The sequence below is a fragment of the Mesorhizobium album genome (assembly GCF_033977205.1).
GTDB lineage: Bacteria > Pseudomonadota > Alphaproteobacteria > Rhizobiales > Rhizobiaceae > Mesorhizobium > Mesorhizobium album.
Genome location: NZ_JAVIIW010000019.1, coordinates 1 through 56,948, shown reverse-complemented (window position 1 = coordinate 56,948; position 56,948 = coordinate 1). Strand labels below are relative to the sequence as shown.

Annotated in this window: 50 protein-coding genes, 1 tRNA gene and 1 pseudogene; 16 read left to right on the top strand and 36 right to left on the bottom strand. The window is 59.6% G+C overall.

The genetic code is table 11. The annotated features are described in order from the left end of the window. Positions 1 to 62: 62 nt before the first annotated feature. A complete protein-coding gene (locus RFN28_RS17180; RefSeq protein ID WP_320288486.1) occupies positions 63 to 929 on the top strand; it encodes an SDR family oxidoreductase in 867 nt (288 codons plus the stop codon). A gap of 18 nt (positions 930 to 947) precedes the next feature. Here RFN28_RS17180 and RFN28_RS17175 read toward each other — a convergent pair whose 3' ends face one another. Both RFN28_RS17175 and RFN28_RS17170 read right to left on the bottom strand, forming a co-directional pair. Continuing rightward, entirely contained in the window at positions 948 to 1,463 is a 516-nt protein-coding gene (locus RFN28_RS17175; RefSeq protein WP_320288484.1) for a TIGR00645 family protein, read from the bottom strand. A gap of 469 nt (positions 1,464 to 1,932) precedes the next feature. After that, positions 1,933 to 4,230: an OmpA family protein gene (locus RFN28_RS17170; protein WP_320288483.1), complete on the bottom strand. Its 2,298-nt coding sequence runs from the start codon at positions 4,228 to 4,230 to the stop codon at positions 1,933 to 1,935. 194 nt (positions 4,231 to 4,424) lie between these two features. On the opposite strand from RFN28_RS17170, the gene RFN28_RS17165 reads away from it, so the two are divergent. Then, the gene (locus RFN28_RS17165) at positions 4,425 to 4,871 is read left to right on the top strand and encodes a YcgN family cysteine cluster protein (protein ID WP_320288482.1); all 447 of its coding nucleotides are present in this window, start codon (positions 4,425 to 4,427) and stop codon (positions 4,869 to 4,871) included. A 279-nt stretch (positions 4,872 to 5,150) separates the two neighbouring features. Continuing rightward, positions 5,151 to 5,507: a hypothetical protein gene (locus tag RFN28_RS17160; RefSeq protein ID WP_320288481.1), complete on the top strand. Its 357-nt coding sequence runs from the start codon at positions 5,151 to 5,153 to the stop codon at positions 5,505 to 5,507. A 216-nt stretch (positions 5,508 to 5,723) separates the two neighbouring features. Here the strand turns inward: RFN28_RS17160 and RFN28_RS17155 are convergent, their stop codons facing one another. Beyond that, entirely contained in the window at positions 5,724 to 6,434 is a 711-nt protein-coding gene (locus RFN28_RS17155; protein ID WP_320288480.1) for an SIMPL domain-containing protein, read from the bottom strand. A gap of 225 nt (positions 6,435 to 6,659) precedes the next feature. On the opposite strand from RFN28_RS17155, the gene RFN28_RS17150 reads away from it, so the two are divergent. Next, positions 6,660 to 6,735, top strand: a tRNA-Ile gene (locus tag RFN28_RS17150). 428 nt (positions 6,736 to 7,163) lie between these two features. Here RFN28_RS17150 and RFN28_RS17145 read toward each other — a convergent pair. The 9 genes and pseudogenes from RFN28_RS17145 to RFN28_RS17105 form a co-directional block, all read right to left on the bottom strand. After that, entirely contained in the window at positions 7,164 to 7,829 is a 666-nt protein-coding gene (locus RFN28_RS17145) for a hypothetical protein (RefSeq protein ID WP_320288479.1), read from the bottom strand. 29 nt (positions 7,830 to 7,858) lie between these two features. Next, on the bottom strand, positions 7,859 to 9,058 hold the full coding sequence (locus RFN28_RS17140; protein ID WP_320288478.1) for a gluzincin family metallopeptidase: 1,200 nt from the start codon (positions 9,056 to 9,058) through the stop codon (positions 7,859 to 7,861). A 66-nt stretch (positions 9,059 to 9,124) separates the two neighbouring features. After that, complete coding sequence (locus tag RFN28_RS17135; protein WP_320288476.1) at positions 9,125 to 9,853, bottom strand: TfuA-like protein; 729 nt, start codon at positions 9,851 to 9,853, stop codon at positions 9,125 to 9,127. 4 nt (positions 9,854 to 9,857) lie between these two features. Beyond that, a complete protein-coding gene (locus tag RFN28_RS17130; RefSeq protein ID WP_320288475.1) occupies positions 9,858 to 11,015 on the bottom strand; it encodes a YcaO-like family protein in 1,158 nt (385 codons plus the stop codon). Between the two features lie 29 nt (positions 11,016 to 11,044). Continuing rightward, positions 11,045 to 14,173, bottom strand: coding sequence for an ATP-binding protein (locus RFN28_RS17125; protein WP_320288474.1), 3,129 nt, complete (start codon positions 14,171 to 14,173; stop codon positions 11,045 to 11,047). A 653-nt stretch (positions 14,174 to 14,826) separates the two neighbouring features. After that, positions 14,827 to 15,313: pseudogene (locus RFN28_RS17120) on the bottom strand (tyrosine-type recombinase/integrase); the annotation flags it as partial. Between the two features lie 38 nt (positions 15,314 to 15,351). Further along, positions 15,352 to 15,579: a hypothetical protein gene (locus RFN28_RS17115; protein WP_320288473.1), complete on the bottom strand. Its 228-nt coding sequence runs from the start codon at positions 15,577 to 15,579 to the stop codon at positions 15,352 to 15,354. Positions 15,580 to 16,158: 579 nt separating this feature from the next. Further along, the gene (locus RFN28_RS17110) at positions 16,159 to 16,758 is read right to left on the bottom strand and encodes an NADPH-dependent F420 reductase (RefSeq protein ID WP_320288472.1); all 600 of its coding nucleotides are present in this window, start codon (positions 16,756 to 16,758) and stop codon (positions 16,159 to 16,161) included. Positions 16,759 to 16,964: 206 nt separating this feature from the next. Further along, positions 16,965 to 17,699, bottom strand: a complete 735-nt coding sequence (locus RFN28_RS17105; protein WP_320288471.1) for an SDR family NAD(P)-dependent oxidoreductase — start codon at positions 17,697 to 17,699, stop codon at positions 16,965 to 16,967. A gap of 284 nt (positions 17,700 to 17,983) precedes the next feature. Between RFN28_RS17105 and RFN28_RS17100 the strand changes: the two genes are divergently transcribed. Together RFN28_RS17100 and RFN28_RS17095 are read left to right on the top strand one after the other, a co-directional pair. Continuing rightward, positions 17,984 to 18,880: a LysR family transcriptional regulator gene (locus tag RFN28_RS17100; RefSeq protein WP_320288555.1), complete on the top strand. Its 897-nt coding sequence runs from the start codon at positions 17,984 to 17,986 to the stop codon at positions 18,878 to 18,880. Positions 18,881 to 19,630: 750 nt separating this feature from the next. Continuing rightward, positions 19,631 to 21,040, top strand: a complete 1,410-nt coding sequence (locus RFN28_RS17095) for an aminotransferase (protein WP_320288470.1) — start codon at positions 19,631 to 19,633, stop codon at positions 21,038 to 21,040. A gap of 38 nt (positions 21,041 to 21,078) precedes the next feature. Here RFN28_RS17095 and RFN28_RS17090 read toward each other — a convergent pair whose 3' ends face one another. From RFN28_RS17090 to RFN28_RS17070, 5 genes are all read right to left on the bottom strand, one after another. Continuing rightward, on the bottom strand, positions 21,079 to 21,990 hold the full coding sequence (locus RFN28_RS17090; RefSeq protein WP_320288469.1) for an AraC family transcriptional regulator: 912 nt from the start codon (positions 21,988 to 21,990) through the stop codon (positions 21,079 to 21,081). Positions 21,991 to 22,213: 223 nt separating this feature from the next. Next, positions 22,214 to 23,902, bottom strand: a complete 1,689-nt coding sequence (locus RFN28_RS17085) for an acyl-CoA dehydrogenase family protein (RefSeq protein WP_320288467.1) — start codon at positions 23,900 to 23,902, stop codon at positions 22,214 to 22,216. 3 nt (positions 23,903 to 23,905) lie between these two features. Continuing rightward, positions 23,906 to 24,694, bottom strand: a complete 789-nt coding sequence (locus RFN28_RS17080) for a crotonase/enoyl-CoA hydratase family protein (RefSeq protein ID WP_320288466.1) — start codon at positions 24,692 to 24,694, stop codon at positions 23,906 to 23,908. After that, the gene (locus RFN28_RS17075) at positions 24,691 to 26,307 is read right to left on the bottom strand and encodes an AMP-binding protein (RefSeq protein WP_320288465.1); all 1,617 of its coding nucleotides are present in this window, start codon (positions 26,305 to 26,307) and stop codon (positions 24,691 to 24,693) included. Before RFN28_RS17075 ends, RFN28_RS17080 begins: the two co-directional genes overlap by 4 nt. Beyond that, a complete protein-coding gene (locus RFN28_RS17070; protein ID WP_320288464.1) occupies positions 26,304 to 27,407 on the bottom strand; it encodes a glycine cleavage T C-terminal barrel domain-containing protein in 1,104 nt (367 codons plus the stop codon). The genes RFN28_RS17075 and RFN28_RS17070 overlap by 4 nt, the downstream gene beginning before the upstream one ends. 196 nt (positions 27,408 to 27,603) lie before the next feature. Between RFN28_RS17070 and RFN28_RS17065 the strand changes: the two genes are divergently transcribed. Then, the gene (locus tag RFN28_RS17065) at positions 27,604 to 28,503 is read left to right on the top strand and encodes a LysR substrate-binding domain-containing protein (protein WP_320288463.1); all 900 of its coding nucleotides are present in this window, start codon (positions 27,604 to 27,606) and stop codon (positions 28,501 to 28,503) included. 285 nt (positions 28,504 to 28,788) lie between these two features. Here the strand turns inward: RFN28_RS17065 and ggt are convergent, their stop codons facing one another. The 5 genes from ggt to RFN28_RS17040 all read right to left on the bottom strand — a co-directional run bounded on the left by ggt (position 28,789) and on the right by RFN28_RS17040 (position 33,442). Further along, on the bottom strand, positions 28,789 to 30,381 hold the full coding sequence (ggt, locus tag RFN28_RS17060) for a gamma-glutamyltransferase (protein ID WP_320288461.1): 1,593 nt from the start codon (positions 30,379 to 30,381) through the stop codon (positions 28,789 to 28,791). Positions 30,382 to 30,418: 37 nt separating this feature from the next. After that, complete coding sequence (locus tag RFN28_RS17055) at positions 30,419 to 31,111, bottom strand: ABC transporter permease (protein ID WP_320288459.1); 693 nt, start codon at positions 31,109 to 31,111, stop codon at positions 30,419 to 30,421. Then, a complete protein-coding gene (locus RFN28_RS17050; protein WP_320288457.1) occupies positions 31,108 to 31,821 on the bottom strand; it encodes an ABC transporter permease in 714 nt (237 codons plus the stop codon). The genes RFN28_RS17055 and RFN28_RS17050 overlap by 4 nt, the downstream gene beginning before the upstream one ends. A gap of 74 nt (positions 31,822 to 31,895) precedes the next feature. After that, positions 31,896 to 32,747, bottom strand: coding sequence for a transporter substrate-binding domain-containing protein (locus tag RFN28_RS17045; protein WP_320288554.1), 852 nt, complete (start codon positions 32,745 to 32,747; stop codon positions 31,896 to 31,898). 53 nt (positions 32,748 to 32,800) lie between these two features. Continuing rightward, positions 32,801 to 33,442, bottom strand: coding sequence for a GntR family transcriptional regulator (locus tag RFN28_RS17040; RefSeq protein WP_320288456.1), 642 nt, complete (start codon positions 33,440 to 33,442; stop codon positions 32,801 to 32,803). Positions 33,443 to 33,741: 299 nt separating this feature from the next. Here RFN28_RS17040 and RFN28_RS17035 point away from each other — a divergent pair, with 299 nt between their 5' ends. From RFN28_RS17035 to RFN28_RS17020, 4 genes are all read left to right on the top strand, one after another. Then, positions 33,742 to 34,641, top strand: a complete 900-nt coding sequence (locus RFN28_RS17035; RefSeq protein WP_320288455.1) for a LysR family transcriptional regulator — start codon at positions 33,742 to 33,744, stop codon at positions 34,639 to 34,641. 173 nt (positions 34,642 to 34,814) lie between these two features. Then, positions 34,815 to 37,190 (top strand): aminotransferase class III-fold pyridoxal phosphate-dependent enzyme, encoded by a 2,376-nt coding sequence (locus tag RFN28_RS17030; RefSeq protein WP_320288454.1) that lies wholly within the window; start codon positions 34,815 to 34,817, stop codon positions 37,188 to 37,190. 154 nt (positions 37,191 to 37,344) lie between these two features. After that, on the top strand, positions 37,345 to 38,442 hold the full coding sequence (locus RFN28_RS17025; protein ID WP_320288453.1) for a polyamine ABC transporter substrate-binding protein: 1,098 nt from the start codon (positions 37,345 to 37,347) through the stop codon (positions 38,440 to 38,442). A 220-nt stretch (positions 38,443 to 38,662) separates the two neighbouring features. After that, entirely contained in the window at positions 38,663 to 39,634 is a 972-nt protein-coding gene (locus tag RFN28_RS17020) for an acetylxylan esterase (protein ID WP_320288452.1), read from the top strand. Between the two features lie 226 nt (positions 39,635 to 39,860). On the opposite strand, the gene RFN28_RS17015 is transcribed toward RFN28_RS17020, so the two are convergent. Genes RFN28_RS17015 through RFN28_RS17000 form a run of 4 tightly spaced genes read right to left on the bottom strand, consistent with a single transcriptional unit; the run spans position 39,861 to position 43,590 of the window. Continuing rightward, positions 39,861 to 40,634, bottom strand: a complete 774-nt coding sequence (locus tag RFN28_RS17015; RefSeq protein WP_320288450.1) for an ABC transporter permease — start codon at positions 40,632 to 40,634, stop codon at positions 39,861 to 39,863. Further along, positions 40,618 to 41,448, bottom strand: a complete 831-nt coding sequence (locus RFN28_RS17010; protein ID WP_320288449.1) for an ABC transporter ATP-binding protein — start codon at positions 41,446 to 41,448, stop codon at positions 40,618 to 40,620. Before RFN28_RS17010 ends, RFN28_RS17015 begins: the two co-directional genes overlap by 17 nt. A gap of 12 nt (positions 41,449 to 41,460) precedes the next feature. Next, positions 41,461 to 42,462, bottom strand: coding sequence for an ABC transporter substrate-binding protein (locus RFN28_RS17005; RefSeq protein WP_320288448.1), 1,002 nt, complete (start codon positions 42,460 to 42,462; stop codon positions 41,461 to 41,463). A 45-nt stretch (positions 42,463 to 42,507) separates the two neighbouring features. Next, complete coding sequence (locus tag RFN28_RS17000) at positions 42,508 to 43,590, bottom strand: 4-oxalomesaconate tautomerase (protein WP_320288553.1); 1,083 nt, start codon at positions 43,588 to 43,590, stop codon at positions 42,508 to 42,510. Positions 43,591 to 43,705: 115 nt separating this feature from the next. On the opposite strand from RFN28_RS17000, the gene RFN28_RS16995 reads away from it, so the two are divergent. Further along, complete coding sequence (locus tag RFN28_RS16995; RefSeq protein WP_320288447.1) at positions 43,706 to 44,614, top strand: LysR family transcriptional regulator; 909 nt, start codon at positions 43,706 to 43,708, stop codon at positions 44,612 to 44,614. Positions 44,615 to 45,529: 915 nt separating this feature from the next. On the opposite strand, the gene RFN28_RS16990 is transcribed toward RFN28_RS16995, so the two are convergent. Genes RFN28_RS16990 through RFN28_RS16945 form a run of 10 tightly spaced genes read right to left on the bottom strand, consistent with a single transcriptional unit; the run spans position 45,530 to position 52,901 of the window. Continuing rightward, on the bottom strand, positions 45,530 to 46,567 hold the full coding sequence (locus RFN28_RS16990; RefSeq protein ID WP_320288446.1) for a Gfo/Idh/MocA family protein: 1,038 nt from the start codon (positions 46,565 to 46,567) through the stop codon (positions 45,530 to 45,532). A gap of 7 nt (positions 46,568 to 46,574) precedes the next feature. Beyond that, the gene (gene aroQ, locus RFN28_RS16985) at positions 46,575 to 47,024 is read right to left on the bottom strand and encodes a type II 3-dehydroquinate dehydratase (protein WP_320217295.1); all 450 of its coding nucleotides are present in this window, start codon (positions 47,022 to 47,024) and stop codon (positions 46,575 to 46,577) included. Between the two features lie 33 nt (positions 47,025 to 47,057). Beyond that, positions 47,058 to 47,426 (bottom strand): 5-carboxymethyl-2-hydroxymuconate Delta-isomerase, encoded by a 369-nt coding sequence (locus tag RFN28_RS16980; RefSeq protein WP_126092641.1) that lies wholly within the window; start codon positions 47,424 to 47,426, stop codon positions 47,058 to 47,060. A gap of 14 nt (positions 47,427 to 47,440) precedes the next feature. Continuing rightward, positions 47,441 to 48,301, bottom strand: coding sequence for a shikimate dehydrogenase (locus RFN28_RS16975; protein WP_320288445.1), 861 nt, complete (start codon positions 48,299 to 48,301; stop codon positions 47,441 to 47,443). 18 nt (positions 48,302 to 48,319) lie between these two features. Further along, on the bottom strand, positions 48,320 to 49,093 hold the full coding sequence (locus RFN28_RS16970; protein WP_320288444.1) for an amino acid ABC transporter ATP-binding protein: 774 nt from the start codon (positions 49,091 to 49,093) through the stop codon (positions 48,320 to 48,322). Positions 49,094 to 49,100: 7 nt separating this feature from the next. Then, positions 49,101 to 49,925: a transporter substrate-binding domain-containing protein gene (locus RFN28_RS16965; RefSeq protein ID WP_320288443.1), complete on the bottom strand. Its 825-nt coding sequence runs from the start codon at positions 49,923 to 49,925 to the stop codon at positions 49,101 to 49,103. Between the two features lie 42 nt (positions 49,926 to 49,967). Beyond that, a complete protein-coding gene (locus tag RFN28_RS16960; protein WP_320288442.1) occupies positions 49,968 to 50,618 on the bottom strand; it encodes an amino acid ABC transporter permease in 651 nt (216 codons plus the stop codon). Between the two features lie 9 nt (positions 50,619 to 50,627). Beyond that, positions 50,628 to 51,296, bottom strand: a complete 669-nt coding sequence (locus tag RFN28_RS16955) for an amino acid ABC transporter permease (protein WP_127855693.1) — start codon at positions 51,294 to 51,296, stop codon at positions 50,628 to 50,630. Positions 51,297 to 51,342: 46 nt separating this feature from the next. Beyond that, entirely contained in the window at positions 51,343 to 52,164 is an 822-nt protein-coding gene (locus tag RFN28_RS16950; protein WP_320288439.1) for a sugar phosphate isomerase/epimerase family protein, read from the bottom strand. Further along, positions 52,164 to 52,901, bottom strand: a complete 738-nt coding sequence (locus RFN28_RS16945; RefSeq protein WP_320288438.1) for a GntR family transcriptional regulator — start codon at positions 52,899 to 52,901, stop codon at positions 52,164 to 52,166. The genes RFN28_RS16950 and RFN28_RS16945 overlap by 1 nt, the downstream gene beginning before the upstream one ends. Before the next feature lie 257 nt (positions 52,902 to 53,158). Here RFN28_RS16945 and RFN28_RS16940 point away from each other — a divergent pair, with 257 nt between their 5' ends. From RFN28_RS16940 to RFN28_RS16925, 4 genes are read left to right on the top strand one after another with little or no spacing between them, the layout of a single operon-like run. Continuing rightward, a complete protein-coding gene (locus tag RFN28_RS16940; protein WP_320288437.1) occupies positions 53,159 to 54,052 on the top strand; it encodes an intradiol ring-cleavage dioxygenase in 894 nt (297 codons plus the stop codon). Positions 54,053 to 54,076: 24 nt separating this feature from the next. Next, positions 54,077 to 54,859 carry a fumarylacetoacetate hydrolase family protein gene (locus RFN28_RS16935; protein WP_320288436.1) on the top strand — a complete coding sequence of 261 codons (783 nt, stop codon included), beginning with the start codon at positions 54,077 to 54,079 and terminating at the stop codon, positions 54,857 to 54,859. 8 nt (positions 54,860 to 54,867) lie between these two features. Beyond that, on the top strand, positions 54,868 to 55,659 hold the full coding sequence (hpaI, locus tag RFN28_RS16930) for a 4-hydroxy-2-oxoheptanedioate aldolase (RefSeq protein WP_320288435.1): 792 nt from the start codon (positions 54,868 to 54,870) through the stop codon (positions 55,657 to 55,659). Continuing rightward, the gene (locus tag RFN28_RS16925) at positions 55,646 to 56,329 is read left to right on the top strand and encodes a transporter substrate-binding domain-containing protein (protein ID WP_320288433.1); all 684 of its coding nucleotides are present in this window, start codon (positions 55,646 to 55,648) and stop codon (positions 56,327 to 56,329) included. Before hpaI ends, RFN28_RS16925 begins: the two co-directional genes overlap by 14 nt. Positions 56,330 to 56,948 lie beyond the last annotated feature (619 nt).

Below are 56,948 nucleotides of genomic sequence, written 5' to 3'. Positions count from 1 at the left end.
GGCCTTGCGCCACGCCTGTCCGCCGCGCAAGTTGCCTCTCGCATTGCAGAGGGAAGCGAAGCATGTCGCTCAAAGGAAAGACGCTGTTCATCTCGGGCGGATCGCGCGGCATCGGGCTGGCGATCGCGCTGCGCGCTGCGCGCGACGGCGCCAATGTGACGATCGCGGCCAAGACCGCCGAGCCGCATCCGAAACTGCCGGGCACGATCTACAGCGCGGCCGAAGAGATCGAAAAGGCCGGCGGCAAGGCGCTACCGGTGATCTGCGACATCCGCGAGGAGGGGCAGGTCGCCGATGCTGTGGCAAAGACGGTCGAGCGGTTCGGCGGGATCGACATCTGCGTCAACAATGCCAGCGCCATCCAGCTCACCGGCACGCTGGAGACAGACATGAAGCGCTACGACCTGATGCACCAGATCAACACGCGCGGCACTTTCCTAGTGTCCAAAATGTGCATTCCGCACCTGAAGTCGGCCAAGAACCCTCACATCCTGAATCTGGCGCCGCCGCTCGACATGAAGGCCAAATGGTTCAAGAACCACGTCGCTTACACCATGGCCAAGTTCGGCATGTCGATGTGCACGCTTGGCCTGAGCGCCGAGTTCGCTGGAGCCGGCATCGCCGTCAATTCGCTGTGGCCGATCTCGACCATCGACACGGCTGCGGTGCGCAATCTTCTGGGCGGCGCGACGGTGGCGGCGATGAGCCGCTCGCCCGACATCATGGCCGATGCGGCGCATGCGATCTTCCTGCGTCCGTCGCGCGAGGCGACGGGCCATTTCTACATCGACGAGGAGGTGTTGCGCGCCGAAGGCGTCACGGATTTCTCGATCTATGCGCCGGGCGCCAAGGGTCCGCTGGCCGGCGATTTCTTTGTGCCGGACGAAGTGTTCTCCAGGACCGAAACCGACATCAAGACCATCTACTGAGGTCGGTGCAGACGCTGCCTACTCGGCGGCCTTCTTGCCCTTCGCCAGCGCCATGACCCGATCGATATAGGCAAGCATGAGCGCCGAAAGCACGAAGGCCAGATGCATGATGGTCAGCCACATGAGCTGGTCCGTCGCGTAGGAAGCGTGGTTGAGGAAAACCTGCAGCAGGTGGATGGAGGAGATCGCGACGATGGTCGAGGCGACCTTGACCTTCAGCGAGCCGACATCGATCGTGCCCAGCCAGTGGACGCCGGCGTCCTTCTCGTCGAAGCGGCTGACGAAATTCTCGTAGCCTGAAATGATGACCATCACCACCAGCGAGGCGACAAGGGCGGCGTCGATGAGCCCGAGCATCTTCAGGATGGTATCGGTGTCGCCGAGTGCGAAGGCGCTCAGCACGAATTCGTAGAGCTTCTTGCCGAAGGACAGAGCGTAAGTCGCGAGCGCCAAGCCGAGCCCAAGATAGAAGGCGACCAGTAGCCAGCGCGAAGCAAGAATGACGGATTCGATGGCGAGTTCGAGACGCTTCATAAGGTGCTCCGGACCGGTTTTCGCTCTAGCTTTCTGTCCTCAGGCAATTCCGGACGGAAAACCGCCGCGCACTTTTCCTGGGAATAGCTGTGGGATGCCCGCCGTATTTCGGGCGGGCGGACTCGCTTTTCAAGACAAAAAGCCCCGCCGGAGAGGGGGAGACCGGCGGGGCCCATGTGTCCCGCTGGAGTCGGGACAGGGCAGGGAACGCCCTGGATTGAATCTGGGTGCCGCAATGCGGCGATTCAATGAGCACGACGGGCAAGCGGGCCAATTCTTCTTGAATTTTCAAGGAAAAGGCCCGTCCGGATCCGGACGGGCCCTCGTCTTTTCGCGCTGATTCCGAAAATCGGGTCAGGATTTTGAAATCAAACGTTAAAGCGCGTCGCGCTGAAACGGATTCAGGCGACACCCTGTTTTATGCATGTCGCCCAAAACCGCCGCACAGTTTTGGACGACATGCATTTAATCATTGCTCATTGCTCGCCACCGGCGCCACAAGCGAGGTGATGCGGCGGATGGCGACGCGGCGGTTCTCACGGTTCGGTCCAGGCGTATTCACCTTGAGATACTGCTCGCCATAGCCCTGCGTCGTCAGGTTTTCGGCCGGGATGCCGAAAGCGTTGGTCAGCGCTTCGGCGACCGCCTCGGCGCGCCGATCCGACAGAGCGAGATTCGCCTCCGGCGTGCCGACGGCGTCGGTATGGCCTTCGATCAGGAAGGTCTCCGCCGGATTCTTCTTGAGCAGCTTCTCCATGGCGCTGGCGACGCCATCGAGCTTCTGCACCTCGGTATCGGAGATCGTTGCCGAGCCGAAATCGAAGTTCAGCGTGTCGAGATCGATGCGCCGGGCGATGTCGCGCACGCGAGCCGAGCGCTTGACCTCGTCGATCGAATAGAGGCGCTGCACCCTTTCCACGGGCGGCTGTTCCAGGAAGGTGTAGTAGTCGTCGGGGCTCTGCACATCCTCCGAATCGAGGATGTATTCCCGGCGCGGGATATCGAGCCGCATCGGCGGCAGGTCGTCGCCCGGATCGCGCCACTCGTCGACATCGTTGTAGTAGCGCTCGTCGACATAGCTCAGCACATATTCGTGGCCATCCGGCATGATGCGCGATCGCCTGATGACGTCGCCATTGCGGTTGCGTATGGTGACGATCTGGATGCCGTTCTCGCGCTCGACGATTTCGCGGGTGCGGCCGCCCGAAAGATCCTCGTAGTAAACATCCCTGGCGCCGCGCGTGATGCGAGGAGCCTCGTTGCTTTCCACGAACGTCTGGTTGTTGAACTGGAGGATCACACGGTCGCCGAGCTGCTGCACCACGTCCGCGCCCTGCGGCCGTTGGCGCTCGCGGACAACCTCCTGGGGCGTGAGGTCGACGCGCTTGCCTTTTTCCTCGGTGGCAGGAACGATCTTTTCAGGCTGGATCGCCTGCTGCGCCGTCTTGTCGTCGGTGGGCGGCGGGCCCTGATTGACGGGAGCCTGCTTCTCGGCCTGCTGGCCGCCTTGTTGCACGGCCTGGTTACCGCCTTGCTCGACCTGACCAGTCTCGTTTTGGCCGGCCGGCAGGCGGCCCTTGTGCCTGCGCAAGACATCCTTCTGGCTGTCGAGGAGGGGTGCCTCGTTCGGGTTGGCGGGCGCTTCGCCCTGCGCGGCATTGCCGCCAGTCGCGGGCTGATTGTTATTGGCCGGCTGTTCGCCGGTGGCAGGCTGCTGCTGCCCCGTTGCGGGCTGCTCCGTCAGCGGCTTCTTGGCTTGCCTCTTGTTCTGGTTCGAAGGCTGTTCCTGTTGAGCCGGCGCCTGCTCGGTTCCGGGAGCCGGCAAGGGCTTGAGCTTGCGAGAGCCCTGAGCTGCGGGCGCCTGTTCGGCAGGGGTCTGGCCTTGCTCGGCAGGTTGCTGGGCCTGCTTGCGTTTCTTGCCGGGCTGGTTGTCATTTGCCGGCTGTTCTGACGGCTGTTCCGCTGGCGCGGCTTCCTGCTGCTGATTGAGCTTCTTCTTGCGCAGTTGCTGTTGGTCCGGGGCGGCCTCCTCTGCCGGGGCCGTCTCGCCCTGCTGCTGCTGATTGAGCTTCTTCTTGCGCAGTTGCTGCTGTTGGTCGGGAGCGACCTGCTCGGCCGGAGCCGTTTCGCTCTGCTGCTGTTGATTGAGCTTCTTCTTGCGCAGTTGCTGCTGCTGGTCGGGAGCGACTTGTTCGGCCGGAGCCGTTTCGCTCTGCTGCTGCTGATTGAGCTTCTTCCTGCGCAGTTGCTGCTGCTGATCCGGGGCGACCTGCTCGGCCGGCTGCTCAGCCGGCGCCTGTTCGGTCTGGTTGCGCTTCTTCTTGCGCGGCAGCTGCTCGTCGGTTGCGGGCTGCCCGCCCTGATCGGCTGGAGCCGCCTCGGTTTGCTGCTGCTGGTCGCGCTTCTTGCGCGGCTTGAGCTGCTGCTCGGCCGGTGCTGCCTCACCGGACTGGCCGGACTGCATCTGCTGCAGCTCCTGCCGCTTCTTGCGCGGCTTCTGCTCGGACTCGGCGGGCTGTTCGGCCGGTGCGGATTCCGTCTGCTGTTGCTGCTCGCGCTTCTTTTTCTTCGGCTGCTCCGCTCCCTGCTGGCCGCCTTGCGCACACTCCTCCGCCGACTGGCCTTCGGCGCAGTTCGACTGCGCCAGGATCAGCGGCGTCCCCCGCGAGGTGCCGAAATCGGCCTGCAGCGGATACGCGCCCAACGGCGCGGATGCCATAAGCAGGCCGATTGCCGTACCCGCCAGAATCCGTGGTTGGCGTTTCATATCATTGTCTCCTTGTGGGGTCCCATCCCTGCCCAAACTTTCATCAGCCGCAATTGGTTCCGTCAGGCATTGGCGCCAACCAAGGATGTCGGGCCGGCCTTTTGAAGGCAATTTCGTGTTTTTCTAATGTTGATACTGGGTCACTGCGACAGCGGTGCTTGACCGGAGGGCCCCGGAGGGCCAAATCCAGCCGCATGGACGCTCCCTTCTGGAAAACCAAGCCGCTTGAGGCGATGACCCCGGCCGAGTGGGAATCACTCTGCGACGGCTGTGGCAAATGCTGCCTGTCGAAGCTCGAGGACGAGGATACCGGCGAAATCTATTGGACGAGCGTCGGCTGCCGGCTGTTCGACGCCGAAAAATGCCTTTGCTCGGACTATGCCAACCGGCTGTCGCGCGTGCCCGATTGCGTCGGGCTGACACCGCAGAACGTGCGCACCATCACATGGCTGCCCAAGACCTGCGCCTACCGGCTCATCGCCGAAGGCCATGATCTCTATTGGTGGCACAGGCTGGTTTCGGGAAGTGCCGAAACCGTGCACGAGGCCGGGATTTCGATCCGCGGCCGGGTGAAGGCCAGGGAAACCGATCTGGCCGAGCCGGACGACTATTTTGACTATGTACTTGATGACGAACCCTAAGGATTCGCATTTTGATGACGAACCCTAAGGGATTCGCATTTTGATGACGAACCTGACGGGTTCGCGTCTTGAGGGGAACCGAGGGCACTGCAACGCATTTCCGGCTCCAGATTCGAGCAAAAGGGGTGATGGATGCGCGCGGATTTTGCCTTTGCTTCCACATGAACCGGACATGAACGGCCGGTTCGCAAAAAGTTCAGACACGAAAAGCCATTTTGCATTCATTGGTTCGCCAATCATCAGTTCAAGGGCCAGAGGCCCACAACAAGGAGAGAGACGATGTTCAACCAGATCAAGACGGCAGCCCTTTCGGCCGTTGTCGGGCTTGGCACGCTCGGCGCCATCCCGGCGCATGCGGACAGCCTCTATCTCGGCTTCGGCAACAACCAGGATCCGCGTTTCGGCGTCTATACCGGCGACGACGACGGATATTACCGCCGCGAGTGGCGCCGGGACCGCGACTGGCGCGGCTGCTCGCCCGACCGCGCGCTCGACAAGGCCGAGCGTATGGGGCTGCACCGCGTCCGCATCGTCGACATCAGCCGCCACACGGTGAAGGTGGCCGGCCGCCAGTACGGCGACCGCGTGGTAGTGGTCTTCGCCAACGAGCGCGGCTGCCCGATCATCTATCGCTAAGGGTTTGTCAGGCGGGGATCGGAAGGTTGGGCGATCCTCGCGAGGATCGCCCCACAAATAAGGTGTTCTGCGACGTCGGCAAGGACGATTCTCTTTGAGGATCGCCTCTGAGCAGAGTCCCTTCAGCAAAACCGAAGCGCGGCTCGAAAAACCCCGGAGGATCGGTCCCTTCCGGGGTTTTTGTTTGTGCTCCTACGACGCGGAAGCGGCGCCCGGTTATTTCAGCTCGAACGTGACGGTGACCTGGACGGAAAAGGAGTTTTCGCCGGCCTGGACAGGCACGGCCGCGCGGGCCGCATCGAACGTCTTGGCGTTCATCGGTATCGGCACCGGCGCGACGGCCTGGTCGGTGATCTCGATCACCCGGCCGAGGCTGACCCCGGCGGCTTCGGCGAGTGTCCTGGCCTTGGCGACCGCGTCCGCAACCGCCTTTTTGCGCGCCTCCGCGATGGTGGCCTTAGGATCGTCATTGGTGAAGGCGATGCCGCCGCCCTGGTTGACGCCGAGCGACACCGCCTTGTCGAGGATGTCGCCGGTCTTGTCGACGTCGCGCACGCGCACCGACAGCGTGTTCGTCACCTGATAGGCGACGAGCTCGGCTTCCTGGCTGCCGTCGGCCTTGTTGGTGTAATTGTAGCGCGGATTGATCTGGATGCCGGCGGTCTGCAGGTCGCGCTCGGCGATGCCCGCCGACTTCATCGCCGCGATCACCGCCGCCATCGCATCATTGTCGGCGTCGAGTGCGGCGCGCGCGGTTTTCGCCTCGCGCATGACGCTCAGCGTCAGGATCGCCATGTCAGGCGCAATGGTGGCTTCGCCTTCGCCGGACACGACGATGCGCGGAGGCGGCTGCGTGTCGGCAGCGCTTGCCAGCGCCGGAAAAGCGATCGCGGCTGCGAGCGCGACGGGCAAAAGGTGTCTGGTCATGAAAGCTCCTCGAAGTCTGCGATCCGCTGGCCCCACCGCCTCTGCCCTAACTTGAGAAGATGCATCGATTCCCTGCAGTGCGGTGCCAAAAAGCCCGGACCTGTTCACGCGCCTTAGGGGCGCAGGCCGCTGTACGGAGCGAATATGGGCTGATTTTGGCGTTTGCCACCAGCGCTTTCGAAAGCCTTGTGCCGCGAAGCGAAAAACACTAAGCCAACCCGCGTGGGGCCTGTAGCTCAATGGTTAGAGCCGGCGGCTCATAACCGCTTGGTTGGGGGTTCGAGTCCCTCCGGGCCCACCATGACTATTGATTTCATTGATGAAAAGTGGCCTCGGCCCAAAACGTTTTGGCCCGTTATGGGCCCAAGCATGCGACGGCGACCACCTTTTGTTCTGGTTCAGTTTGATCACTTGACGACTCGCAGGACTGCTCGACCCTTCATCGCATCGCGTTTGGCCTCGCGCTGATTGATGGCGCGAGCAATATCGACCGCGATCCGCTTCTTCCGGGCCCACCATAACCATTGATTTTGTTGATGAAAATTGCCGTCGACCCCCTGCGGCGAAGCGACCCCGGACTGAGCCGGGGTGCCAAGCCCCGAAGGTGATTGGGCAGCGTTGCAGCCAACTCGACTGCCCCAAGCTCCGCGAAGTTGTCGTTTCCGACACCACCAAACTTGGACGGGCTGACAAAGCCCTCGACGGGCCGCCAAGCAGCGAGATCTATCACTACTCAGTCAGCCTGCCACTACGGTGCCCAAGCGCCTGCTTCGCAGCATACATGGTCGGCGAGCGTTTGCCGGGAAGGTTGGCCTCGAGAACGAGCTGTTCGACAAATCCCTGGTTCATTTCGAACTCAACGCATTGGTCGAGTTTATCGACAATCCAGACCCTGTAGTAGTCTTTCTTGAGATCATATCCGGAATCATCGCTGGGTATCGGTTGCGGAGGCGCCGGTATCAACATAATTTTGGGTTTTGGCAGATCGTATGTGTGTCCCTCATACGCGTATCCAAATATTATCCCAGAGCTAAATTTCTTCGCGGTTTTCTTTTTGTTTGGTGCAATGTCGATTGCGCTTATCAATAGCATATAATTGTCCAATACCGATTTAACAAAAACATAAGAGCTATCTGGCTTGTCCACTTGCTTGCCAAACATGAGTCTTATCGATTTAAGTAACTCGTCATCGTTATCATAAAGAGCGCCTTCTGCCAATTTTGAAAAAGTTATGGCGTACTGGTCCTCTTTTACAATAGTGTTTATATCTCCAAAATCATTTTTCTGTTCTGGCTTTGGTAGCCCAGGAACCCCGTAGAGCCGCACCTGCGTTGCATTGAACGCTCCGTGCACATCGGTCGTCGTATATGTAGGACGGTGATAGTCGTCGCTCATGATGCTCCTCCTCGCTTCGGCAATTCAGTTCATGAAATTTCTCGCCACATGAAGTTTTCTTCGAACTTAGCTCCCAGCGCCGGCGCGATGCGGCTGCCGGTTTCGGCAACGGCCATCGCGGCATTCTCAAATGTCAGATCGTTGGCGTCGAGGCTGGGCCAAACCTGGGCAAGGGTCAGCGCCACATCGTCACGCGCCCGGGTAAGCGCGCTCTTGAACAGGAACGGCCTGGCACGGAAGGCCAGCGTCGTGAGATCCGAGATCCGGCGCATGGCGGCCTCGTCGATATCCCTGATGTCGATATCGAGAAGCCGCTCGTCGGCCAGTCCATCACCCACGAGATTCGCGTGATAGGTGTCTACGATCGTATCGAATACCGCCCCGGTGAAAGGCCGCGACCTGTCATGGATTTCGTCGGAGACTTCAGACATGCGGCGCGAATTGCTGGCGAGGCGAATCTGCCGGTCACCGATCAGTTCGGCGATGCGGTTGAGTTCGTTCAGGATGAGGAGATTGCCATCGCAGTGGCGGAGCAGCCGGTCGAGACCGCTGTCGAAATGCAGAAAGGACAAAAGCGACGTTATATCGGCGCTCGCCTCATGGAACGACGCGAAGTCGCCGGTCTTCAAGCCATTTGTCGGCACCCCAAAAAGGGAAAACAGAATCGCATGGCCGACCTCATGCGCAATCGTATCGAAGTTGAGGGCATAGGGATAATTTCGACCGTCGGGCGCCTTGTCCGCGCCGAGTTCCAGATAACCGTAGCCGGACTGGGCGTTGTTCCAGTCGACCCACGGGATGATTTCCAGCCGCTCATAGGTTTCGGCGAAGTACCAGGTTATCGGCCGCCCAAGGTAGCTTTCCCATATGTCCAGGACCCGGCTGACTGCGCCGAAGGCGTGTGCCGCCAGGAACTGGCGTGAATTCAATGAAATCTGGTCGAAGTGACCGTCGTATGCGGGTTCCGCCGGCGGGAAGACCTCGCCAACGAAGGGCGGCAGATAGGGATATTCGTAAGGTTCCTTGTCGAGGAGCGGATCGCGGACATAGATGCGATGATCCTCCGGACCGGAGCGTAGCCGGCCCGGTGGGGTCGATATCCAGACGGTCTCGGGTGTGCCGTAATCGGCAAGGTGGGGTACCTGGGGAAATAGCAGGAAGCGCGTGCCGACGGAGCGACTCTGGTCGTTGGATCGATCGAGCGTTCCTGGTAGCTCAGCCCCTCTCATTTTAGTATATTAGCAAAATGTAAAACGTATTGTAAATTGGGATTGAGAGTTCTCGCCCTGAAGCTTTCAAATCTCTAACCCGGCTTCGTCGAGATCCTTAAAGAAAGCCGCCGTCAACTGGAAATCCGGCAGGGGTGCGGGCTCCTTGAATAAACCGTGATGCAAAAGCCGGAGTGCATCACGCGCATCCTGCTTCTTTTGCTGAACGAAAGCTGCGGCGAGGATCGCCTGATATTTCTCGACGACGAGATCGCCTTCGCATGACAAGGCGTCACCGACCATGCGGGCGAGCGTGCGCTCGCGAAAATTGAGAGCTTGCGCGGCACGCTCCAACCTAGTCCGGTATTCGTCCGAAATGATGCCCCGACGGCAGGCCCTGCGAACCGTCATGCGAAGATCGATCAGCGCGTGGGTTATGGGCGCGGAGTTTACCTGCCATGGTCCGTGCAGCACGGCCACCGCATCGTCAGGCGCAAACGCAAAACGACGATACCACCGGTAGATGAGCCCCACTCCCTGCATGTATGGAAAAAGTTCCGCAGCGCGAAGAGCCCCTATGCTCGCTGCGCCTATTACCGGAACACCCTTCGCTATTGCCCAAAGGATTTCCTTGTGCCTGACCGCCGGCTCCGACTGAAAGCCGCCGTCGATGATGACTATCGCACTCGGATCAAAATGCTGCACAGCCGTAATGATGGAACCCTGCACAGCCGGCGGAAGGCAGATCGCCTCCACCACTTCCAGCACTTCGCTCTGTGACAGGGTAGGACCGGCAAAGACCAGCTTCGGACGCATTCGCCTAGCCATGCAACAGCGGCATCAAGGCCGGTATGACGATCCTGACGACCGACAGGTCGCCGAGCGGTCTCGTATCGAGCTGAATCCTGTACACTGTATCGATTCCTGCGCCCTCGATCTGTGCGAGAAGAGCGGACATCCTATCTCCCACGCTGGTGCACTTCTGCCCGGTAATTGCATGCAAATGTATGTCGCGAGGGCCGTCGGACAGGAGGCGTCGGTGCGCCGCAATTTTTTGCCAATCCGGATATTTAGGATAGAACGCGCGTGTCAGGTCGTCACGGGCGCCGGAGATCGCCGTCAGTCTCGACTGCGCCGCCTCGTAGATTGCGTGAGCGATCGCGGACGCGGCATCGAAACCTGCAGCCGAGCCCTCTGCCGGATGGTGAAGAATTGCAGTTTCCGGCGGCCGATCCTCCATGAGATGGCACCAGATCACCGGTAGCCCCAGCGGTGAGGGGGCATGCCAAAGCCCCACAAGCAGGCCTTTGGCTTCCAGGCTTTCGAGAAGGCTCGCAACTGTCGGATCATCGATCGTTCTCGGGTCAATTCGACGGCGCTGGAAAAAGCCATGGATTCGCTCCGCGCGCGTGAGTGCGTCGCGCTCGATGCATTCCATTATCCCGTGCAGGATGGAGTCCGTTTCCTCGAAGGAGGCCGCCAGGCCGGACGTCGATGAAGCGAAGATTTCCTCTTGCGGCCGCGGGGGGAACACGTAGGCAGTGTGCACAAGCTCGAAGGGAACCCAATCCCGCAGACCACCCTTGAGGATATTCTCGGCATGAATCCACGCTATCTCGCTGCTGCGCCACCCCGGGTCGACACCAGGCTGGAGATGGGCTTCGAATCTTTCAGGAGGGATATTCAGGGAGTCCGCGGAGGCCGCGATGGGGTCGTAGTGCGCCAAGCGCTCAGCAAAGTAGGACTCTGCGGTCTCGAGAATGGCCGATACCGCAGCTTCGATTCTCGTCGGCCCCTTGCCTTGCGAAACGGAATTTAAAAGGGAGAAAGGCCTGACCGCCTGAACCACGGGTATGTCGAGCACGTCGAGACCTGTGATGTCTGCAATCCGTGTGATGCCCAAAAGCTCGCGCATCGTCATTAGCCGCTTGAGCGCCTCGTGCGGCGGCGGACCCGAGCGCTCGTATCGTTCCAGCATGGAGGTTCCCGATCTCCCGGTAGCGCGAGCTAGTGGCGCAGGCTCGGTTCTCGATTGACGAACAACGCCGCGCCTTGCTCGATGGCTGATTTTGCCAGGCCGACGCGACTGCGGTACTGCCGGGATAGTTCCTCTGACACGCCCCATGTCCTGAGCATCTCGTATGCATTGAGCAGGATTGGCACCGCGTTTTGCTCATCGGCGATAGCCAGGCTTTTGGAGAGCGCGGCAACAACTTCCATGCCTGAAGAACCTCTAAGCAGAAGGAGATGGGCCTTTCGCCGATAGAGTTCGGCGAGCCAAGAAAGACTGCCACCTGCTTCGGCTTCCGCAGCCGCGGAAGAGACAAGCGTAAGGGCCTCGTCAGTCTCGCCTGTCCGGGCCAGAAGCTCCGCCAGCATGCCGTAGTAGACAGGATAGTCTTCCGGCGTCTGGAGTTCGCCGTGGATCGCGAGACCCTCCTTGATCTGGTCCCTGCCTTGCTCAACCCGAGCAGCATTTCCTTCGCACCAGCCTTCGAGAATTTGCGCCAAGGCGGCAAGGGAGGGCAGATGATGGCGCTTTGTCAATTCCCGGATATCGGCGATGACGCCTCGCAGCGCCGAGAAATCGCGGCGATAGCAATCAAGCATCGCTTCGTTGATGTAGACATGGGCGATACTACCAACATGCGCCGTTTGCATTGCCCAGCGCCTGGCTTCAGCCAATGACCGAACTGCGCTTGCGGCCCGGCCGGTAAACCATTGAGAGAGACCCCTATGCGACAGGCCGCAGACCCTGGCGTCATGGCCGCCGAACAGAGTGGCATTGCCTGCCCTTTGGCCCGTCCCGTAGCGCGCAAGTCCTTCGTCGACCGCCGCTATGCAGTTCTTGTGATGCCCAAGATTGAATTCGATTGCCCAAACACAGTGTCTGGCCTGAAACTGCACTTCGGGGTCGTCGACGTCCCTCAGGTCGGCGAGGACGGCCCGTGCGCGTTCCCCGTCGATGGTGGAGTCGGTAAACCACCAACCCCAGTAGATCGGAAACCACTTCGCACGCTCGGCGAGCGGCCGCCGCCTGGCGATCTCTACCCCATCCTCGTAAAGTTTGCGGGCCGGCAGCGAGTTTGGACCTTCCGTGGCTGTAAGTATCGGCCCGAGCGGCATCATCGCGGCGAGGCGCAAAACATCCTGCTTGTCCGGCCTTCTCACTCGCTGGCAAAGGGTCATGGCATGGTCGAGGATCTGTCTCGCCTCGGCCATTGCGGAACGGTCGTAACTTTCCCGGCCGGCTGCGATGTACTGATCGATCGCTTCCTCGATAAGGCCAGCGCGTTCAGCATGTTCCGCCAGTTCAGCCGTACCCAGCCACGGGCCTAGATTTCGGTCGTGGACGACAGCGGAGAAAAGCGACTGATGGAGGGCCTGCCGTCTCCTCCGCAGCAATGCATTATAGATTGTCTCTCGGACCAGGGCATGACGAAATCCATAGTCGGGCTCGCCGGAAGGCCTGACCCGGATCAGGAATCCCGCCTCGATCAGGGTGTCCACTGCATACCCGATCGTGTCGTCACTGTGTTCCGGCAGCAGCTTCCGAAGCAATCCCAGATTGAAACGATTGCCGGCGACGGCGGCCGCTCGTGCCACGTCTTTTGCAGGGCCCAAGGCTTCCAGCCTGGCTTCAAGGATGCCTTCAAAGACCGATATCCGGCTTGATGAGCCGGCTGGCGCAAGACGATCCGTTATGCGGGCTCCGTCCTCGGCGATCCATTGGCAGATTTCCTCGATGAAAAGAGGCACGCCCCCGGTTACCTCCTCCACCATGCTGATGACTTCCGAATGCGCGGCTGACCCGATTTCCGGCCGCATGGCCATGATTGCCTGTCGCGTTTCGTCGCGATCGAGCGGCTTCAGGGTAATATGCGGCAAGTCCCGGAACTCTGAATAAGTCTCGGATCCATGTCGGGCAGTCATTATGAGAAGCACGGGCATCCGATGAATGAAGAGGACGAGTTCCGCCAGCAATTGCCTCGAGGTGAGGTCGATCCAATGTATGTCTTCGACCACCAGGATCAGTGGTCCGCGTTCGCATATGGCTTCGATGCTTCTGCGAACCGCCCAGGCGGCTTTCTCCCGGATGACCTTGAGATCAGCCTCCTTCAGAGCGGGATTCGTTCCTTCAGCCCCAAGCAGAAACGAGAAGATGTCGACCACTTCGTCATCGTGAACGCTTTGATTTGCGAAGACCTCCGCTACGTCTGAAGTCTCCAGCCGACCCTCTTTGCCAGCCAGGTCACTCCGAACATTTTGCAGCAGAGGATAAAGGGCCGAGTGGGAGCCGCCGGGCTGACATTGAAAAAGCAGTAATTTTGCCCGCTGAAAGCGTGTCCTCCTGCGGACTTCATAAACCAGGCGGGACTTGCCGATACCGGCCTCACCCTGAACCAAAATGACGCCGCCCTTGCCGGCGACGGCATCATGCCAACATGCGGCGATGGTGGCCAGTTCGTCCCCACGGCCTATAAACGTATTGTTCAAGCGCCCGAAGGCGAAGAAGCGGTCAACGTCCCGCTTGTGGCTGATGGCACGCCAAGTCCGCTCCGGCTCCGCGAAACCCTTAATAACCTGAATGCCACAAAAACTGAAAACGTGGGACCGCCGCGCCAGATTTCGGGTCTCGTCGGACACCAATATTGCATCCGGCTGAGCCATAGCTTGGAGCCGCGTCGCCATGGCCAAAGCAGGGCCCGTGACGGTGGCATGCGCCGGGTCACCGCCGTCCCCGTGAACGAGGGTCATGGATGTAGCGATCCCGACCCGAACATGTAGGTCCGTATGGTCTTTCTCCAGCCCGACCCGCTTGCAGGCTTCAATGATTTCGAGTCCTGCCCGGATCGCTTGCGAAGCCGCGTCCTTTGCCTCCATCTCTGCCGGAAAAAGTGCGACACCGCCGTCGCCGGCTTCGCTCACGATAACGCCCGAGTACGATGATATTGCCTGTCCTGCCTCACGTCGGAAGGCCGACATCAGTTCCTCATAGTCCTCGATATCCAGAACTGCGAGCAGATCGGTTGATCCGACCAGATCATAACAGAGAGCTGTCATAACGCGCCGCTCGCTGCGAACGTCGGACACACTACTGTCGTCCTTGCTCGGAACGCCCTTGGCAAGGGTCACGAGTGGAGGCTCTACCCGAGGCTTTTCCGACATGCTCAGTGCCTTGGCTGGCAGGGTGGGAGCGATACTATCAAATGCGCTAATATTCACCAGAGCGCTCGGACGACCCTCATCTCATCGTAGGCGATACTTCTGACGGTGTGCGTCACGCTCCCTGGCCGCCTAATCGAACGAGTGCCGTTTCTCGCAGTTCGTCGAGCTCGGCCACTGCCGCCTGTCCGAATCCTAAATTGCCGGGCAGCGCGATTCTGGCCGATAGTTAGCGGCCTGACAGGAGCGCAATTCGCTATCTCGGAAGTGGACGACACATTGGTGATTTTGAACCGATTGTAGGAAGCGAGACTGTTCGAGGTGGCGCTCGGCGACGAAAAGTAGTCTCGACTGTCCACTAAGGGGCGGATCGAGACCGTCGGCCGGTAGCTGACCAATGACTGCTGGTGGCGCGGAGGAGGCACTGGATAGGCTAAGTTCGACTGGTACGGTTCGCCGAACCATACGGAACGATACGGGAAGGATATCCGACCTGCGCCCACGAAAAAGACAATGAAATAAATAGCTTGAGCACATCCTCCGGGCCCACCATTGTCGTTATTTATCAATGCTTTATAGGGTGGTTCGCCACGAGGTTCGCCAAGCATCGGCTTGCGCGTCACGAGGCGTACGACTCGATCCATCCCCTGTACCGCCAGCCGAACCTGCGATGCTTCGCGTGAATAGAGCTCGGCATCGTCGATGTCATCGTGTCCCAGCATGTCCATGAGCTGTCTGGTTGAGGCCTCTGCCTCGGCCAGATAGACGCCAAGCGACTTCCTCAGTCCATGCAGGGTCAGCCCCTTCGGCAGGCCGGCAAGCTTGCACCAATGCGCCATCATGCCAGTTAGCGACTTGGCGGAGAACGGCTCACCATAGCCGTTGACCAGGACGGGTCTCACCGCGCCGGTCGGCCGCATCCAGGATCTCAGACAGCATCGGCGTGATCGGCACAAAAAACCGTTTGCCACCTGTTCGTCCCTTGTTCTTGGCCTGAACGATATCAAACCCGTCGAAGTGACGCTCGACGCCATCGATGAAGACACGGCGGGTGACCCTCTGATCCCAGCGCAGGCCCGCGACATCGCCGCGGCGGTTATTCCAACGCAGTCGCTGGGCTCATTATGGCGCGAAAGAAAAAAGAACTCTCAGTTCGATTCTTCACGGCCGATGGCGTCGAGGTGGAGACCATCCTCGATTTGGCCGGCCCTCACAAGGATGAGCTGGTGAAGCGAATCGTTACGGCGCTGGCTCGAGACGCTGCGAGGCGGGATTTTCTCGCCGAGCGTGGCCTGCTCCCGCGTCAAGCCTAACGGGCCGTCGCCGGATTCGTTCAGAATGTGGGGGGTTTCCCGTTCAACGCGAGCGAGCCGCATTGCCTCCGGGAGGAGGGTTCATTCCTCCTCTTGGTTTATGTGTGCGCCAGACCATACGGGAGAATACGAAGGAAACGGGTTGGCGAACCACCCGCTAACGTATTGATTTCCTGTAGAAAACGACGACCCTCAGCGACTAACAAAATCGTTATCTGTCAATAGCTTACGAAGCAGTTCGCCAAAGTTGATTCAAGAAGCTGATCCGATCATTCGACGACCGCATTATTTTCTCCAAACGGCAGCTTTGCGTCCATGGCGCCGTTCGAGCTGGTCGACCAAAAGCAGACATAGCACGCCGCCGAAGTTCAGCTGAATATTTCGGCCCACCCCGTCTGTCACGGAAAACCCACCTGCACCTTCCGTCTCTATAGGGGCGTTGCGGGACAGGCTGTGCAAAAACCTGATCAGGAGATGGCGCCGCCACGGTCTGGTAAGCTGACCTCCTGAAATTCGCTTGGGGGAGGAAAGGGGACGTCGAAGCCCTCGCCGCTTCCGGACCTCGGATTTTGACTTAGCCCGCGTAGACTCTCATGGACGGGCCCGAGCAAGCAGCACCTCTGACAGTGGACAGTAAATCCGTTACTGCTCCTTCTTGAACAGGTCCTGGAAGATCAGCTGGCCCCAAGTGCGGCCGCGTGCGTGCACCAGCGCGCCACCCTCGTTGAGCTTTCCCAGCTTGACGGGTGCGAACCCGAGTTGTTTGGCCAAGGCCGCAACGTGAGCGGTCGCGTCCTCGTCGTCGCTCGACAGAAAGACGACCCGGTGGCCGCCCTCGACGACTGGATCGGTAGCCAGGGTGGCCGCAACCAGGTGATTGAAGCCTTTCACGAGCTTGGCGCCGGTGAACGCCTTCGCGACGAAGGCGGAGGACGGGAGACCGTCCAGCTCTTCAGGGACTGGAAACGCGTTCGTCGCATCGATGACTGTCTTGCCTTCCCAGCTCGGCAGAGCCTTCGCAACGTCGCGATGATCCCCGAACGGAACCGCCAAGATGATCGTGTCGGCCTCGAGTGCTTCCCGCAGCGACTTGGCGACGACCGTGGGTCCAATCGCCCGGGCCTGCGGCGCCAACGCCTCGGGAGGCTGGCGGCTCGCGACGGTCACGTCGATGTCTTTACGGGCGAAGGCGTGGGCGAGGGCTTGGCCTATCTTACCGAATCCTACAATCGCGTAGCTCATAATGTTCTCCGATGCGTGTTGGTATTGATTTCCCCGGCCTTCAACGGCGCTGGGTTATCCGTTCTGCTGTGTGGCGACCTTTGCCTAGACGCACCCGTCGTGAGCGACTTCCGCCCGGCCTGGCCGACCGTTCGGCGCGGAAGTCGTTCCACCGTGGACAGTCTTAGTTCCAGCCGATCAGCCACTTCCCGCCATCCGGCGTGATTTCAGATGGCGGAGAATCCTCCGTCGACAGACAACTCCAGCCCATTCACGAAGCTGGAATCGTCGGAAGCAAGAAACACCGCGGCCGCCGCAATTTCCTCAGGACGCCCCATCTTTCCCCGCGGGATCAGGGATTCGAACATCCGCTTCGCCTCCTCGGTGAGAACTTGGTCCTGCATCGGCGTGGCGATCGGCCCCGGGTGCAGCACGTTCACCCGGATGTTCCTGCCCTTCAGCTCGTTTAGCCACCCGCGTGCGAATGCGTGCAACGCCGCTTTGCTCGCCGCATACACGCTGTAACCAGGAAAACCCTTCACCGAAGCAACTGATCCGGTCATGAAGATCGATCCGCCATCGTTGAACAGCGGCAACGCCTTTTGCACCGTGAACAGCGTGCCGCGCGTATTCAGCCCGAAGGTCGCATCGAAATGCTGCTCGGTAATCTCGCCCAGTGGGACGGCTTCGCCCGTGCCGGCGCTCGCATACAGGACGTCGATCTTGCCCTTTTCCCGCTTGACTGTATCGAACAGGCGGTCGAGGTCGTCGAGATTGGCCGCATCGCCGCGCACGCCGGTCACGTTCCGGCCAATCAGCCTGATGGCCTCGTCGAGCGCCTCCTGCCTCCGACCCGTGATGAAAACGTAGGCGCCTTCTTCAACGAACCGCTTGGCGCTCGCCAGCGCCATGCCGCTCGATCCACCTGTGATGACTGCAACCTTACCCTCAAGCTTTCCCATGACTTTTCCTTTCGTGGTGTCGGGACAGCATCTGCCTCCGAGAACCTCGAAATGGGTCCGCCGGCGTTGGGTGTTGAGTGCAGAAGCGCGCATATCGGTGGTGCGGAATCGATCCGGCTGGATGACTGACGCCAGCCGCGACGATCGGTGTCTGCCGTTCGGAATTGGGCCGCGCTTGTCGGCATGGGCTATGATGACCGCCCGTGCTACTCGAATACGAGATGCTGTTCGATGTGTTGGACACGGGCTTTGGAAGGCGCACCCCGGCGGTGCTGGACTGCACCATGATCGACTGGGATGACGTTCGCTACTTTCTTGCCGTCGCGCGCGCAGGCTCGGTGCGGGCTGCCGCCGAGCGCCTCGGGGTGAACCACTCGACTGTGCTGCGACGCATCGCCCAACTGGAGGAACGGCTCGGGGCGCACATGTTCGAGAAGCTGCCTTCGGGCTACCGCCTGACGGCTGCGGGGGAGGAGGTCCTCGAGCTCGCCGACCAGATGGAAGCGTCGTCGCACCAGCTGGAGACGCGCGTCTTTGGCCGCGACCAGAGAGTACGCGGGCTTCTGCGAGTGACACTGGCACCGCCGCTGGCGACCCACCTGCTCATACCGGACTTCTCCGATTTCGCGCGTCTTTACCCGGACATCGAGATGGAAATCTTGTCGTCCGGCGAGCTGGCAAATCTGACCAACCGAGAGGCCGACGTCGCGATTCGCGTCGTCTACGACCGCAAAACCCTGCCGCTCAATCTTCACGGTCTGAAGGGACCGGATGTATTCGGCGGTATCTACATGTCCCGCGATCGACTGGTCGCGTGGCGTGCGGGCGCGCCTGATCCCATCCGCTGGATCGTCATAAGCATTCATGGAATCCCGGACTGGGCCAACGAGGGTGAGGTTCGCACCGCCGAGGTTCCGTTCAGGGTCACGGATGCCGAGGCGCAGATCGTCGCGGTGCGGCAGGGGCTCGGGATGACGACGCTGCCGTGCTTCGTGGGAGATGCCGACCCCCTGCTGGCGAGGGTGCCGGGTACCAACCTGCACATGTACGGAACGCTCTGGCTTCTCACACAGGGGGAGGCACGCAAGACGAAGCGCGTGCGGCTCTTTACGGAGTTCGTATTTCGCAGGCTTGCCGCGTACGCTTCGCTTCTCGCCGGGCTGTCCCTATCGCGCGACTGACGCGCGGCGGGTCGCCGGCGACGCTTGCAGTGGACAGGTGCCCGCAGGCGAACATGCCCGGAGCCTCGGAGCGCTTTGGTTGATGCGCTGGCTGGCCCGGACTACCGCACCATTGCCGCGTTCCGGCACGACATCCGGAGGCGTTCATGACGCTGTTCCCAGCGTCTCATCGTCGAGCTTGGTATCGGGCAGAATCCGCTTAAGCTGTGTGTCCTCGTCCTCCAGCGCCTCGGAGACATCCACCCCCCGAAGGAGCCTCTACACCAGCGGCTTTATCCCAAGTCGCTGGCCATCCATCCCAACCGAGTCAGTACCTAGGCCAGGGGCGCCGCAAGACGACGCCCCCCGTGGTGTGCAGGTCCGCTGCAACCTGCCTCGAAATGCCGCCTCCGCAGCGGTGGACCAAGTCGCTCTTCCAATCGAGAACGGCTTCGATGCGACCCCTCCGTGGCGCGACCGCATCGGCGCGGCCTGGGATCGGTACGATCTCGCATCGGGAAATCTGGCAAGAGTTTCGACCGCCTTCGCGCCTCCCTTTTGCCGAGCGGCAGTGATCTGAAAATAGTTCACAAATACAGACAATCAGGATTCTCGACGGTCGTATCGGCTGGGAGCTGGTTCTCCTCAACACATCGAGCGGCTAGTTGTCTGTGCCTCAATTTTGAGCATCAGCCACCTCCCGACCTGGCTAGAGCGCGATGGCTTAAGCAACTACGCTTCAGACGCCAGATGCAACGGGGCAGGAAGCGTATGGACCGGAGAATCCGTGAGACGACCGGCGCTCGGGAGTTGCCCGGAGAGCCCGCGAACAGGCGATTTCACTTAGTCCAGGCGGCGCCAGTGGCCCGCAACATCGGAGCGGAGGCTCGCGGACTGATCACGTCGGGCGAGGGGACGTACGTTGTCGACGAGAACGGTAGGCAATTGATAGACGGTCCGGCGGGTATGTGGTGCATCAACGTTGGACACCGTAACGAGATCCTAGCAAACGTTATGCGCGACCAGGCGATGGCGCTCACCTATTCTACGCCTTGGTACACAAGCAATGAGCCGGCCGAAACGCTAGCGGAAATGCTCTCGGCCAGAGCACCGGGCGACTTGCGCCACGTGTTCTTCACGACAGGCGGATCATCGGCCGTCGAGACTGCAATTCGATTGATGCAATTCTACAACAACGTAAGGGGCAAGCCTCAGAAGAAGCTACTTATCTCGCGTCAAGGCAGCTATCACGGCTCCACCCACCTAACCGCATCCCTCAACGGCCGCCCCCGCGATCATGACTGGATGGACGGCGTCGATCTGGTGCGCAAGCTCAGCAGCCCGAGTGTGTTCCACGGGGCGCAGGGGCTCTCTGTCGAGGCGTTTGAGGACCATCTCGTCGACGAGTTCCGTCGACTGATAGAGCAGGAAGGTGCGGACCGTATCGGCGCCTTTATAGCGGAGCCGATCCAGGCAAGCGGCGGTGTGCTCGTTTCACCGGCTAACTACCTGAAGCGCATGCATGCACTTTGCCGCCAGAATGATATCCTCTACATCTCCGATGAGGTCGTAACCGCCTTCGGGCGGCTCGGCCACATCTTCGCCTCCGAGGATGTTTTCGGGATACAGCCTGACATGATCACCTTTGCGAAAGGTGTTACTTCCGGCTATTTCCCACTTGGCGGCGTGATGGTGTCGGCTCGCATCTTTGACGAACTTCGCAAATCCGATCACCCTAACGCGACGTTCGTGCACGGGTTGACATATTCGAGCCATCCGATTGGTTGCGCTGTGGCGATCCGCAATATCGAACTCCTCGAAGACGGTCTGCTTGAGCACGCGCGTGAGGTCAGTCCGTATTTCCAACATCGGCTAAAAACGTTGGAAGATCTGCCGCTTGTGGGAGAAGTGCGCGGAATGGGGCTCATGGCGGGCGTTGAGTGCGTTGCTGACCCATCGGCTAAGAATCCTCTCAACCTCGATCTAGCAGTCGGCAAACGCATAGATTTCCATTGCCAACAGAAGGGGCTTTTGGTGCGCCCCCTCATCAACATGTGTGTGATGTCGCCCCCACTCATCATCACCCGAACTCAGATTGACACAATGGTCGCGGTGTTGCGTGAGGGGATCGCATCAACCGCGAATGATCTGATAAACGAGGGGCTGTGGCGGCAACCTTGAAGCCGTCTTGATCGGCTGGCATGGCATGCCGTTCGGTCTCAGAGCGAGGGCCGTCCCTTCCGGGTTCGCGAAGGGGTCTCGCCAAAGAGCTCTCGGTAGCGACTAGCAAAGCGGCCCCAATGGAAAAACCCCCAATCCATGGCAATGTCGGAGACTTTCCTCGTCGAATCGCGTGCCTGGATCAGATCGCGGCGGGCGCCGTTTAGCCGAAGTGTCATCAACATCTGATCGAGCGGGACAGGCGCCAGTTTGGCGCATGCTCCTCTAAGGGAACTGGCCGGAATCCCGAGATCGCGCGACAGTGAGGCTACCGAGTGGACGTCATTCGGCGCCGCGTGCAACTTATCTCGTACCAACCTGTAGGTTCGTTCAGCATCCAAGACATATGGCAGTTCACGACGGTTGCTGTACTGGAAAAGAATCTCAAATCGGTCCTTTATGATGTCGGCGAGTATCGAAAGCACTTGAGGCGTCAGTTCGGAGCCTGATGCTCGGGAAAGAGCCAGAAGCGACAAAAGCCATTCGGCCAGAAATCTCGCGTGCTGCCCGGCCGAACCGACGAAATGTCCCGAATGAACGCGCTGCTGTTCCGTGAGCACTGCTCTGCAATCCAGTACGAGCATCAGCAAGTCACTATGGGCATCCATAAACCCGATCCGGTCGGTCCAATTCAATGCGAACCCTGAGCCGGTAAATATTATGTCGCCATGCGCGAGCTCTGTTCTATCGAGCTTAGGGTAGTAATAAAAAATGACGCGGTCTTTGGGTGCTGAGAAAATTTGTTCAGTCTCAACATTTATCATCTCGCGAATAATTTGCACGCCTGGGAGGAGCATGGCGGATAATTGACCGCTATATCCACCCTTCGATATTTGGCGGTATTCCTGCCGCCAACCTGGCAAGGATGCCTCTTGTTCGACAGCGTCGTGAAATTTCGCTTCGAAGTACATAGGTTGTTGTGTCCTCCTACACTTAGCAGAACCACCAGCTGAGGCGGAAGGCTGTCTCCCACCCGTCCATCCCGCCGACGCCAACCCACGGTAGGATTATGCGAGCATCCACAAAGATCACCCACCCACCCCATTGCCCGCACCGTGCTTGCCTGGGTGGATGGCTCGCCTTGAGTATCCCGATTGGAGGACCGCTCTTGTCTCCAGGCACCATAGGTAAACGCTACTGTAGATTATATGTTGCCAGAATCTCAGCTCCCGATAACGCAGATTTTGCTGCAGCCATCGCGGTAGGCAATTCAACAGTGATGAAATAGCGGGCCTCACTTTCAGTGGCGCCGCCTTGCACGAGAGCCGCGCTTTCCGCCAGATATCCCCCGGCAATGACAGCGGCCAAGGCGCGGAGGAGCGGCATTGCAGCCGCGAGCGACTGGACGCTATCGGGCGCTTTGGATAGCGTCTTGGCCAGTTCCGATATCTCAGAAACAATACGGCTTGCGAGCGGTTCGCCGGCAACGATCGTCAGACCCTGTTGGCTGGATTTCAAGGTATCAAGCAGCGTTTCGCCGTCTTCGAGACGTAGCTTTCGCGAGACAAGATCAATGGCCTGTATACCATTGGTGCCCTCGTAAATCGGCAAAATACGAGCGTCGCGATAGAGCTGCGCAACGCCCGTCTCCTCAATGTATCCCATTCCGCCGTGGATCTGAATTGCACTTGAGGTTACTTCGACCGCTATCTCCGTCGAGTAGGCTTTGGCCAACGGCGTCAATAGAGAAGCCCTTGCATGCGCGAGCCGTCTGTCATCAGCTGATTTTGCTCTCAGGCTCCCGTCGATCGAAGAGGCGGTTGCCATACAGAGCAGACGTGCAGCAGCGGTCTTGGCCCGCATTTCAAGCAGCATTCGTTTGACGTCAGGATGACGAATTATTGCGCTCGCGCCTGCTCGCTGATCCGGAACGCTTCCCTGGCGCCGTTCCCTTGCATAGGCGACCGACATCTGCGTGGCCCGCTCTGCAAGCGCAACTCCCTGGACGCCCACAAGAAGCCTCGCGTTGTTCATCATCGTGAACATACAATTGAGGCCGCGGTTCTCTTCCCCGATCAGCCATCCTTTCGCGCCTCCGTTGTCACCATAGGTCATGGCGCAGGTCGGTGAACCGTGTATGCCGAGCTTGTGCTCGAGCGAATGGCAGCGCAGGTCGTTGTGTGTTCCGTCAGGCAGAAATTTGGGGACGAGAAACAGGGAGATTCCCCGCGTACCCGCAGGCGCATCGGCAAGTCGCGCCAAGACCAGATGCACGATGTTCGACGCGCAATCGTGCTCGCCGTAAGTTATGAAAATCTTGCTGCCGGTGATGGAGTAAGTGCCGTCGCCCAAGCGTTCCGCCCGGCAGCGTAGATCCGAAAGATCGGAGCCAGCCTGCGGTTCCGTGAGGTTCATGGTACCGGTCCATTCTCCGGACACGAGCTTGGGCAGGTAAAAATCTTTGAGGTCCTGGCTGGCATGCGCCGCAATCGCTTCGATGGCACCTGCCGTCAGAAGCGGGCAGAGAGCAAAGGCCATGGATGCCGAGTTCCACAGTTCGGTACATCCCACGGCCATCAACATGGGAAGGCCTTGCCCGCCATGGTCGGCGGGGCCTGCTAAACCGTTCCAGCCAGCTGCGCACCAGTCCCGATAGGTTACACGCCAGCCCGGAGGCGTGGTGACCTTCCCGTCGTTGATGGATGCAGGAAGCCGGTCGCCGACCTGGTTCAAGGGGGCGATACGTTCGGCGGCAAAACGTCCTGCCTCGGAAATGATGGCTTGCGCATCATCGAGAGAGAGGTCGGCATAATGAGGGGCGCCGAACTTCCCGGCGCTCTGCATCGCCAAGAGAATCTGGGACACAGGCGGTTGATAGGTCATCTGTCACCTGGTCCCTGGTTCGAGACGCTCGGTCTTCCTGGAAAAGAAGGCCTCGAGCCGCTCCCTGATATCCGGGTTGGTTTGCACGGCTGCGGCAAGCAGGCCTTCTGCAAACAGGCCGTCCGTGGTGGACATGTCATTGATGCGGGATATGCCGGTCACGATGGCAAAATTGGTGGTTGGGGGATTGGAGGCAACCTGCGCAGCCAGCACCTTGGCACGGGCGAGCGCCTGGCCGTCGCGAACCACTTCATGGCATAGGCCAAGATCTAGCCCGCGTCGGACGTCGTAGGTCCTTGCCGAGAGCATCATGTCGATCATGCGCGCCGGCGTGATGATGCGGGCCACGCGTACCGTGGCGCCACCTCCCGTGAAGATGCCGCGCTGGCCTTCCGGAAGAGCAAAGAAGGTACTCTCCTCTGCCACACGGACATGGGCCGCCGCCGCCAGTTCGAGGCCGCCGCCCACGACTGCCCCCTTGAGCGCGGCTACCACAGGGATGCCGCTGAATTGAATGAGGTCGAAGGTTCGGTGCCAGCCTTGGCACATCGTCATGAATTCGACTGGAGAGCGGTCCTTCTCATAATGCTCCCGCAGATCTAATCCGGCGCAGAAATGGGCGCCCCTGGCCGAAAGCACGAAACACCGCGTGCCCTTGGGTGGCGCCCGAAACACGTTTTCGATCTCCATCAGCATGTCTTCGCTAATGGCGTTGCGCCGATCCTCGCGTGCCAGCGTTACGATTGTTACAGCGCCTTCCGTCTCGATGGTGATGTACTGTTGTTTCATCATGCAAAAGCCTTGGCCCGCTCCCGTAATTTGTACTTTTCGATCTTTCCCGTCGAAGTCTTGGGCAAAATCTCAAAGAAATAATGCTTTGGTACCTTAAAGCCGGGGAGACGTTCCCGGCAGAACTGGTGCAGTTCATCCGCGGTGGCAGTTGCACCAGGCTTGAATTCCACGAAGGCGCAAGGCGTTTCGCCCCATTTGATGTCGTGCTTGGCCACGACAGCGGCGGCGCTGACAGCCGGATGCCGATACAGAACGGATTCCACCTCGATCGAGGAAATGTTCTCACCGCCAGAGATGATGATGTCCTTGATTCGGTCCTTGATTTCGAGAAAACCGTCTGGATGCTGCACGGCGACGTCGCCAGTGTGGAACACCCCGCCTCCGAAGGCAGCTTCGGTGGCCGCTTCATCCTTGTGATAGCCTTTCATGATCGTGTTGCCGCGCAGCACGATCTCGCCCATCGCGCTGCCGTCCTGGGGCAGGCCCGCTCCGGATTGAGCGTCCCAAATCTCAGCCGATTCCGTTGTCGGAAAGCGCACTCCCTGGCGCGCTTTGATCATCGCGCGTCTCGTAAAATCCAAGCCGTCCCATGCCTGGTCCCAGACGGATTGGACGACATGGCCGTAGGTTTCCGTGAGGCCGTATACTTGCATCACATCGAAGCCCAAGGCTTCGACTTTCTCAAGAATGGCCGCAGGCGGCGGCGCTCCGGCCGTCATGACCCGAACGGCATGCGGCAGCGTAAAAGGTTCGGCTTCGGCAGCCTCTACCAGCATGCCGAGCACGACCGGCGCCCCGCCAAAGTGGGTCACACCGAAGGCCTCGATGGCCCCGAAGATCGCTTTGGCCGAGATCTGCCGGCAACAGACGATCGTCGCGGCAAGGGCGGTCATAGTCCACGCATGCCCCCAGCCGTTGCAGTGGAACATAGGCACTGTGTAAAGATAGGTCGGATGCCCCGACAGTCCCCAGCCTGCGATTGTGCCCAGTGCCATGAGATAGGCGCCGCGATGATGGTATAGCACGCCTTTAGGCCGCCCGCTGGTGCCGGACGTGTAGTTCAGGCACAGGGTCTGCCATTCGTCAGCCGGCAGCAGCGGCACGAAGCCGGCGGCTTCGGACTGAACCAAATCCGCGTGGCGGATGCATCCGGCCGGACCATCCCCAGGCCCGCCCAGATCGATGAAAGTGGGCATGGCGCCCGCGATGCGTGCAAGTGCCGCCTCGGCCAATGGCCGGCATTGCCTGTCGACCATCAACACGCGCGCTTCCGCGTGGTCCAGAATGTAGGCAACAGTTTCGGCATCGAGCCGGATATTGATGGTGTTGAGGACCGCGCCGGCCATCGCGACGGCGAAGTGTGCCTCGAACATCTCAGCCGTGTTGGGGGCAAGGACCGAAATGACGTCCCCTGGCTTAACACCCAAGCGGATCAAGCCCGCCGCCAGAGCCTCGCAGCGGCGGCGCACTTCCAGCCAGGTGAAGCGACGTTCCTCATCGATGATTGCCACGCGATCAGGGTAAAGATCAGCCGTGCGGTAGAGAAATGAGATCGGGGTCAACGGCACGTGGTTGGCAGCCCGAGGTCGGAGATAAGGCGCTTCGTCAATCATAGGAAAGGAAGCTCCACCAGCCGCGCGGCCATCGAACCGTTCGCGCGATCGACGGTGACTGTCGTTCCGGCCTTTACGGCGGTCGATATCAAGGCATATCCGATGTTGGCCTTCATTCGGGGCGACCATGTGCAATGCGTCATCACGCCAACCCTGGTGCCCTGGAAGGTGATGTCCTCACGCTTGGAGCCAAACGGTATCGGCATCGAGGCATCGAAAATGAGACCCAGTTGGTGCCGCTTCGGTCCCTCGGCTTCAATCTTTCGGAGTGCTCCGATTCCGACAACATCGTCCGGAACGCCGAGATCAACATACTTGCCGAGCCGAACTTCGAAGGGATTGGTTTCGTCGTCGGTGTCGCCTCCCACCGACACAAGTCCGCTCTCCGTGCGTTCCGCAGTTGCCGGGGCGCCAGGGCCGATACCCCAGGGCTTGCCTGCTTCCTTGAAGATGTTCCAGAGCTTCGTGCCCTTCGTCCCATCCCTCAGATAGATCTCAAATCCGCCTTGTTTGGACCATCCCGATCGCTGCACCGCTATCGGAATGCCTTCGATCTCGGTTTCCTTGAACCAGAAGTACTTCAGCGCGCGCACCCAATCGCCCAGGACATGGGCTGCGACATCCTCGGCCTTGGGTCCCTGCAGAGCCATGGGCGAGACATCGGGTTCGGTAATCTCGACATTCAGCCCGCGTTCGGCCGCGATGGCACTTGCCCAAAGCCAGATGTCGCTGTCCGCAATCGAGAGCCAATAGAGGTCGTCGGAGAGCTTCAACAAGATCGGGTCATTGATAATCGTGCCGCGATGGTTACAAAGCGGCACATATTTTCCTTGGCCAATTTTACAGGTGGAGAGATCTCGCGGCGACAGGATTTGTGCCAGCCGTCCTGCGTCCGGTCCCTTGAGCTGCACTTGGCGTTCCACACCGACATCCCATTGCGAGACGCCGTTGATCAGCCGCCAGTATTCTCCCTCCGGGTCGCCGAACGATGTCGGCATGATCATGCGGTTGTAGACATTCGCAGCCACCATTCCCTCCGCGACGGCGGCTTCAAAGAAGGGCGATGGACGGACGCGGGCTGTTGGGAAGAACGAGAACATTGGATCCCTCGGGCTGCATTATCGGCGGTAACTGCCGCCTACCTCATCGGGGACGGCTCTGATCTTCGGAAGTGGGACTCATCTCGTCCCGCATGGGGCAGTTGAGCCTTGAATGTCTCGGCATCGAGTGTTGCGTCAAACAACCGTTTCGCAGACAATGACCACGTTTCTGTTATACATAGGTTGGAGATGACTCATGCAGCTCGATCTGCCGCCTCTCATTTGGCTGCGCGCCTTCGAAGCCGCCGCGCGCCACCTCAGCTTCACCGATGCTGCCAAAGAGCTAAATCTGACTCAGGCTGCCATCTCCAAGCACGTCAAATCGCTCGAGCTCAGCCTGCGGCATCAGCTGTTCATCCGCCACCCTCGCAGCCTGCAATTGACCAAGACCGGGGAGGCCTACCTGCCGAAGGTGCGCGACGCATTCGAGCGTCTGGCTATCGGTACCCGAGAGGTGTTCGGTGGGCGCCGAGCGAAGGAGCTGACCGTGCGATGCGCGGTGTCGTTTGCGGTCAATTGGCTGGCGCCCCGCCTACCGGAATTTCTGGACTGTAATCCCGACAAGAATGTCAGGATAATCTCAAGCGTCTGGAACGATGCCTTCGACACGGACGTCTTCGATCTCGACATTCAGTACGGCACCGGCGGCTGGAGCAACGTCCGGAGTCATCGTTTGACATGGGAGACCATCACGCCCCTCTGCGCCCCTGGCCTCGTCGATAAGCGACCACTGAAGCGGCCCGACGATCTGCGGGAACACCGGTTACTGCATGTGCTCGGATACCAGGAAGGCTGGGGGATCTGGCTGAATGCCGCCGAGGCAAAGACGGTCGACCCCGGGCAAGGCTTGCAACTCGACACCTCTTTAACGGCATTCGAGATCGCGGCAGAAGGTGGCGGCGTGGCACTCGGGCGGTTGTCGGTTGCCAATCGAGAACGGAAATCTGGCAGACTGTTCGCGCCATTCGATCTCGAAGTTCCGATTGACGAGGCCTTTCACCTGTTGGAGCCCCTCGGAAGGGGCCTGCATCCTGACGCCGCGCTTTTCGTCGACTGGCTGCTCGACGCCGCGGTCCGCGATCGCGTCACTATGTGAGGTATCGGTTCGCAAGCCGAGGGTATCTGGCGGTCAACACCGCTGGACTGGCCCGAGCAGCAAATTCTGCGTCACCAAGATAAGCAGGCGGAGCGGCAAAGGGTTTCAGAGGTGCCTATTGCGAGTAGTGCAAGGAAGCCTCGGGTTGGACGAGATGGTTATCGAAGTAGCTCAAACGCCGACGTGTCTCAACTGCAGAGGAAGGATGCTCCACCCCGTCAGAACTCGGAGTATTTGCGGGTTGCGTTGCACCTTTGGTACCTTGCACCGCGAATGGCCGGGGCGCTAAATCCCCAGAGCAATTCCGTCCTTCCTTGGTTCCGACGCGCCGGTCAAAGTGCCGTTCTCCCAATCGATCCGGATCGCCTGAGCGCCGCCGATCGGCTCATCCGCTGGAGAAAAAGTGAAGCCTCTACGTTCGAGCTCGGCTTTGGTCGCAGCGTCAATCTTATGCTCTGTCTCCACTCTTGTTCCGTCGGATGTCGGCATCAAGCGCGGCAGATTGATCGCCTCCTGCAGGTCCATCCCGTAGTCGAGCACCTTGGAGATCAGATGGGCGTGGCCGAGCGCCTGATAGTAGCCACCCATAACACCGAACGACATTTCTACTCTGCCGTTGCGCGTAACCATTCCGGGGATGATCGTGTGAAGCGGCCGTTTCGATGGCCCGATTCGATTGGGATGGCCGGGCTTGAGCGAGAAACTCTGGCCGCGATTGTGCAGGATCACTCCCGAGCGAGGCGAGACGAGGCCGGTGCCGAAACTGTCAAAGGTGGAGTTGATGAAGCTTACCGAATTCCGATTTCGATCCACGACCGAAATATAGACGGTATCGCGATGAAGTGGCATTTCGAAGGGCGGCAGGTCTGTCAGCGCGTTGCTCAGGTCGATCATTCCCGCAAGCCTGTCCGCCAGTTCGTCGGACAGCAGGTGGTCGACCGGGACGTCCGCCTTATCTGGATCGGCGATCCAGGCGTCGCGGGCGGCATAGGCAAGGCGCGTCGCCTCGATCTCGACGTGCAGCCGGTCAGGCGACTGCGGATCCCCCTCGGCGTGGAAACGATTCAGGATATTCAGGATCAAGAGAGCGATGATGCCTTGGCCGTTCGGGGGACATTCATGGACCGTGTAGCCGCGGAAATCGGTTGTCACCGGGGTAACATACTCGCCGCGCGCATTCGCGAAGTCGTCCAGCGTGTGGAGCCCGCCCAGCGAGTTCAGATAGGACACTATTTCCTCGGCGACCGGCCCCTCGTAGAATGCGACGCGTCCCTCGGCAGCAATGCGTTTCAGCGTACGCGCCAGCTCCGGCTGACGGTGAACCTCGCCTATCTTTGGCGCCGTTCCGCCGGGAAGGAAGATTCGCGCAGCCGTGGCGTCGGCCGCGAGCAGTTTTTGTTCGAGGGACCAGTCGCGGTGAACGCGGGGAGTGATCGCGTAACCCTCCTCGGCAAAGCGGATCGCGGGCGCGAGCAGGTCGGCAAAGGGGAGACCGCCGTGATCGGCGTGCAGGCGTGTCCACGCGTCGATCGCCCCGGGGATCGTTACTGCCGCGGGCGACTGGCGCGGCACCTCCGTCAGCCCCCGCTCGTCGAACCAGTCGGCAGTGAGGGCCGCCGGCGTGCGGCCGGACCCATTATAGGCGATGACCTGATCAGAGCCATCGGGCGCATAAAGCGCGAAACAGTCGCCGCCGATGCCGGTCGAGCCCGGTTCCACGACGCATTGGACTGCGCAGGCTGCAATGGCGGCATCCATGGCGTTTCCACCCGCCTGCATGACCTGCAGCGCGGTTAGGGTGGCGGAAGGGTGCGAGGTCGCTGCCATCGCATGTCGCGACACGGCAACGGATCGCGTCGGCTTCTCGAAATCGCGCATTTCGTTAGTTCTCCTCGTCATTGCGGCGAGACATGTCTCAGGATCGAGCCCGATAGGGAGTGAGCCGGATTTCCAGCGCGTTCAGTGCCGAGATGATTGTGAAATTGAGGGCGAGATAGATCGTGCCGGCAGCCACGAAGACCTCGACGGCGCGATAGGTCTGCGAAATAAGCCCCTGCGCGATCCCGGTGACCTCCATCAGCGTGATGATCGATGCAAGCGACGTGCCCTTGATCATGAGGATGATCTCGTTGCTGTAATTCGGGATCGCCTGGCGCAGGGCCAGAGGCAGCACAATCAGGCGCAGCGTGAGCAGCTTCGACATGCCGGAGGCTGTAGCGGCCTCGGTCAGTCCGCGCGGCACAGCCTTTATTGCGCCGCGCAGGATCTCGCTTCCATAGGCAGCTTCATTGAGACTGAGCGCGACGATGGCGCACCAGTAAGGCTCGCGGAACAGCCACCAGATTCCGATCGCCTGGAGCGACGGCCGAAACTGGCCGAGACCATAATAGATGAGGAAGATCTGCACCAGCAGGGGTGTTCCGCGAAAGACTGCAACGAAGGCACGGATGGGCCATACCACGATCCGGCGATTTCCCTGTTGGGCGAGCGCGAGCAGCAACGCCATAAGGAAACCGATGCCCATCGAGGCTGCAGTAAGCTGCAGGGTCAACGGCAGGCCAGCAAGCAGGACGGGCATGATCTCGAGAAAGAAGGCGAAGTCGATCACGCGTGGACCATGCCTCTCCAGGCCCGCGCCTCGCCATAACGGAAGACGGAAGCGGTCACGGCGGCGATGACGAAGTAGAGCGCGGCGGCCGCAATATAGAAGATGAAAGGTTCTCGCGTCGAACCTGCTCCGATCTGCGCCTGGCGCATCAGTTCGACGAGGCCGATGACGGAGATCAGTGCCGAGTCCTTGAGCACCAGCTGCCAGACATTGCCAAGCCCCGGCAGGGCGTGGCGCATCAGTTGCGGCACGATGATGAGGCGTAGCGATTGAAATCGGGACAGGCCGAGCGCCTTGCAGGTCTCGAACTGGCCGCGATCCACGGCCTGGTAGGCGCCGCGATAGACTTCTCCCTGATAGGCGCCCGATATGATGCCGATCGCCAAGACACCGGTGGCAAAAGTCGGCAGCCCGACGAAGCCGGCGCTGCCAAAAAACTTGCCAATCTGCGTCAGGGCGATGCTGCCGCCGTAGTAGAGGAGGTATATCGTCAGCAAGTCGGGCACACCGCGAAATACTGTGCCGTAGACATGGGCGAGCCAAGCGGGGACGCCGCGGGACGAGAGGCGACCGGCCGCCGCCGCGGAGCCGAAGGCGGCGCCGAGGATAAAGCCGAGAACGGACAGTGCAAGCGTAACACCGGATGCGACAAGCAGAGCGGCTCCCCAGCCGCCCTCTTGCAAGCCCAAAATATGCATAGGGTTGGTCATGTAAATCGCAGCCTTTCAGCGCGCTGCCCGACGCCAACGGCTTGCGCCGCTCCGCCGGGCAGGTCCGCCCGCGCCTACTTGACCGGCGTCACATCCGTCCTCACCCATTTCTCTGAGATACGCTTGATGGTACCGTCGGCGATTGCACCGTCGATTGCCGCATTCAGCATCTCCTTGAGCTTGGTGTCTTCCTTGCGCAGCCCCGCACCGGTTCCGCGGCCGAAAAGGCCGCCCACAAAGCCCGGTCCGGCGAGGGTGTAATCGGCAAATTCAGGTTTTGAGAGTGTCGCGGCGAGCGCCGTCCGCTGCGCAAAAAGAGCATCGACCCGGCCGGCGGCGAGGTCGAGATCATGTTGCTCGGTGGTCTTGTACTCGCGGATTTCCACCGTGTCGCCGAAGTACTTCTTTACGAAATCGAGCATCATCGTGGCCGCCTGTACGCCGACCACCTTGCCCTTCAGCAGCGGCTTCAGCTTCTCGATCGCGGCCATGGATGCAGCCTCGTCGTCCAGATTGAACTTCTCCGCGGAAAAACCGAGCTTGCCAAGCTCGCTGTCCTTGGCGACGGCGAATCCGCCCGGATCGACGGCGTAGGGCTGGGTGAAGTCTATGGTCTCGAGCCGCTTCGGTGTGATGAACATCCCGGCCATGATCACATCGAACTTGCCGACCTTAAGCGACGGAATAAGACCATCCCAGTCCTGGGCAATGATGGTGCATTTGATCTTCATCCGTGCACAAAGATCGTTAGCAAGCTCGATCTCCAGGCCGTCAAGCTTGCCGTCTGCGTTGGTGAAGTTCCAGGGAGCGTAGGCGCCTTCCGTCGCGATGGTTATCGCCTTCGGCGCGTCTTGTGCCAAAGTGGCGTGGGTGAAGACGAGCATGCTGAATGCGGCCGCAATCGCGGCCAAACGACAAATTTTCATTTGGTTCCCCTTTTTCATTGGCTGACTGGCCATTTCTGTCCGGCTGGCGTGCGTCACCGGCTCGGACCCACAAACTCGGCCAGCAACGGTGCTGTCCCGAGAATATGATTTTGCATAACCTCTTCGGCATGACGTCCGTCGCCGGAGCGCAAAGCCGCGATCACCGCCGCGTGCTCCTCGCGCGCGGAAAGCGGCTTATGAGCGTCGTCGAACCAAATCCGCATGTATGGTTCTATCACCACGTGCAGCGCCGAGATCTGGTGGATGAGCTTGGGCCTCCTGCTGAGTGCACAGATCCGGCCATGGAATTCCTGATGTCGCACCACCCAGTCGCTGCTGCCGCTCTGCCCGGCGCGTTCCATGCGATCGAGTAGGTTCTCGAATTCTTCGAGCGCCTCCTCATCGATCCGTGGCATCGCCAGCCTGACAGCGAGTCCTTCCAAAACCGAACGTATTTCGAAGATCTCGTAAAGCTCATCGACCGTGAGGCCAGCCACGACACATCCCCGATTGGGGCGCAGAACGACCAGTCCGTCGGAAGCCAGGCGCCGAAAGGCTTCCCGCACAGGCATGCGGCTCATACCGATCTCGGCAGCAATCTCTTCGGGGATTAGCCGTTCACCCGGTTTGTAACGACCGAGGCGAAGCGCCCGCTGAAGATGCCTGTACGCCTCCTCCTCTGCAGTGGCGGACATGCGTGGCTCGACGGAGAAGGCTGCTGGCACTTGGCACCCGGAAAGTATTTTTGTATCCACGTATTATCAAATCCGGATTTGGTTGCAGCGTCAATACCCGGTAGCGGAGCGGGGAGGGGAAGGAAGGTAGGGCGATCATCGGCTGCTTCGCAGGCACGGGCAGCCTTTTGCTCCCAGCAGGTTGCTCACAAAGTCGGCCGCCTCGATTCGGCGCCCGATGGAAATGACGGTTTGCGCGTGACCTGCATCAGCCGCCTGCCCGAATTGCCAGCCAGTACATTTGGTGCAATCTGCTTTTCATGAAGATATCGGGGTCCGATCTCCATCTGTTTCGCGTTTTTGAAAGCGTGGTTCGCAATGGCGGCATGTCTGCAGCACAGATGGAACTGTCGCTCAGCCAACCTACGATCTCCAACCATCTGACCGCGCTTGAACAACGGCTTGGCGTGAAGTTGTGCGAACGGGGGCGGCGCGGGTTTTCGCTCACGGAGGAAGGGCGGCGGGTTTACGAAATCAGCACGGAAATTACCGGGATGCTGGAAGCCGGTTCGGCACGGCTTTCGCGTGTTAGAAGCGCTTTGGCGGGAAAGGTCGGCGTCGGCATTGTCGACTGCTTAGCGACCGACCCAAGTTTCCGGCTTTCCGACGCTATTGCCGAGCTTTCCAAAGCTGCGCCGGAAATCGAGCTAGATCTCAAGATCATGCGCCCCAACGACATAACGAAGGCCGTGGCGGAAAACAAAATAGACATCGGAATAGGTGGCTCCGACATCAAAGTCGCAAGCGTGCAATACCAGATCATCTACCAAGAAGAGCACGCTGTATTTTGCGGCTCGACGCATCCTTTGTTTTGCCGAAATGACGAGACGATTACGAGTGCGGAATGCTACGGCCATCCATGGGTACACAGAGGATATTGGTATGGTATTCGGCGTCACCGCTTCGACACCGCAGCCGCGAACCGGGTAACCTTTGATATTGAGGCGCAGCTTCTGATGGTCCTGTCAGGCGCCTACCTCGGGGTCCTGCCGATACATTTTGCCAGCATGTTCGAACAGCAGGGGCGTCTTCGCCGACTTCCCATAGCCGATGAGGCCTATTCAGCCGACATCGAGGTCGCCACGCGAACAGGCGAGCAGGCCGCCAACGTCGCCTATGTCCGCGACGCGATCATCAGGGCGCACCGGATGCATTTGTAAAAACCAATGTATCCGTTCTCTGAATGATATTCTTGCCATGTCGATAGAGGTCTAGCCTCTCGTACGGCTGGCGATGCGCCGCGCAAAAATGCCACCTGCGGACTTCCCTGCCAAACGTGCAACTTCGACGTGGTCGCCACGTCGGGTGTCGATATTTGGCCTTAAGGTATGGAATGAGCACGGACGCTCTGCTGCTTCGCAACCTTCCCAATTTTTCGCCGGAAGCGACAAGGCGCCTCGTGGCAACCCGGTACGGGATCGAGGGGACGTACAGGCAACTGGCTTCCGAGCGTGATCTGTCGTGGCGGATCGAGGGCACCGATGGCCGCGACGTCGTCGTCAAGATATCGAATATAGGCGAACCTGAAGGCGTCGTGGATATGCAGGTCAAAGCCCTGAACCATATCTTCGAGCGCGATCCGGCCCTGCCGGTGCCTCGCATTGTTCCCTCCCTCGCTGGCGCCCCATATGAATGGATCGAGGACGAGCGCGGCTGCCGGCACATGGTGCGTGTGCTTACTTTCCTTCCGGGGAAGGTCATGGAGCAGGTTGAGGAAGCCTTTTCCGCCGCCACTCGGTTCAACATAGGAGTGATAGTAGGACGGCTTGCCTATGCGCTGCGCGATTTTTTTCATCCCTACGCAGGCAGCAATGTGCACCTCTGGGACATTTCACGCGCCCTGGCCCTGCGCCCGCAGATAGCAAAGATCTCCAACGTCAGGCTTCGGCAATTGTGCGAGGAAATCTTCGAGCGCGCCGAGCGCTTTACCCTTCCGCAATTGTCGAAGACGCGTCGCCAAGTCGTGCATCAGGATTCGCATGGCGGCAATGTCCTTGTCGATCCCAATGACAGCACATCGCCGGTGGGTATCATCGACTTTGGCGATATGGGCCACAATTCCATTGTCGCGGACATTGTGACCGCTTCCGAGACATTCTCGAAATTCGATGACGACCCGATCGCCTACCTTTGCGACGTGACATCAGGTTTCGATTCGATATACCCGCTTGAAGAAAACGAGATCGATCTCCTTTTCGATGCGCTCCTTCTGCGCCTCGCCATGGCCACTGTCATCGTGGAAGCGAGAGAAGCCACGGATGAATCCGGCATCCCGCATATCGACAACGCCGGCCACTACCCTCGGATGATGGAGTTGCTGAGCCGTCAAGGTCGCGCACAGGCGGTCCGCCGGCTTCGTCAGGTATGCCGGTTTCCGGTGTATGGCGCCATCAGCAACGATGGCGAGCATCTCGCATATGCCTATGACGTGCTCAGGCACGAGCGCGAAGCTCACCTGGGACCGATATGGCATTTCTACAACAAGCCATTGCACATCACCCGCGCTCACGGAGCCTGGATGTATGCCGCCGATGGCACCGCCTATCTGGATGTCTACAACAACGTCCCTCAGATCGGTCATTGTCATCCGCACGTGGCGAAAGCGATCTACCGCCAGGCCAGCGCGCTGAACACCAATACGCGGTATATGTGCGACGTGGCCGTCGAGTACTCGGCGCGCCTGACCGCCGACCTGCCTGATCACCTCGACACCTGCATCTTCGTCAACTCGGGCAGCGAAGCCAACGACCTGGCGATGCAGATAGCCATGTCACTCAGCAGGCAGGACGGGGGGCTGATAATTGACCAAGCTTACCATGGATGCACCGAGCTCACGACGTCCCTCTCCAATGAAAGCTGGCGTCATCTTCCCGCTGACAAGCATCCCAAACGCATTGAGACCCTGACGGCCCCGGATATGTATAGGGGCCGTTTTTCCCGCGACCCCCAAGCAGCAGCGAAATATGCTGCCGACGCCGACAAGGCGATAGCCGCCTTGCGCGAAAGAGGCCACGGGCCGGCGGCATTCATGGTCGACACCGCCCTATGTTCGAGCGGGGTGCTGCGGGCGCCTGAAAACTATTTCAATCTTGTCGCGGAAAAGGTCCGATCGGCGGGCGGGTTCGTCATTGCGGACGAGGTGCAGGCCGGTTGTGGCCGCATGGGAACCTTTTGGGGGTTCCGGGCAAACGGGCTCAAGGACGACAACGTCGACTTCATAACGATGGGCAAGCCGGTTGGAAATGGCCACCCTCTCGGCGTTGTCATTCTCAGCTCGGCACTCATGAAGCGGTTCCTCAATGGCACCTACCCGCAGTTGTTCAGCACCTTCGGCGGCAACACCGTCGCATGCGCGGCCGGCATGGCCGTGCTGGACGTCATTGAGCGAGAAGACCTGATCAGGCGGGGCGCCGCCATCGGAGATTATCTGCGGCAGGAGCTTAGGCGTCTGGCTGAACGGCACGCCATCATCGGCGACGTACGAGGACTTGGAATGATGACTGGCGTGGAACTGGTGACGGATCGTCTCACAAAGGAACCGGCCGTGACACAAGCCGAGTGGCTTGTCGAAGACATGCTTGCCCGAAACATCCTCATAGGGAAAGGCACGCCCAACACCCTCAAGCTACGCCCGCCACTGATCTGGTCGCGAAACGAGGTCGACATTTTCGTCAGCGCTTTTGACGACAGCTTGAGAAGGCAGCAATGAACCCTGCCAGGGACTCATCTGGAATAACGAGTGACAAGCTGGCCTTCAGACAATCGGGAACGATCGTCAGGTCAATAATGCTCTCATTGCCCTCGAGAATGGAGCAGCAGACCTGCCGGCAGGATGGCAGGCTGGGCCAAACAGGAGAATCTTCATGAAGAAACAGCTATTCGGACTGGCTGTCACGATGACGGCTGCCCTGTTTTCCGCAGGCGTCTCGTTGGCACAGGACAAGGTCGTCAACGTCTACAACTGGTCTGATTATATCGACAGTTCCATCCTTGATGATTTCACCAAGGAGACCGGCATCAAGGTCGTCTACGACACCTTCGATTCGAACGAAATTCTTGAGACCAAGCTGCTTGCCGGCGGCTCCGGCTATGACGTGGTGGTTACAACCGGACCTTTTCTGGCCAGGCAAATTCAGGCCGGCGTGTTCCAGAAGCTCGACAAGCCCAAACTGCCGAATCTCAAGAACATGTGGCCCGAGGTGATGGCGCGCCTGGCCAAGTATGACCCGGGCAATGAATATGCCGTCAACTACATGTGGGGCACCACCGGCATCGGCTACAATGTAGATAAGGTGAAGGCAGCGCTCGGCGACGTGCCGATCGACAGCTGGGATGTGCTCTTCAAGCCGGAGAATGCGGCCAAACTAAAGGACTGCGGCATCAATATCGTCGATGCCCCGGAGGAGACTATGGCCGTTGCCATGAACTATCTCGGCAAGGATGGCGACAGCAAGAACAAAGAGGACCTCGAAGCCGGCGGTGGCATCTACACGAAAATCCGGCCCTACGTCCGCACCTTCAACTCCTCTGCATATATCAACGATCTGGCGAATGGCGATAAATGCATCAGCATCGGCTGGTCGGGCGACGTGCTGCAGGCCAAGAACCGCGCCAAGGAAGCCAACAACGGGGTCAAGGTCGAATACCTGATCCCTAAGGAAGGCACCTATATGTGGTTCGACAACCTGGCGATCCCTGCCGACGCCAAGCATGTCGATGAGGCGCACGCCTTCATCAACTACCTGATGCGGCCGGAAGTCATTGCCAAGGCAACCAACTATGTCCAAACAGCCAACGGCAATCTCGCCTCGCAGAAGTTCATCGACGAAGCAGTGTTGAAGAACCCGTCGGTTTATCCGACGCAGGAGACGCTGAAGAAGCTTTTCACGATTTCTCCGTACGGGTCCAAGGAGCAGCGCGTACTCACCCGCCTCTGGACCCAGATCAAGACGGGCAGCTAAACGGGATATGGATGGGGCGGTCACCGCCCCATTTTTTCCAGCGACGCCTCTGCGTGAAGGTCTGCCGCCATCTGATGGCCATGCGACAGACGAATGGCGGGGGGACATGCCGGAATCTCTTGGACCGGTAACGCGCAGATTCACGCCCGCGGGCGGATCCGAATGCGGAGCCATCCATATCAATCGCCGATTTTGCTTCTAATTAAAATTGGGAGGAACAATGCCGTTCCCAGATCTGATCCAGCCCGAACTGGGCGCTTATGTCAGCAGTGTCGGCATGCCGGGCGACTTTGCCCAATTCTGGACGTCGACCATCGCCGAGGCCCGCCAGGCCGGCGGTGAGGTCAGCATCGTGCAGGCGCAGACGACACTGAAGGCGGTCCAGTCCTTCGACGTCACGTTTCCGGGATACGGCGGTCATCCGATCAAAGGATGGCTGATCTTGCCGACGCACCACAAGGGGCGGCTACCCCTCGTCGTGCAGTACATCGGCTATGGCGGCGGCCGCGGCTTGGCACATGAGCAGCTGCATTGGGCGGCGTCAGGTTTTGCCTATTTCCGAATGGATACACGTGGGCAGGGAAGCGACTGGAGCGTCGGTGAGACCGCAGATCCTGTCGGCTCGGCCTCGTCCATTCCCGGCTTCATGACGCGTGGCGTGCTGGATAAGAATGACTACTATTACCGACGCCTGTTCACCGATGCTGTGAGGGCGATAGATGCTCTCGTAGGGCAGGACTTCGTCGATCCCGAACGCATCGCGGTTTGCGGTGACAGTCAGGGCGGCGGTATTTCGCTCGCCGTCGGCGGCATCGACCCGCGCGTCAAGGCTGTCATGCCTGACGTGCCATTTCTGTGCGACTTTCCGCGCGCTGTGCAGACTGCCGTGCGCGATCCCTATTTGGAAATCGCTCGTTTCTTGGCGCAGCATCGCGAAAAGAAGGCGAAAGTCTTTGAAACGCTCAACTATTTCGACTGCGTCAACTTCGCCCGGCAGTCTAGGGCGGCGGCGCTGTTTTCGGTGGCTCTGATGGACGAAGTGTGCCCACCCTCTACAGTTTATGGTGCATTCAATGCCTACGCGGGCCACAAGACCATCGTCGAATACGAATTCAACAATCATGAAGGTGGGCAAGGCTACCAGGAGCGCGAACAGATGGCCTGGCTCGGCGGGCTGTTCGGTGTCAGCTGACGTCAGCGGCTAAGCACGTTTCGCTGGTTCCAGGCACCTTCGCGTCGCAGATCCGCTCCGGCCAAGTGCATCCCAATTGCCCGGCGTGGAGCAGGCGGCCTTTCTTGCGTTCCACCATCGTCCCCAGTTTCGGACCTAGTGAGTGCGCAGAATGCCTGCGCTCTCCCTCCTTTGGCTGGGAGGGAGAGCGCTTGTGAACAAGCTTCTCGGTTGCCGCTAATGATCCTCACGCAGGCCGTTCGGAAGCGCTCGGTCGCCACTTGATGAGATGCTTCTCGGCGACGTCCAGGATGCTGTCGATAATCAGGACGAAGATCGCGAGGATCAGGATGCCTGCGAAGACGCCGACCGCATCAAAATTGCCTTCCGCCTGAGCGATCAGATAGCCAAGCCCGGCCGAGGAACCGAGATACTCGCCGATAATCGCCCCGACGACGGCAAAACCGACCGAAGTGCGCAACGAAGACAGAATCCAGCTTGCCGCTGCCGGGAAGTAGACGTGGCGAAGCAGGTCAGACCGCTTGGCTCCCAGGATGCGGGTGTTCGACAGCACAACCGGGTTCACCTCACGGACGCCCTGCATGGCGTTGAAGAAAGTGACGAAGAACACCAGCGTGACGGCGAGCGCCACCTTGGACCAGAGACCGAGGCCGAGCCAAAGTACGAATATCGGCGCAAGCACGACGCGAGGTATCGCGTTCAAGCCTTTGATGAAAGGATCCAGAATGCGCGCGGCCGAACGACTGAGGCCGAGCCAGACGCCTGCTGCCACGCCGAGTGCCGTCCCGACCAGATAGCCGAGCACGGTTTCCGTCAAGGTGATGGCCACATGCTTATAGAAGCTGGCGTCCACTACCCAGGACGCCACCTGCTTGAGGATGTCGACCGGAGCCGGGAAGAAGAAGACGTCGATGATGCCCGCCGCGACACCGAACTGCCAGCCGCCGACAATTGCCACCAGCAGTGAGACCTGGATGAGGCGTTCAGTCGTGGCGTTCATAGCTTTTCTCCACTTCGCTGCGCAGCGATGACCAGATGTTGCGATAGAGATCCATGAAGCGTGGATCTAGCTTGATTTCAGCGACATCGCGAGGGCGTCGGAGATCGACGGGGAAGCTGTCGATCACGTGCGAGCGCGGTCCGGCGGCAAGCACCACGACCCGATCCCCGAGGGCGATCGCCTCCTCAAGGTCGTGCGTGATCATCACCACGGCGCGCCGTTGCTCCTGCCAAAGCCGCAACAGCTCATTTTGCATCAGGTGGCGGGTATGGATGTCGAGTGCCGAAAAAGGCTCGTCCATCAGGATGACCTTGGGGCCGGTAATCAGTGCCTGCGCCATCTGCACGCGCTTGCGCTGTCCGCCGGAAAGCTGATGCGGGTAGCGATGCTCAAAGCCCTTCAGGCCAACCTTCGCCAGCCACTTCATCGACTGCTCGCGCCGTTCGGCAGCGCCGGTGCCCTTGAACATAGGGCCAAGTTCGACATTCTCGAGCGCAGTCTTCCAAGGAAGCAGTGCATCCTGCTGGAACAGATAGCCGATATCGTTTTGGATCCCGTGTACCGGCTGACCCTCAATCGCGACAGTACCGCTCGAGGGCTTCAGCAGCCCGGCAATCGCGTTAAGAATCGTGCTCTTGCCGCAGCCGGTCGGCCCAACGATCGCGAGAAACTCGCCATCGGCGACAGCCAAGTTCACATCCTGCACGGCCACATAGGCGCCGAAGGACATGGTGACCTTATCGATGGAAACCATCGGCTTCGCATGATGCGGCCTGTTGGTCGGGGGTGCGGTTTTCACTACGGCCAATGCCATGACCTCCTCCTGTCAGTTGGCGGCGACGTTCGGGACTTTGTCGACGAACTCGTTGGTGTAGGTTTTCTTGAGGTCGACCTCAGCCGCTGCGACTTTTTCGTTGAAGCTCTTTAGGACCGCGAGCGGAGTCTTGATATCTTCCTCGTTGATACGGCCGTCCTTCGAGAAGATCGCCTTCGCGTTCTCTACCGCCTTGACATAGGTTTCACGATCGCCGGAGATGAACTCCTTCGGCAGCTTGTCGACGATCTCTTCCGCGGAGTGACTATTCATCCACTCGAGCGCCTTGACCGTCGCATTCGTGACCTTCTGGACGGTCTCCGGATTTTTCTCGATATAGCTCTGTGTGGCATAGAGGACGGAGGTTGGGTAAATCCCGCCATAGATCGCCTTGGCACCCTCGTCGCTGCGACCGTCGATCAGGATCTTGCCGACGCCCTTGGCCGCTATAAAGGTTGCCGCTGGGTCGTAGTTGACGAGGAGGTCGACCTTGCCCTGTTCAAGGGCCGCGACGGCGGCAGACCCGGAGCCAACTCCGATCAGCGAGACGTCGTTCGCGGACAAGCCGTTGCGCTGCAGGTAATAGCGGACGAAGAAATCGGAAGACGAGCCTGGCGAGGTGATCCCGATTTTTGCGCCTTTGATCGTTTCCGGTTTTGCCGGGTCGAAAGTGCTGTTCTTGCCGCCAGCCAACACGAGCCCGGAATTGCGGGCGAGCTGCACGAACGCCACGACAGCCTTCTTCTGCGCCTGCATCTGGATCGTATGGTCGTAGAACCCGACGGCGATATCCGTCGAGCCGGCAACAAGCGCCTGAAGCGTCTTCGACCCGCCCGATGCGAAGTTCTCGACGGTTACCTCCAGGCCTTCCTTTTCATAAAGGCCAAGCCCCTGGGCGACCGGAAAGGGAAGGTTGTTGAGATTGTAAGAGCCGACGCTGATGCGGACCGGATCCGCGAACGCGGAACCGGCAAACACGACGGTTGCCGCGAGGGCGAGCATGAGCTTGCGCATGATATTCTCCTCCTGTTGGTGGCGCCCTCCCGGCGGCCACGGTTATTATGCCGCGCAACCCAGTTGCGGGACAGGTTTTGCAAATACATGTCCTTCGAACAGCCGGCGGGCGGTGCGAAGGATTCCGGCGACGACTTTGCCGTCCCTTTCATACAGCTTGACGTCCAGGTGGCCGCTTGGGTGCTCTATGGAAAGCACGACTGGAGGGATCCGCCGGCCGATCAGAAGCGAAGCAACAGTATCCTGGCTGATACAGGCTGTGGCGATCCCCACGGCGCCCGTGGTTGCGAGCGACGGGTGACATTGATGCGGCATGAAATACCGCACGCTGATGTCGCCTCCCGACTTTGGCCGGGAAATCAGCACCGGCTTCGGCGTTACCTGATTGCATACATCCCCAAGGCCCATCCGTTCGCCGGCAGCGATGCGCAGCTTCTCCAGCCGTCCCAGCAACTCCTTATTAGCATTGAGTTCAGCCGCTGATTCGAAGCCCGTTGCGCCGACCGAGTCTGCCTCGATCAACATCATCGGCATTGCGCAGTCGATGCAGGTGACAGCCACACCATCGATCAAGTCTACTGGATTGCCAGTGGGAAAAAGCTGTCCGGTACGGGCCCCCGCTGCGTCCATGAAGGTCAATGCGATCGGTGCTCCACGGCCGGGCACGCCGTCAATCGCAGCTTCACCGAGATAGGAGACGCTGCCGTTTGGAGTGGGAACTTCGGCCTCGATCAGCTTGCTGGTGTTGACGTTATGGATCCGGACGAGCGTCGTGTCACCACGAGCCGGGACAAGCCCAGCTTCAATGGCAAACGGGCCGACCGCGGCCAGCATGTTGCCGCAGTTCGGGGAGGTGTCGACAATCTGCTGGTCGACCCGTACCTGGGCAAACAGATAATCCACGTCGGCGCCTGGAATGCTGGCAGGCCCGACGATGGCCACCTTGCTCGTGACCGGATTGCCGCCACCGATGCCGTCTATTTGCAACGGATGACCCGAGCCCATAACGGACAGTAGGATCTTGTCCCGCTCGATAGCGTCCGCAGGAAGATCGTTTGCCAGGAAGAACGGACCTTTTGAGGTGCCGCCTCTCATTAGAACGCAAGGGATCGCCAACAGGTCATTCATCGCTTGTGCTTGCATCAGAATTATGTCATCGCCGTATTAATAGGCGCTCTTTGATCCAATTATTGGAAAACACATTTATTTTGTGAAATGCTAAGAATCAGAGGATTGATGCAAAATGAGCATTAATTGCGAGATCCTTGACCTCCGAGCCTTCCTAAGCGTCGTAGAGTTGGAGAGCTTTCATCGCGCGGCCGAAGCTCTGCATCTGTCACAGCCCGCGTTGAGCCGCCGCATTCAAAAATTGGAGCAGGCTATCGGAGCGCCCATTTTGGAACGGACAACCCGGCACGTATCCGCGACGGCTCTCGGTACAGAACTCGTGCCGCTCGTGCGACGCATGCTGGAGGAGTTCGACGGCTCTCTGTTTGCTGTGCGTGACGTTGGAACCAACCGAGGTGGATTGGTGACGATCGCGTGCCTCCCCACGGCAGCATTCTACTTCCTGCCGACCGTCATCCGACAGTTCAATGAGGAGTACCCGAACATCCGCTTTCGCATCCTCGACTTGCCGGCGACCGACGGTCTTCAAGCCGTGGCGCGCGGGGAGGTGGAGTTCGGCATAAACATCATGGGCACGTCGGATCCGGACCTGACCTTTGATCGGCTCGCGGAAGACCCATTTGTGCTTGCAGCGCGGAAGGATCACCCTCTGGCTGCCAAACCATCGGTCGGCTGGGCGGACCTAGAGCCCTATCATCTGATCACGGTTCATCGATCAAGCGGCAACAGAACGCTGCTCGACGCGGCGCTGGCAAAATCGAACATCAAGCTTCGCTGGTTCTACGAGGTAACCCATCTGTCCACCTCCCTCGGTTTGGTGGAGGCAGGCCTCGGGATTTCCGTTCTGCCACGAATGGCAACCCCGCGAGAAGACCATCCGTTTCTGATCACCCGCCCCATCCGCAATCCCGAGATATCACGCACGATCGGCGTGGTCCGCCGTCGTGGCGGCACCTTGTCGCCTGCAGCAGAGCGATTCCTTAAGATGCTGATAGGTGTATGGCAAGTGATTGAAAAGCACTAAGAAAATCGACAGCCGTAAGTGGCCAGAAAGGGGTCGGTACCGCTTGTCGAAAAACCAGTCGTCCGCCTGTGCCTCAGGTTCGCCAAGACGATACGAAGGAAATGGGTTGGCGAATCACCCGCTACCGTATTGATTTCCTGTAGAAAATGATGACCCTCAGCGACTAACATAATCGTTTTCCGCCAATAGGTTACACAACGCGCGTCGATTCAAGGAACTGGTGCAGCCACTCGCCGATCGTATTTATCCTCTAAGGGTGGCAGCTTTGCGCATCATGTCGGTCATCAACAACATCCTGGTGGATTGTCGAAAGCGGACATGCGATCGCGAAGCGCAGGTCGCTAGGATCGCCCCGGCTGCAAAGGCCAAGTCTGCGCCGTCACTGCTCGCAGCAAGGGCGTGCGGCTTCCTTCGCGCTGCCCGGCTGCTGCTGGCTGGCCTCGCTAACAACTCGTACGCCGCGAGCAATGCCGACAAGATGGTATAGCAGCTTCACAGTGGTCGCGGCTGGCGGTCCGAAGCTCCTTTTGGATGCATACCCATCGCGCCGGGGCGAAGGCCAGTTATCCCGGCCAGCGCATGCAAGCCCGGGTAGGGCGGTTGCGGGACGACGCCGTGCGGCCGCGGTTGGCCTATGCGGGTGAAGGGCTGCACATTGACCAGGCCCGCCGGCGTGGCGTGCGTCGCCGAACTCTGCTGGTTCAGGCGCGGCGGCGGCAGCGCGCTCTGCGCCTTGGCCGGGGCTCGATTCAGGCGGCGACCGCCAGCGGCAAACGCTCACACGGGATACGGCGGCGACGATTTCCTCCGCCAGAAGCGCGATGCCTAACGTCGGTGTTGAGCCGGCGTTCTCATCGCATCGGATGCAAGGAGACGCGAAGGGGCGAGCAGGCGGTCACATTACTCACTCAGGCGTCAGTTCAACTCGATACGTTCTCCCGTTGCCGCCGAGCGCTTTACCGCATCGACTACCCTCAAGGTTTTGAGCCCCTCACGCCCGCTGACAAGCGGCGGTTCGTCTCCGCGGATCACCTTGCAGAATTGCCTGATCTGCAGAACGAGTGGGTCCTCGTCGTCGACCTCGATACGCGTTTGGTCAAAGGGTTCCCACCAACTCCGTTTACCAGGATTGCGCCAGACCTCGAGTGACGGAACAGCCAGCGACCCGTGCGTTCCTCCGATCAAGTAACAGGATTGCTCGGTTTTGGGGTAAGCCGGATTCTCTCCGGTTGTCATCTCCCAGCTCCACGGTGCGACCACCGCGTCCGAGACTGTCGCAGTTCCCAACACTCCGTTCTTGAACTCAATCAGGATCACAGCCGTTTCCTCAACTGCGTTGCCGCGCACCGCGTTGGACTCGCGTGCCTGAACCGCAGCCACATCGCCGAAAAGGTAGCGCAGATTATCGACATCGTGGATGAGATTGAGGAAAACCGGCCCCGCACCGCGCTCACGACGCCACGAGATGTCGAAGTAGTCGTCGGGTTTGAATAGCCAGAACATCGCATTGACAACAAGAACGCGGCCGAGCTTTCCGCTTTCGATGATTTCCTTTCCCTTCTGCATCACCGGATTGTGTCGGCGGTGATGACCGGTCAAAAGAGGAACACCTTTTGCCTCAGCCGCTGCGATCAGCTTTTCCCCGGATATAATGTCGTCGGCGATAGGCTTCTCGATGAGTGCAGGAATGCCGGCTTCAACGGCTTCCAACCCGTTCTGAACGTGAGCCGGGTTGGGCGTAGCCACGATGATCCCATCAGGTAGGTCTGCGGCAATCATTTCTGCGAAGCTTGGAAACCACTTCACGCCGGCTTCCTTGGCAATGGTCTCGCCAGTCGGCGTGGGATCGACCACGGCGCTGAGTTGCGCCGGGGGCTCGGCCTGGACGTGCTGAATATGGCGCTTACCGATGAGGCCGGCCCCAACAACGGCCAGCTTAACCCGTTGGGTCATGGTCACCTCAGCCCTTGCCCGCCGCCTTGCTCATAGTCGCCGCGCGTCGGATGGCAAGCTGGTATCCTTCCGTTCCAAGGCCGCAGATCACACCATCCGCGCGGTGCGAAACGAACGAATGGTGTCGGAAGCTTTCGCGCTTGTGCACATTGGATATGTGAATCTCGATCACAGGCCCTTCAAATGTGTTCAGAGCGTCGAGGATGGCGAGTGAGGTATGGGTGAAGGCTGCCGGATTGATGACGATGCCTGCACCGTCCTCGCGCGCCTCATGAATCCAATCGATGATCTCGTATTCCCGGTTGCTCTGATGAAAGCGGATTTCATGGCCGAGTTCGGCTGCCAGCTTGCGGCAGTCCGCCTCTACGTCTGCGAGCGTTTCATGCCCGTAGATATGCGGCTGGCGTTTGCCAAGCAGATTGAGGTTTGGTCCATTGAGAACGTAGATCAGGCTCATAGCATGGTGTCCTTCTTGAGCACTCTGTTCTGGTCAGACGAACGCGATTGCTTGAACAGCAAAATCAGGGTCCGACTCGTAGAGATCTGCGCGCAAGCCGAGCTTTCCAGCTTCGAGAGCAGGCGCGGCGATCGTCCGCGCGGCCTCGAGAACGGCAGTGAGAAGCTTCTGCTTGGTCTCTGCAGTACGACCCGGTGCCATCCGCACGATGATTTGGATGAAATGATGATCGACATGCTCATCGCCCACGCAGGAGTATGTCGCCTCCCGCGCAAGCGTGCGCACGGCGGAGGGTTTCACAAGGCCGCCATCGCGAACGCAGCGATGCACGGTCAGCGTCAGTCGGTCCATGGCTACATGCTCGCCTGCGCCCCGGCTATAATCGATGATGATATGCGGCATTTGGGATGTCCCCATCAAGCCGACAGGCGGCATAGGTCCGTAAAGTGAAGGGACATGCGCTCTGCGTCCGGTGCTATCCCGGTGAACAATTCGAAAGCCGCTGCTGCCTGGTAGACGGTCATGCCGCCGCCCCGAAGGGTCCGGCAGCCTTTTCCTTCGGCGAGAGCAAGGAGCTCTGTGACGAGTGGCATATAGACAATGTCGGCCACCCAATGCCGTGGCAGAAGCCATTCCGCATCGATCGGCAAACCAGGATGGCTCTTCATACCCGTCGGCGTCGCGTGGATAAGGCCGTCCGCGGAGCGCAGGGCGCTGCCGACATCCGTCGTGGCACGCGCGCAATCCCTCGAGAACCGATCGTTCAACTGCCGAGCCAAGGTTTCTGCCCGTTTTGCATCCTGGTCAAAGATCGATAATCTCTCAATACCGAGCTTGATGGCGGCATGCGCCACGGCGACACCGGCGCCGCCGGCGCCAAGCAGGACGGCATGCGACTTCGCGACGTCCGGAAGGCCGCGCTGGAAATTCTCGTAGAAACCGTACCAATCCGTGTTGTGGCCGATCCTCTCGCCGTTGCGGAAGACCACGGTGTTGACCGCACCGAGCATCTTTGCATCCTCGGAAAGGCGATTGAGGTGGGCGATCACTGTCTGCTTGCACGGATGTGTAATGTTGCTGCCGGCAAAACCGCGCTGCTCTTCCTCCTCTAGGAGGTCCGGCAGCGCGGAGGCGGGAAGGCCTCGCTCGGCGAAGTCGAGAAGCTCGTAACGGTAATCGAGGCCCTGGCGTCGCCCCTCCATTTCGTGGAGGGCCGGGGACTTTGACATTTGGATGTCGGCACCGATCAGTCCCACGAGGAATTTCTTGTCGTGCATTGGCATCGCTTTCGAAAGTCAGTGATGGGCCAGGATTTCACCGAGGAAGGTTTTCGTGCGCTGGTGCTCGGGAGACTTGAAGAAGACCTCCGGTTCGGCCTCTTCGACGATTTCTCCGGAGTCCATGAAGATGACGCGGTCAGCGACCTGACGGGCAAACCCCATTTCGTGCGTGACACAGATCATCGTCATGCCGTCACGGGCGAGCCCGATCATGGTGTCGAGCACCTCTTTCACCATTTCGGGATCGAGGGCAGAGGTCGGTTCGTCGAAGAGCATGACCTTCGGCTCCATGCAGAGCGCGCGGGCGATGGCGACACGTTGTTGTTGTCCGCCCGATAGCTGCGCGGGATATTTGTCCGCCTGGTCAAGGATTCGAACGCGCTCGAGATATTTTCGAGCCAGTCGCTCTGCGTCAGCGTGGCTTACGCCTCGAACACGCATTGGGGCGAGGGTACAGTTCTGAAGTACGGTTATGTGGGGGAAGAGATTGAAGCTCTGGAAGACCATTCCCACTTCGCGACGTACAGCGTCGATGGATTTGGTGCTTCCGTCCAGTACGTGACCCTCGACGACGATCTTGCCTTCCTCGATCGTCTCGAGGGCATTGACGCAGCGGATTAACGTTGATTTCCCGGAGCCTGACGGCCCGCAGAGGACGATTTTTTCACCTTTGCGGACCGACAAACTGATGGATTTCAAGGCATGGAAAGCGCCGTACCACTTCTGCACGTCCTCAAGGGAGATCAGCGTCGATTGATCTTTTGCGGAATTGAGCACGGAACCCTCCATTTGGGCTTTACTTCACGGTGAACGGGATGTTCGGAATGGATTCCGGGAACTGCGGCAGATCGATCGCCATCCACTTCTTCGTGATGGCGGCAAGCTCACCATTGGCCTTGATCTTGTCGATGAAGGCGTTGACGGCTTCGTTCCAGTCCTTCTCGCCGAGACGGGTACCGACGCCGTTGTAGGTCGTCAAAAAGTTAATCTTGCGCTCGTACGTGCCGGCACTCGCCGCATCCAGACGCTGACCATAGAACTGGTTACCGCCAACCGCCTTTACCTGTCCGGAGACCAGAGCCTGGATGGTTGCGGCGTCGTCATCAAAGCGGCGAACCGTTGCGGTGGATCCGACGGCGTTCGTTACTGCCTTGTCCTGCGAACTGGATTTCGGAACGCCGATCTCCCATCCGGCAACGTCTTCAGGCTTCGTAACCGTGTCGGACTTGGCGGCATAAAGCGAAATCGTGTTGGCGGCGTAAGGCTTGCTGTATTGAATTGCTTTCGCGCGTTCTTCCGTCATCGCCATCGTTGCGAACAGGATGTCGACTTTGCCGGTGGTAAGCGCCGGAATTCGGTTGGCAACGGCGAGCGGCTGGAATTGAACCTTCACGCCTAATTCTTTGGCAAAAAGGTTGGCGACGTCAGCGTCGAAGCCGTCCTGCACGCCGCTTGTGTTGACGAACCCCCATGGCGCATTGTCGCCCTGGATGCCGACCACGAGCGTGCCCTTTGCCTTGACTTCCTCTACAGTTGCCGCAGAGGCGGCGGCAGTGCCAACGGTTGCGAAGGCAATAGTTGCCAGTGCAAGTCCGAGAAAAATCCTACGACTGTTATGCATGCTTATTCTCCTCCTCAGAGAGTTTTGCTTCGAGCGAAGCGGTTAGCGGGCAGCTTTCGCCATCCGTTTTTCAAGGCCACTTCCCGCATGGGAGAGCGGCCAGCAAATGATGAAGTAGATTGCGCCGACAATCCCGAAGACGAGCAGCGGACGATAGGTCTGGTTTGAAATGATCTGACCGGCGCGAGTCAGTTCAATGAAGCCGACGATTGCTGCCAGCGACGTGCCCTTGGTGAGCTGGACAAGGAAGCCGATCGTGGCCGGCATCGAAATTTTCAGGGCCTGCGGCAGAATGACGTCTTTCATCCGCGAGACATAATGCAGACCGAGGGCGTTGGCGGCTTCCGTCTGGCCCTTCGGCACAGCCTCGATGGAGCCGCGCCAGATCTCGCCCAGGAAGGCGCTGGCATGGAGCGTGAAGGCGATTGCGACCGCGATCCACGCGTTAACCTCGATGCCCAACAGCGCAACGCCGTAATAGACAACGAAGAGCTGCATTAGAAGGGGCGTGCCCTGGAAGACGCCGATATACCCTGCGGTGATCGTCCGGGCGACCTTGTTCTTCGAGGTGCGCAGGAGCGCGATCAGGATTCCGAATATCCCCCCACCGATGAAGCCCACGATCGCAAGCAGCACGGTCCATTTCAAACCCTGCAACAAAAAGAAAAATTGATCTTCGCCGATGGGACCCATGGCTGCTTCCTATCGCGTCGGGTAGTTGAAGTAGTGGCGAGAAATGAGGGCAAAGAGGCCCATCATCAGGCTTGAGATGACCAGGTAGATAGCGGTCACCGTGAAATAGACTTCGAAGCTGCGGAAGGTGTCAGACTCAATGCGCTGAGCGGCCGAGGTCAGCTCGTAGGCGGCGATCGACGTGCAGACAGACGTTGTCAGTGTCAGCATGATGAACTGGCTTGTGAGCGAGGGATAAATCGCCCGCAGCGCCGGCTTGAGCACGATGAGCCGGAAGACGTCCGCCTTGTGAAGACCAAGTGCGAAACCTGCCTCGATCTGGCCGCGCGACACGCTCTCGATCCCGCCTCGGATGATCTCGATTGCGTAGGCCCCACCATTGATGCCGAGGGCAATGATCGCCGTGACGGTCGGATTGAGGCGGATGCCCATGAGAGGAAGGGCAAAATATATGAAGAAGATCTGCACCAGGAATGGCGTATTACGCACAACCTCGACGAACACGATCACGGCAGCCCGCGTGATCTCGCTCTTGGAACTCCTTGCAACGACGCCCAGGATCCCGATGACGAGTGCGAGGAGCATCCCAGCTAACGCAAGGCCAACCGTTCCAAGCGAACCCCATAGCAATTCCGGGGCGCGGTCGAGGACCGCACCGAAATCGAACGTATACCGCATTTAAGACTTCCTCCTCCTGACCGGCCTAAGCCGCGTCGGCGCCGGATCAATGATCCGGTTTCAAAATTCCCAGTGCGCTGGCATGCAGATGTTTTAAATGTGCCTCCGGGTCGACCGACCCGACGAGTGGCACTTCGACCGAGATAGCAGCGCCGCATTCGGTTACCGCACAGAGGTCCTTCAATGGCAGTTCGCCTTCTCCAGGAGCGAACCTACCGCTTCTCGCCTCGGCGATCATTGCGTCCGATGTTTTGGGAGCAGGACCGCGGACGTCGCAAAGCTGGATGTGTTTTACCTTCCCTGCATTTGCGCGAAGCTCGTCGATCGAGGCTCCGTTTCGGAAGAAGTGAATCCCGTCAACAAGGGCACCGGCGTTCTCTGCTCCGCAGGCATTCAAGACCGCTACGCTGTCGCGAAAGGTCCTTACCGTCCGCCAGCCCATGTTTTCGATGTCGACTGACATGCCATATCGCGCCGCGAGGGCGCAAAACTCTGAAAGGTTTGTGGCAAGACGGCCGCTGTCTCGATCATCGCCGCAAACACTCAGCCGGCGCGCCCCTATGTTCGCAGCGGCTGCCACGGTCACTTCGTGGGAGGCCGCAACGAAGCTCTTGTCGATCACGAAGAACTCGATATCGAACACCTTGATGCCTTCGCCATCGGCAACTGTCTTGAACTCCTGGGCACTCTGGCTGCCCACCGGCAACTCGTAGAAAGGAGCTCCGGGAAAGGCGGGGTGCAGACGAAGCCCTATCGAGGCAAAACCCGCCCGAGCAGCTATCACGGCGAATTCCTTTGGCGGCAGCCCGATCGATGAAAAGTGCGCCACGCCCAGTTCAAGGCCCGGCCTTGGCGTCGCGACGGTCATCACAAGGTCCCCTTTGTCGCAAGGTGATTGCGCAGGTTGGTTCCCGTGCGGTGAATATGCTGACGCAACATATCGCAGGCATAGTCCAGATCCCGCGCGACGGCTCCCTGAGCGATCTCACTATGCTCCTGGCTGACGTTGCGGTCACCCGACGTGCGGGTCAGAAACACCCGGCGATAACGGTCGTTAAGATTAAGCAGCAGGCTGCAGAAATGGAGCAGGATCGGCTTCCCGCAGCCAGAGATGAGTGTCAGATGAAATTCGCGGTGGAGCTCTTCCCAGCGCTCCAGTGTCTCCGGCCGAGCCGCGTCGCGCTCGGTGCGGTTAAGGCGATGCAGCGCGCGCATGACGTTGCCCTCCCACCCCACATCGCCGAGCCGCATGGACTCGCGAAGCGCAAAGACTTCAAACTCTTCGCGCAGGGTGGTGATCTCTTCCAGATTGGCCAAGGAAATTGATGAAACGCGGTAGCCGCGATTGTCCTCGAACTCCACTAGACCGTCCGATATCAGCCGCGCCAACCCTTCACGCAGCGGACTGAGGCTCACGTTGAACGTCTTGCGCGCCTTGTCGAGATTGATCTTGCTGCCGGCCTGAAGCTCGCCGGAGATGATCGCCTCACGGAGACGGGATGCAAGCTGGCTCCCAATTGTGTTTTTGCCGTCATCGAGAAAGCCGGAAGACGATGGAGCATCTTCTGTCGTCGGAGCAAATGCGCCGTCGTCATGCGGTACCATTGTTCCTCCCATGGCTCCCGAACTAATCGTCGATGATCGATATAATAAACGATTATTCCTGTCAACTTGAGTGCGCTGAAATTTGCCAAAAAACCAAGCCTTAGCTTCTTTTATGAAAACAAAACATAATCAAATCAATGGGTTGTGTGTCGAAATCCCGTTCCTCTCGGCGTCTCGGTGTCGCGAGAATGCACGGCGGCGGCCTTGACGGATAATCGATTATTTTGATAGTCGGGCAAATCGGGAGGTAGCCCCACATGGTGATCAAAACTGAAAGCGATCTGACGCCAGCCGTCCTCGCTGTGATGAATCGCACTGAAGACCCCCGCCTGCGAGAAATCCTCGTGGCGATGGTCACGCATCTTCATGCCTTCGTGCGCGAGGTTCGACTGACGGAGGTCGAGTTTCGGGAGGCGACAGCCATGCTGAATGAGATCGGGAAGCTGCATACTGATCACCACAACGAGTTTGTGCTGATGGCCGGTTCTCTTGGCGTGTCTTCACTTGTCTGCCTGCTGAACAATGGCGACAGAGGACAGACTGAGACCTCCCAGTCGCTGTTGGGCCCATTCTGGCGCCTCAACTCTCCGCGAGTCGAAAATGGCGGGTCAATCATCCGATCCGAGACGCCGGGCACTCCCTTGTTCGTGCATGCCAAGGTCGTTGACCGCGACGGTAAGCCAATTGCCGGCGCCGAAGTGGACGTCTGGCATGCATCTCCCGTCGGTCTTTATGAAAACCAGGACCCGGACCAGGCCGAGATGAACTTGCGCGGCAAATTCATGACCGACGAGCAAGGTCGGTTCTGGTTCAGGACCGTCAAGATGGTCGGGTATCCGATACCGGTCGATGGCGTGGTCGGACGCCTGCTCAAAGCTCAGGGACGCCATCCGTACCGACCAGCGCACCTGCACGCACTGATCTTCAAGCATGGATACAAGACGCTGATTTCCCAGGTCTTCGACCCCAGCGACCCGAACATCGACTCCGATGTTCAGTTCGGTGTCACGGCAGCGCTGACCGGCGACTTCATTCGTCATGAGGAGCCCCATCCGACCGAAGCGGATATTCCTGGTCCGTGGTTCTCGCTCGACTACACCTATGCCATGGAGCCCGGCGAAGCCGTTTTGCCGCGTCCCCCGATCAAATAAATCACGATCAGCAGAGCAAACGATATGATCACCGAAGAAGAACGCCGGGCCGCGGCAGACGCGCTGCTCAAAGCTGAAATCGAGCGCAAGCCGATCATACAGCCTAGCGAGACCTACCCGAACCTCGAGCTCGAGGACGCCTACCGAATTCAGGCTTTGTGGGCGGAGGCGAGGGTAGCCAAGGGCGCACGGATCGTCGGGCATAAGATTGGCCTGACGTCACGCGCAATGCAGATGGCTTCGAAGATGACGGAGCCGGACTACGGCTGCATTCTTGACGATGCGCTTTACAACGACGGAGCGCAGATCAGGGCTGACTTGTTTATCAAGCCGCGCCTCGAGGTCGAGCTGGCCTTTGTTATGGGTGAGGATCTCGTCGGGCCCGGCACCAGGATCTATGACGTCATGCGTGCGACCGAGTTCGTTGTCCCGGCGCTCGAGATTATCGACTACCGGACCGAAGTCCCTCGAGCGATCACGGATACCATTGCGGACAACGCGGCTTTCGGCGCCCTCGTCGTTGGCGGCCGTATAATTCGCCCGATGGACATCGATATCCGTTGGGTCGGAGCGACTCTTTCCAAGAACGGCATGATCGAGGAATCGGGCGTGTCGGCGGCGATCATGGGACATCCGGCAGCCGGCATCGCGTGGCTGGTCAACAAACTTCATGCTGTGGGCGGTGGCCTGAAGAAGGGACAAATAGTCCTGGCCGGCTCCTTCACGCGTCCTGTCGATATCGCGAAAGGTGATGTCATCCAGGCCGACTATGGCCCTGTTGGCTCCATCGGCGTGTCGTTCGTGTGAGGTGCTAGATGGAACATCCTGTCAATCGGTTCAAGCGGAAGCTCCTTGCTGGTCAAAGTCAGATCGGCCTATGGTGTGGCCTGCCGGGAAACTACGCCGCGGAAATCGTCGCGCCTTCAGGTTTCGATTGGCTCCTGTTCGACACGGAACATTCTCCGGGTGACGTTCTGACCGTCCTGCCACAATTGCAAGCGGTCGCACCATACGACGTTTCCCCAGTCATCCGCCCGGCCATCAACGATCCCGTTCTCATCAAACGCTTCCTGGATATTGGCGTTCAGACTCTGCTCATTCCCTACGTTCAGAACGCGGAAGAGGCGAAAGCCGCAGTCGCGGCCGTGCGATATCCTCCGGATGGAATTCGTGGTGTTTCTGCCCTGACGCGCGCCACTCGTTTCGGCCGAGTTGCGCACTATGCGCAAAATGCGGAACGGGAAATTTGCCTGTTGCTGCAAGTTGAGACGCGGGAAGCGCTTGGCAACCTCGAGTCGATTGCCTCGGCAGAGGGAGTGGATGGCGTATTCGTAGGACCGGCAGACCTTGCAGCGAGTTTCGGACACAGGGGCCAACCGAGCCACCCGGAGGTGGTCGATGCAATTGTCGACGCGATTGAACGCCTGAAAGCGTTGGGCAAGCCTGCGGGCATTCTTACCCCGGATGAGAAGTTCGCGGCACGGTGCATCTCACTGGGAACACTATTTACTGCCGTTGGTGTCGATGTCGCTGTTCTGGCGAGGGGATCGGAAGCACTCGCGGCACGATTTGCATCGCAAGGAGCGTACCGCGATGCCGGAACGTGATGAACTCCTCACTGAAATCGCACCGACGGGAGTCATCAGAGCGGCGGTCAACATGTCGAATGCCGCACTTGTCCAACTCGATCCAGTGACAGGCGTTCTAACAGGGCCGAGCGCGCAGATCGCGATCGCACTTGCGGCAGAACTCGACTGCTGTTTGTCGCTGGTTCGATACGGATCGGCCGCTGACATTCTTGCGGCTGCCGAAGGCAACGAGTGGGACGTTGCATTCATTGCTCCCGATCCGTCACGTGCCGACAGGTTATCCTTCTCGCCCCCCTATACCACGGTGACCGCCAGCTTTCTGGTGTCAGACAGTAGCCCGCTAGGCAGCGTGGGGCATGTCGACGTCGAAGGGGTGCGCATTGCCGCCGCCAAAACCGCTGCGTATACAAAGCAGCTTGAGCGACAGGTTAGAAATGCAATCCTCCTCCATACCGAAAATCCCGCCTCCGCCCTGGACATGCTTATATCCTCCCAGTGCGATGCGGCTGCGGGCTTGACCGAGTCCCTGTCACGTTTCTGCGAAGAGAATCCAGGTTTCCGCGTTGTTGAGGGGACATTCTCGAAAGTGCCTCAGGCGATCGCTGTGCATCGGAGGTGCGTTCACGCTTCAACCTTCCTGTCGGACTTCATCCAGCAGCATTGCAGTGCGGGTAAGCCGAGCAACTGAAGCAGTTGGCGGAACATGCGAGGGAGCCGGGTCGAGGGGACGCGACAGGCTAACCCCCGAATAGTCAATTGGAATCCTCTTCCGTCTCAAGCGTTCCGACTCGGAAGTTCATGTTTCGTTGAGCCTTTGGGTACCATGTCGAGCAACTCTTATTCCGAACGGTTGGCGGTGGCCGTGCCCCGGATCATGCGCGTGTGCTTCGTGGTGCAGCAAGTCCTTGCCGTCGTTGCCATTCGGCGTCCTGACGACCGCGTGGATGTGCCCGCGCGTCGGCCACGCCCCGCCGCCACCGCGAGAATGGCCCAGATCGGCGCTCCTCCCCCACCATGACCGCCAGGTAAACTGCGAGCGCCATAGCGACCAACTGGATGAGCATCATCAGGCGGCGGGAACCCGACGCGAATATCATCCCTCTTAAGTCGTGGGTCCGCCCGGTATCGCTGTGAGACCTTCATCTCACCGATCATCCGTAACCGGTTTCGAGATGCCGAAAGCTGCCAGTCCTGTAGCGTGAAGATCCTATGGGGATGGAAGGCGACCGGCGCTCTGCCAGAGTGAAGTCGCCAAACATCACGTGGAGGTCAGCATGCAAGCCAACACCACCAAAGCCCCGGCCGCG

Coding starts and splice junctions, on each gene's coding strand:
- RFN28_RS17180 (WP_320288486.1), top strand. CDS start 63: ATGTCGCTCAAAGGAAAGACGCTGTTCATCTCGGGCGGATCGCGCGGC.
- RFN28_RS17175 (WP_320288484.1), bottom strand. CDS start 1,463: ATGAAGCGTCTCGAACTCGCCATCGAATCCGTCATTCTTGCTTCGCGC.
- RFN28_RS17170 (WP_320288483.1), bottom strand. CDS start 4,230: ATGAAACGCCAACCACGGATTCTGGCGGGTACGGCAATCGGCCTGCTT.
- RFN28_RS17165 (WP_320288482.1), top strand. CDS start 4,425: ATGGACGCTCCCTTCTGGAAAACCAAGCCGCTTGAGGCGATGACCCCG.
- RFN28_RS17160 (WP_320288481.1), top strand. CDS start 5,151: ATGTTCAACCAGATCAAGACGGCAGCCCTTTCGGCCGTTGTCGGGCTT.
- RFN28_RS17155 (WP_320288480.1), bottom strand. CDS start 6,434: ATGACCAGACACCTTTTGCCCGTCGCGCTCGCAGCCGCGATCGCTTTT.
- RFN28_RS17145 (WP_320288479.1), bottom strand. CDS start 7,829: ATGAGCGACGACTATCACCGTCCTACATATACGACGACCGATGTGCAC.
- RFN28_RS17140 (WP_320288478.1), bottom strand. CDS start 9,058: ATGAGAGGGGCTGAGCTACCAGGAACGCTCGATCGATCCAACGACCAG.
- RFN28_RS17135 (WP_320288476.1), bottom strand. CDS start 9,853: ATGCGTCCGAAGCTGGTCTTTGCCGGTCCTACCCTGTCACAGAGCGAA.
- RFN28_RS17130 (WP_320288475.1), bottom strand. CDS start 11,015: ATGCTGGAACGATACGAGCGCTCGGGTCCGCCGCCGCACGAGGCGCTC.
- RFN28_RS17115 (WP_320288473.1), bottom strand. CDS start 15,579: ATGCGGCTCGCTCGCGTTGAACGGGAAACCCCCCACATTCTGAACGAA.
- RFN28_RS17110 (WP_320288472.1), bottom strand. CDS start 16,758: ATGAGCTACGCGATTGTAGGATTCGGTAAGATAGGCCAAGCCCTCGCC.
- RFN28_RS17105 (WP_320288471.1), bottom strand. CDS start 17,699: ATGGGAAAGCTTGAGGGTAAGGTTGCAGTCATCACAGGTGGATCGAGC.
- RFN28_RS17100 (WP_320288555.1), top strand. CDS start 17,984: ATGATCGACTGGGATGACGTTCGCTACTTTCTTGCCGTCGCGCGCGCA.
- RFN28_RS17095 (WP_320288470.1), top strand. CDS start 19,631: ATGGACCGGAGAATCCGTGAGACGACCGGCGCTCGGGAGTTGCCCGGA.
- RFN28_RS17090 (WP_320288469.1), bottom strand. CDS start 21,990: ATGTACTTCGAAGCGAAATTTCACGACGCTGTCGAACAAGAGGCATCC.
- RFN28_RS17085 (WP_320288467.1), bottom strand. CDS start 23,902: ATGACCTATCAACCGCCTGTGTCCCAGATTCTCTTGGCGATGCAGAGC.
- RFN28_RS17080 (WP_320288466.1), bottom strand. CDS start 24,694: ATGATGAAACAACAGTACATCACCATCGAGACGGAAGGCGCTGTAACA.
- RFN28_RS17075 (WP_320288465.1), bottom strand. CDS start 26,307: ATGATTGACGAAGCGCCTTATCTCCGACCTCGGGCTGCCAACCACGTG.
- RFN28_RS17070 (WP_320288464.1), bottom strand. CDS start 27,407: ATGTTCTCGTTCTTCCCAACAGCCCGCGTCCGTCCATCGCCCTTCTTT.
- RFN28_RS17065 (WP_320288463.1), top strand. CDS start 27,604: ATGCAGCTCGATCTGCCGCCTCTCATTTGGCTGCGCGCCTTCGAAGCC.
- ggt (WP_320288461.1), bottom strand. CDS start 30,381: ATGCGCGATTTCGAGAAGCCGACGCGATCCGTTGCCGTGTCGCGACAT.
- RFN28_RS17050 (WP_320288457.1), bottom strand. CDS start 31,821: ATGACCAACCCTATGCATATTTTGGGCTTGCAAGAGGGCGGCTGGGGA.
- RFN28_RS17045 (WP_320288554.1), bottom strand. CDS start 32,747: ATGAAAATTTGTCGTTTGGCCGCGATTGCGGCCGCATTCAGCATGCTC.
- RFN28_RS17040 (WP_320288456.1), bottom strand. CDS start 33,442: ATGTCCGCCACTGCAGAGGAGGAGGCGTACAGGCATCTTCAGCGGGCG.
- RFN28_RS17035 (WP_320288455.1), top strand. CDS start 33,742: ATGAAGATATCGGGGTCCGATCTCCATCTGTTTCGCGTTTTTGAAAGC.
- RFN28_RS17030 (WP_320288454.1), top strand. CDS start 34,815: ATGAGCACGGACGCTCTGCTGCTTCGCAACCTTCCCAATTTTTCGCCG.
- RFN28_RS17025 (WP_320288453.1), top strand. CDS start 37,345: ATGAAGAAACAGCTATTCGGACTGGCTGTCACGATGACGGCTGCCCTG.
- RFN28_RS17020 (WP_320288452.1), top strand. CDS start 38,663: ATGCCGTTCCCAGATCTGATCCAGCCCGAACTGGGCGCTTATGTCAGC.
- RFN28_RS17015 (WP_320288450.1), bottom strand. CDS start 40,634: ATGAACGCCACGACTGAACGCCTCATCCAGGTCTCACTGCTGGTGGCA.
- RFN28_RS17010 (WP_320288449.1), bottom strand. CDS start 41,448: ATGGCATTGGCCGTAGTGAAAACCGCACCCCCGACCAACAGGCCGCAT.
- RFN28_RS17005 (WP_320288448.1), bottom strand. CDS start 42,462: ATGCGCAAGCTCATGCTCGCCCTCGCGGCAACCGTCGTGTTTGCCGGT.
- RFN28_RS17000 (WP_320288553.1), bottom strand. CDS start 43,590: ATGAATGACCTGTTGGCGATCCCTTGCGTTCTAATGAGAGGCGGCACC.
- RFN28_RS16995 (WP_320288447.1), top strand. CDS start 43,706: ATGAGCATTAATTGCGAGATCCTTGACCTCCGAGCCTTCCTAAGCGTC.
- RFN28_RS16990 (WP_320288446.1), bottom strand. CDS start 46,567: ATGACCCAACGGGTTAAGCTGGCCGTTGTTGGGGCCGGCCTCATCGGT.
- aroQ (WP_320217295.1), bottom strand. CDS start 47,024: ATGAGCCTGATCTACGTTCTCAATGGACCAAACCTCAATCTGCTTGGC.
- RFN28_RS16980 (WP_126092641.1), bottom strand. CDS start 47,426: ATGCCGCATATCATCATCGATTATAGCCGGGGCGCAGGCGAGCATGTA.
- RFN28_RS16975 (WP_320288445.1), bottom strand. CDS start 48,301: ATGCACGACAAGAAATTCCTCGTGGGACTGATCGGTGCCGACATCCAA.
- RFN28_RS16970 (WP_320288444.1), bottom strand. CDS start 49,093: ATGGAGGGTTCCGTGCTCAATTCCGCAAAAGATCAATCGACGCTGATC.
- RFN28_RS16965 (WP_320288443.1), bottom strand. CDS start 49,925: ATGCATAACAGTCGTAGGATTTTTCTCGGACTTGCACTGGCAACTATT.
- RFN28_RS16960 (WP_320288442.1), bottom strand. CDS start 50,618: ATGGGTCCCATCGGCGAAGATCAATTTTTCTTTTTGTTGCAGGGTTTG.
- RFN28_RS16955 (WP_127855693.1), bottom strand. CDS start 51,296: ATGCGGTATACGTTCGATTTCGGTGCGGTCCTCGACCGCGCCCCGGAA.
- RFN28_RS16950 (WP_320288439.1), bottom strand. CDS start 52,164: ATGACCGTCGCGACGCCAAGGCCGGGCCTTGAACTGGGCGTGGCGCAC.
- RFN28_RS16945 (WP_320288438.1), bottom strand. CDS start 52,901: ATGGTACCGCATGACGACGGCGCATTTGCTCCGACGACAGAAGATGCT.
- RFN28_RS16940 (WP_320288437.1), top strand. CDS start 53,159: ATGGTGATCAAAACTGAAAGCGATCTGACGCCAGCCGTCCTCGCTGTG.
- RFN28_RS16935 (WP_320288436.1), top strand. CDS start 54,077: ATGATCACCGAAGAAGAACGCCGGGCCGCGGCAGACGCGCTGCTCAAA.
- hpaI (WP_320288435.1), top strand. CDS start 54,868: ATGGAACATCCTGTCAATCGGTTCAAGCGGAAGCTCCTTGCTGGTCAA.
- RFN28_RS16925 (WP_320288433.1), top strand. CDS start 55,646: ATGCCGGAACGTGATGAACTCCTCACTGAAATCGCACCGACGGGAGTC.